We start from the raw sequence: 54,517 nt of genomic DNA on the forward strand, positions 1-54,517 counted from the left end.
TCGCCCAGCTCGCGCTTGATCGCCACCACGTGGTTCAAGTCCTGCTCCAGCGGGTTGGCGCCGATCTTGAGCTTGAACACCCGGTGGCGGCACACCTCCAGCATGTGCTCGGCCTCGGCGATGTCGCGGGCGGTGTCGCCGCTGGCCAGGGTCCAGGCCACTTCCAGGCTGTCACGCACCCGCCCGCCGAGCAGCTCACTGACCGGCAGGCCAAGGCGCTTGCCCTGGGCGTCGAGCAAGGCGCTTTCGATGCCGGACTTGGCGAAGGTATTGCCCTTGGCCAGCTTGTCGAGCTTGAGCATGGCGGCATTGATGTTGTCCGCTGGCAGGCCGATCAGCCCCGGCGCCAGGTGCGCGTCGATGTTGGCCTTGATGCCCTCGGGGCTTTCGTAGCCGTAGGCCAGGCCGCCGATGGTGGTGGCCTCGCCGATGCCTTCCACGCCGTCGCTGCAGCGCAGGCGCAGCACCACCAGGGTCTGCTGCTGCATGGTGTGCATGGCCAGCTTGTGCGGGCGGATGGTTGGCAGGTCGACGATGATCGCGTCCAGCCGTTCGATGGTCGGGCTTGTCATGCAAAAGCTCCAGTTCAGTCAGTAGAAGAGTCAGGCCGTTGCCATCTGCGCCTGGCGGCGGCCACTGGCCAGGTGCACGGCCATGGCCAGCGCGGCAATCGCACCGGGGATGGCGAAGGCGATGAAATTAAGTTGCAGCGGCAGGTTGATGCCCATCAGCGCACCGCCGAGCAGCGGGCCGACGATGGCGCCATTGCGGCCGATGCCCGACGCCCAGCCAAGGCCGGTAGAACGCACCGACAGGCCATAGAGTTGGGCGGCACCGGCATAGAGCAGGATCTGTGTGCCGATGGTGGTGGCGCCGGCGATGAAGATCAGCACGTAGAGAACCGGCATCGGGCTGTTGACGCCAAGCAGGCTGATCGACAGCGCCGCCGCGATGAAGAAGGCCACCTTGACCTTGACCAGGTTGTAGCGGTCGCCCAGCCAGCCACCGAGAATCGCCCCGGCCATGCCGCCAAAGTTCAAGGCCAGCAGGAACGACAGGCTCGAGCCCAGGCTGTAGCCGGCGTTGGCCATCAGTTTCGGCAGCCACGAGCTCAGTGCGTAGACCATCAGCAGGCAGCAGAAAAACGCCAGCCACAGGGCCAGGGTACGGATGGCCAAGCCATTGCGGAACAAGTCCAGCACCGAGGTGCCGCCACCTTTGCGGTCGGTTGCCTGCAGCACGTCGTCCGCCTGCACATCGCAGCCCGGGTCCAGGCGCTTGAGCAACTTGCGGGCGTCATCGGTGCGACCTTGGCGCACCAGGAATCCGATGGACTCGGGCAGGTAATAGAGGATTGCCGGCAACAGCAGCAGCGGCACTGCAGCGGCAAAGAACATCGATTCCCAACCAAAACGCGGCAGCATGAAGATGCCGACACCCGCCGAGAGCATGCCGCCCAGCGAATAGCCGCTGAACATGATCGCCACCAGCGTGCTGCGCAGGCGTTTGGGCGCGTACTCGTTCATCAGCGCCACGGCATTGGGCATCAGGCCGCCGCAGCCGAGGCCGGCGATGAAGCGGTAGATGCCAAACTCGCTGGGGCTGCTGGCAAAGCCATTGAGGATGGTCGCCCCGGAGAACAAGGCGAAACAGATGGCGATCCCTTTCTTGCGCCCGATGCGGTCGGCCAGGCTGCCGAACGCCAGGGCGCCGAACATCATGCCGAACAGCGCGTAGCTGCCCAGCGCACCGGCCTGCAACGGGGTCAAGCCCCACTCTTTCATGATCACCGGCAGCACCACGCCGTAGATGAACAGGTCATAGCCGTCGAAGATCAGCAGCAGGCCGCACAGGGCCATGACTCCCCAGTGGAAGGGCGTGAAGCGGGCATTGTCGATGATCGGGTGTACGTCAAGGGTTCGCATGGCATCTGTCTCTGTTGTTGTTGTTTTGGAGGAACGCTTTGCATGGAGGGGATCAGCCGAGGTCACCGCCCCCTACCGGCAGGGTCACGCCGGTGATGTAGGAGGCCTCGTCGGAGGCCAGGAAAAGGATTGCGCCGACCTGCTCGTCGATGCTGCCGTAGCGGTGCATCAGGCTGCTGTCGAGGGTCTGGTCGACGATCTGCTGGTACCAGGCCTTGTCCTGCTCGCTCTGCTCGGCGTTGTTGCGGGGCACCCGGCGCGGTGGCGCCTCGGTGCCGCCGGGGGCGGTGGCGTTGACGCGGATACCGCGGCCAGCAGTTTCGAAGGCCAGGCATGCAGTGAGTGCGTTGACGCCGCCCTTGGCCGCGCCATAAGGCACGCGGTTGACCCCACGGGTGGCGATCGACGAGACGTTGACGATGGCGCCGCTGCCGCGTTCAAGCATGTACGGCAGCGCCGCATGGCAGCACCACAGGGTCGGGAACAGCGATCGCCGCACTTCGGCCTCGATCTGCTCGACCTGGTAGTGCTCGAAAGGTTTGGCCCAGATGGTGCCGCCGACGTTGTTGACCAGGATGTCGAGGCGGCCGAAGGCTTCTACCGCCGTGGCCATGACCCGGGCGCAATCGGTGTGTTGTTCGAGGTCGGCAATGAGCGTCAGCATGCCCTCCCCGGCCAGTTCGTGGACCAGCTCGGAACGGTCCACCGCCACCACCTGCGCGCCTTCGGCCTTGAGCCGCCAGCACACGCCACGGCCTATGCCCTGGGCGGCGCCGGTGACCAAGGCGACTTTGTTGTGGAATCGGTTGTTCATTTCGAACTCCTTTCAATCCGGAATTGCCGGGAAGGCTTTGCCCTCCATCGCGACGCAAGGCTGCGCCTACAAACACCGCGGTCCCTTGTAGGAGCGGCCTTGTGTCGCGAAAGGGCCGCAACGCGGCCCCGGCAATCCCGCAGTCAATAAAAGGAGGCCACCTTCACCCGCACGATGCCGGCAGCCCCAGGAAAACTCAGGCCGCAGCCGCCGCGAACTTCTCGTAGTAGAAGTTCGCCGGGTTGATGTCCTGTTCGCGCAGGTACTGGCTCACGGCCTCGACCATCGGTGGTGGCCCGCACAGGTACACATCGACGTCACCGTCATTGAGGTGCTGCGGTGCGATGTGCTGGGTCACGTACCCCTTCTGTGGGTACTGGCTGTCGGGGTTGGCCACGCAGGCGCTGAAGGTGAAGTTGGGGATGCTCGCGGCCAGCGCCTGCAGGCGGTCCAGCTCGACCAGGTCGAAATCGTTGGTCACCCCGTAGATCAGGTGCAGCGGGTGCTCGCTGCCCTGCTCGGCAATCTTCTCCAGCATCGCCGTGAACGGTGCCAGGCCCGTACCACCGGCCAGCAGCAACAGCGGGCGCTGGATCGGCCGCAGGTAGAAGCTGCCCAACGGGCCCGCCAGGCTCATGTTGTCGCCGGCCTTGGCCAGGCTGGTGAGGAAGCTGCTCATCAGCCCGCCCGGCACATTGCGGATCAGGAAGCTGACCTCGCCGTCCTTCTGCAGCGAGCTGAAGGAATAGGCGCGGCTCTGGTCGCTGCCCGGCACCTTGAGGTTGACGTACTGCCCCGGCAGGAACGTCAGGTGGCTCAGTGCCTCACCCTTGATCGACAAGGCGATGGTGCTGGCCGACAGCTGGCGCACATCACTGATGGCTGCTTCGAAACTGGCCTGCTCGGTCTTGCACAGTTGCGACGACGCCGGGATGCGCACCACGCAATCGCTTTCGGCGCGCATCTGGCAAGTCAGCACGTAGCCTTCGGCGATCTCGTCTTCACTCAGGGCGTCTTCGATGAAGTTGTCACCCAGGTCGTAACGCCCGGACTCGGCCTTGCACTTGCAGGTACCGCAGGCGCCGTCGCGGCAGTCCAGCGGGATGTTGATGCCCTGGCGGTAGGCGGCGTCGGCCACGGTTTCATGGCCGCTGGCCTCGATGAAGCGGGTAACCCCGTCTTCGAAATTAAGTGCGATCTGGAAGCTCATGTTGCACCTCGCGGGCGAGCCTGGCCGCGGCGTGTCAGTGGGCACACCGAGCGGCTCGCGTTACCTCGGATCAGATGTGGTAGATGTCGATGACCTGACGCACGTAGTCGTTCTTCAGCACCACCTTCTTGGCCTTGATCAGCGGCTGTTCGCCGCGCAGGTCGAGGGTGTAGAAACTGCTGCCGAAGTAGCTGTCAGTGGTCTTGTAGCGGAAGCTCAGGGTGTGCCAGTTGAAGCGCACCTGGCAGCTGCCCTCGCACTGCGAGACGATCTCGATGTTGCTGATGTTGTGCGAGGTGCGGGTGTCCGGCACGGTCGCACTGGAGCGCTCGGTCTTGATCCGGAACACGCGGTCCTCAAGGCCGCCACGGTTGCCGTACCAGATCAGCGAGATTTCGCTTTGCGGGTCTTCGGTCAGGGTGTCGTCATCGTCCCAGGATGGCATCCAGAAGGTCGCGTCGCTGGCGTACAGCTCCAGCCACTGGTCCCACTGGGCGTCGTCCAGGTAGCGGGCTTCGCGGTAGAGGAAGTCGCGCACGGTGTCATGCAGGCTCATTGCACGGCCTCCACGGGGATCAGCTGCTGGCCCTGTTCGAGGGCTTTGATCATGGTTTCCTGCCAGTACTTGTGCTGCAGCACGAACAGGCCTTCGTCCTCGGTGCGCACGCCCGACAGCAGCGGTTTGAGTTCGATTTCCTTCGCCGCCTCGTCGGCGCCTTCGACCCAATGCTGCGCGCCACGGGACATGTCATTCCAGCCGGTGCCGCCGCCGTAGCCGGTCTGGCATGAGCGGAACTCTTCCAGGTCGTCCGGGGTGGCCATGCCACTGACGTTGAAGAAGTCTTCATACTGGCGGATGCGCTTGGCGCGGGCATCGGCGCTCTCGCCCTTCGGTGCGATGCAGTAGATGGTGATTTCGGTCTTGTTCACCGAAATCGGCCGGGCGATACGGATCTGTGAGCTGAACTGGTCCATCAAATACACGTTGGGGTACAGGCACAGGTTGCGCGAGTTTTCGATCATCCAGTCGGCACGGGCCTGGCCGAAGTCGGCGGCCAGCTGGTCACGGCGCTCGAAGGCCGGGCGGTCTTCGGGGTTGGCCCAACGGGTCCACAGCAACAGGTGGCCGTGGTCGAAGGAATAGAAGCCACCGCCCTGCTTGGCCCAGGCGCCGGCGCTCATGGTCTTGATCTCGTCGCCCGCCTCGCGCTGCTTGCGCTGGTTCTGGGTGGCGGCGTAGTTCCAGTGCACGGAGCTGACGTGGTAGCCGTCGGCGCCGTTTTCGGCGGTGAGCTTCCAGTTGCCCTCGTAGATGTACGAGCTGGCACCGCGCAGCACTTCAAGGCCTTCAGGGGACTGGTCGACGATCATGTCGATGATCTTCGCCGACTCGCCCAGGTGCTCGACCAGTGGCTTGACCTCGGCATTCAGGCTGCCGAACAGGAAGCCACGGTACGACTCGAAGCGGGCAACCTTGGTCAGGTCGTGGGAGCCGTCGCAGTTGAAACTGTCGGGGTAGCCGGCATTGCTCGGGTCTTTGACCTTGAGCAGCTTGCCGCTGTTGTTGAAGGTCCAGCCATGGAACGGGCAGGTATAGCTTGCGCGGTTGCCGCGCTTGTGGCGGCACAGCATGGCGCCGCGGTGGCTGCATGCATTGAGGAAGGCATTGAGCTCCCCGTCCTTGTTGCGCGCGATGAAGATCGGCTGGCGCCCCATGGTCAGGGTGAGGAAGTCGTTCTTTTCGGGGATCTGGCTTTCATGGGCCAGGTAGATCCAGTTGCCCTCGAAGATGTGCTTCATCTCCAGGTCGAACAGGCGCGGGTCGGTGAACATCTCGCGTTTGCAGCGATAGACGCCCGTTTCACGGTCGTCCTCAAGCATGGCATTGAGGTAGTCGAATCCCAGGGACATGGCCAGGGTCTCCATTGTTATTGTTCAGACCGGGTCAGGTTAGGGTTTGCCCTGGGGTGGCAATATCCATCGCCTGCAGAGTGCTATCCGTTTTGTGCAAATATCGACCCGATAGCATTTATCCATTGAACAGTGCGCATCGCCTGAAGTAAGCTCGGGCTCATTCACTGGAGAGCAACATGCCGAAACACACCCGCAACCACGCCAACCACACCGGTCGCTGCCTGCGCCCTGTGCTGGCCGTTGCCGGCTGCCAGGCTGCTGCCAGCTTTTATTTTGGGTATTGGTTTAGCCACTAGGCGCCGATACCCACACGGCGCCCACCTTCGAGGGGCCGCCGAACATGAGAATACTCAAACCCCCGGTCGGCTCCCCGACCGGGGGTTTTGCTTTTCAGGCCACTGCACTTTACCGATTCGAACTGAGGACAGATTCATGAACTACGCCACTTATTACTACGCAAGCACCTATGCCTGGCGATTTAGCCAATCCCGTTCGGGCCAGCCTGCCGCCTCCGATCGGTCCCGCTCAGGTGGCAATGCTGCAGACAATCAATCAACGAATAGTCGAACACCTCGATAGGGCCGACCGCGCGGGCCAGAACCCGCCGTCCGCCCAGGGAACATACGCCATGCAAGCCTCGAACCTCGCTCTGCCCCTGACCCAACCGCAAGCTGCCAACACCACCGTCAGCCAGCGCCTGCCCAGCCCGCACCTGCTCAAGCAGCAGATGCCGCTGTCCAGCGAACTCGCCCAGCAAGTCCACAGCCACCGCCAGGCCATCCGCGCCATCCTCGAAGGCCGCGATGAGCGCCTGCTGGTAATCGTCGGCCCATGCTCGATCCACGACCCCCGCTCGGCCCTGGAATACGCCGACCGCCTGGCCGCCCTCAGCCGCGAAGTCGATGACAAGCTGCTGCTGGTGATGCGCGCCTACGTGGAAAAACCCCGCACCACGGTGGGCTGGAAAGGCCTGGCCTACGACCCGCACCTGGACGGCAGCGACGACATGCATGCCGGCATCGCCCTGTCCCGTGGCTTGATGCTGAGCATGATCGAACGTGGCTTGCCGATCGCCACCGAGTTGCTGCAACCAATGGCCGCCGGTTACTTCGACGACCTGCTGGGCTGGGCGGCGATTGGCGCACGCACCACCGAATCGCAGATTCACCGGGAAATGGTCAGCGGCCTGGAGCTGCCGGTGGGCTTCAAGAATGGCACCGACGGCGGCGTCGGCATTGCCTGTGACGCCATGCGCAGCGCCGCGGCCCCGCACCGCCACTTTGGCATGGACGCGCAGGGCTACCCGGCGATCATCGAAACCCTGGGCAACCCGGACACTCACCTGGTGCTGCGCGGCGGCCACAAAGGCCCGAACTACGATGCCAGCAGCATCGCCCAGGCCCGCCAGGGCTTGGCCAAGGCCGGCTTGCAGGCACGCATCGTGGTCGACTGCAGCCATGCCAACAGCGGCAAGGACCCTGCCCGCCAGCCAGCGGTGTTCGAGGATGTACTGGCCCAGCGCCTGGCCGGTGACCGCTCGATTGTCGGGGTCATGCTCGAAGGCCACCTGTTCGACGGTTGCCAGGCCCTGGGCAAGGGCGCGCTGAAATACGGCGTGTCGATCACCGATGGCTGCCTGGGTTGGAGCGCGACCGAAACCCTGCTGCGCGAGGCCGCAGCCCGTATGTGAGAGACTGCTGCAAGCCCGGCGAGACATGACCCGATCAAGTGCGCTAGGCTTGCTGTTTTTACCCTCCAAGGAGCAGTACCCATGGCACGCGCCACCGCCCGTCACATCCTCGTCAGCACCGAAGAAAAGTGCAACGAACTGAAAGCCCAGATCGAAGCCGGTGCCGACTTCGCTGAAATCGCCAAGGCCAACTCCACCTGCCCGTCCAGCCGCCAGGGCGGTGACCTGGGCTCGTTCGGCCCAGGCCAGATGGTCAAGGAATTCGACACCGTGGTATTCAGCGCCCCGGTCAACACCGTACAGGGCCCGGTGAAGACCCAGTTCGGCTACCACCTGCTGGAAGTGACCAGCCGCCAGGACTGATCTGCTGATCATCGTGTCCCCTGTGGGAGCGGGTTTACCCGCGAAGAGGCCAGACCAGGTATTGCCTTTGCCTGCTCGGGCCTCTTCGCGGGTAAACCCGCTCCCACAGGTCCTTATTGGGGTCTGGATGCTGTGCATGGGCTGGATGGCCCAAGCCGCCCCCACTCACGCTTTGACGGTGTACGGTGAGGCGCCCCGTTACGTCGAAGGCTTCCGCCATTTCGACTACGTCAACGCCGACGCCCCCAAGGGTGGCCTGATGCGCCGCTCGGCCATCGAGATCGGCCAGTTCGACCATATCCTGCCCTACATCGACAAAGGCATCGGCGTCAGCGAGGTCGATGGCTGGCTGTATGCGCCCCTGGCGCAACGCTCGTTCGACGAGCCATATACCGTCTACGGCCTGATTGCCCGGCGCATGGAACGTGGCCCGGATGACGCCTGGCTACGCTTCGAGATCGACCCCAAGGCGACCTTCGCCGATGGCAAGCCGGTGCGCGCCGAAGACGTGCGCTTCAGCTTCGACACGCTCATGGCCGAAGGCAGCCTCAAGTACCGCACCCAGTTCGCCGATGTCGCCGGGGTCACGGTCGAAGGCCCGCAGCGGGTCCGCTTCGACTTCAAGCAACCCCACGGCCGTACCCTGGCCCTGGACGTGGCCAGCTTGCCGGTACTGCCCGAGCACGACTGGGCCAACCGCGACTTCGCCAACGGTGCCGGCTTCGACAAGCCGGTCGGCAGCGGCCCGTACCGCATCGGGCGTATCGACAACGGCCGCAGCATCACCTTCGAACGCGACCCGAACTGGTGGGCCAAAGACCTGCCTGTCAACCGTGGGCGCTACAACTTCGAACACATCCGCATCGAATATTTCGGCGACACCGAAGTGGCGCGCCAGGTACTCAAGGGCGGCGGCTACGACTACAACCGCGAATTTTCCGCCACGGCCTACACCTTGGGCTACAACGGCGCGCAACTGGACGATGGCCGCCTGCAGCGCGCGCACCTGGGCCCGGCCAAGCCGCAGGCCGCCCAGGGCTTCGTGTTCAACCTGGACAAGCCACAATTCAAGGACCGCCGGGTACGCCAGGCACTGGCCATGCTCTGGGACTTCGAGTGGAGCAACCGGCAAATGATGCGCAACCTGTACATCCGCCAGCAGAGCGTGTTCTCCAATACCCCGCTGGCTGCCCGCGCACTGCCGGATGCGGGCGAGCTCAAGCTGCTCGAACCGCTGCGTGGCCGGGTGCCGGACGAAGTCTTCACCCAGGTGTTCACGGCGCCGGTTACCGATGGTTCGGGAATCATTCGGCCACAACAGCTGCAGGCGCTGGCCTTGTTGCAACAGGCCGGCTGGCACCCCGAGGGCGATCGCCTGGTCAACGCCCAGGGCGAGCCGTTGGCGTTCACCTTCCTCAACGGCCAGTCCGGCATGGAGCGTCTGCTGCTGCCGTGGAAGCGCAACCTGGCACAGATCGGCATCAGCCTGAACATCCGCAACGTCGATTCGGCGCAGTATGTGAACCGGCTGATGGCCCGTGACTACGACATGATCGTCACCGGCTATTCGGTCACCCTGTCGCCGGGCGCCGAGCTGTACAACTACTTCGGTTCTGCCGCTGCCAACGACCCCGGCTCGAACAACCTGATGGTGCTCAAGGACCCGGCGGTGGACCAGCTGATCGACGGCCTGGTGCGCGCCGACACCCAGGCCGACATGCTGCACCACGCTCATGCCCTGGATCGGGTGTTGCAATGGAACTACTACTGGATCCCCAACTATTACCCACCGGGCAGCTCGACGGTGTGGTGGAACCGCTTTGGCCTGCCAAAAAACCAGCCCGCCTATGACGAAGGCCTGGACAGTTGGTGGGAAGTCAGCCCGACGGCGCTGAGCAACGCGCAGATGGCCGAACGGCAAAAGGCCCAGCCATGACCAGCTACATCCTGCGGCGCCTGCTGCTGATCATCCCCACCTTGCTGGCAATCCTGCTGGTCAACTTCGCCATCGTCCAGGCCGCGCCCGGTGGCCCGGTCGAGCAGGCGGTGGCGCGCCTGCAGGGCCTGGGCGGCGGCGCGCCCGGCTCGCGGGTAGAGGTGGTACACGGCGAATCCCGCGCCACCCGTGGCCTGGACCCGAAGCTGATCGAGGAGATCAAGCGCCAGTACGGCTTCGACAAGAGCGCACCGCAACGCCTGTGGCTGATGCTCGGCCAGTACGCCCGGCTGGACTTCGGCCAAAGCTTCTTTCGCGGCGCCAAGGTCACCGACCTGATCCTCGACAAGCTGCCGGTAACCCTTTCGCTGGGCTTGTGGGCCACGCTGATCACCTACCTGGTGTCCATCCCGCTGGGCATCCGCAAGGCGGTACGCCATGGCAGCCGCTTCGATGCCTGGAGCAGTGCGCTGATCGTGGTCGGCTATGCCCTGCCCTCGTTCCTGTTCGCCTTGCTGCTGATCGTGCTGTTCGCTGGCGGCACCTCGCTGAACTGGTTCCCGGTACGTGGCCTGGTCTCGGACGACTTCGACCAGCTCAGCCTGATGGGCAAGGTTGCCGACTACTTCTGGCACCTGGTGCTGCCAGTCGGCGCCTTGGTGATAGGCGGCTTTGCCACCCTCACCCTGTTGACCAAGAACGCCTTTCTCGATGAAATCTCCCGCCAGTACGTGGTCACCGCCCGCGCCAAGGGCCTGAGCGAACGGCGCGTGCTTTATGGGCATGTGCTGCGTAACGCCATGCTGCTGGTGCTGGCTGGGCTGCCGCAGGCGCTGATCACGGTGTTCTTTGCAGGTTCCTTGCTGATCGAGGTGATCTTTTCCCTCGATGGCCTCGGCCGCATGAGCTACGAAGCGGCGGTGTCACGCGACTACCCGGTGGTGTTCGGCACGCTGTTCATCTTCACCCTGGCCGGCCTGCTGTTCCGTCTGATCGGCGACCTGGCCTTCACCGTGCTCGATCCGCGCATCGACTTCGACTCGAGGGCGCACTGATGCTGTCGCCGGTCTCGCGTCGTCGCCTGCAGCGCTTTCGCCGCAACCGCCTGGGCTGGGTGTCGCTGTGGCTGTTTGCCGGCCTGCTGTTGCTGAGCCTGTGCGCCGAACTGGTGGCCAACGACAAACCCCTGCTGCTGAGCTACCAGGGTGAGCTGTACGTGCCAGCGCTCAAGCGCTACAGCGAGCAGCAATTCGGCGGCCAGCTGCCGTTCCAGCCGGACTACCGCAGCACCTATGTGCGCCAGCTGATCGAGGGCCAAGGCGGCTGGATGCTGTTCGCGCCCATCCCGTTCAGCGCCGACACGCCCAACTATGACCTGCTGGTACCCACGCCCAGCCCGCCCAGCGCGAGCAACTGGCTTGGCACCGACGACCAGGGCCGCGACGTGCTGGCACGGGTGCTGTATGGCACCCGCACCTCGCTGCTGTTCGCCTTTGCCCTGACTGTGATCAGCGTGGTGATCGGTGTCGGCGCCGGCGCGTTGCAGGGTTATTACGGCGGCTGGGTCGACCTGTTCGGGCAGCGCTTGCTTGAAGTGTGGTCGGGGCTGCCGGTGCTGTACCTGCTGATCATCCTCAGTGGCTTCGTCGAGCCGGACTTCTGGTGGTTGCTGGGGATCATGGCGCTGTTCTCGTGGTTGACCCTGGTCGATGTGGTGCGCGCCGAGTTTCTGCGTGGGCGCAACCTCGAATACGTGAAGGCGGCACGCGCGCTGGGGCTGCCGGATACACAGGTGATGCTGCGCCATGTGCTGCCCAACGCGATGAATGCGACGCTGACCTATGTGCCGTTCATGCTCACCGGCGCCATCACCACGCTGACAGCGCTGGATTTCCTCGGCTTCGGCATGCCCGCCGGCAGTGCCTCGCTGGGCGAACTGGTAACCCAGGGCAAGCAGCACCTTGAGGCACCGTGGCTGGGCTTTGCCGCGTTCTTTGCGCTGGCGGTGATTCTTTCGCTGCTGGTATTTATCGGGGATGCCCTGCGCGAAGCGTTCGACCCCAGAGGATAGGTTTTCAGCCCCGGCCTTTTCGCGGGCAAGCCCGCGAAAAGGCCGGGGCTGCACTCACAAGGTTCAGGTAGAAGAAGATGCACGAGCGCGAAAGCCTCAAGGACTACCCCCAGGTACGGCAACTGGCGATCCGCTCGCTGTTCGAGATCATCGAGCAGTCCAGCGAGGGCACGGTGATCGTCGACCGTGAAGCACGCATCGTCTGGATGAACGAGCGCTACGCCCGGCGTTTTGGCCTGGACGATGCCAGCAGCGCGATCGGCCAGCCCTGCGAGGCGGTGATCCCCGGCAGCCTGATGCGCCAGGTGGTGAGCAATGGCCGGCCAATCCTGCTGGACATGCTCGACACCCCCAACGAGCCGCTGGTAGTGATGCGCCTGCCGATCCATGATGCCCAGGGCGTACTGATCGGCGCCATCGGCTTCGCCCTGTTCGAAGAGCTGCGCAGCCTGTCGCCCTTGCTCAAGCGCTATTCGAGCATGCAGCAGGAGCTGGCCAGCACCCGCTCGCAATTGCGTGCACGCCAGGCCAAATACAGCTTCGCCCAGTTCGTCGGCAGCAGCCCGGCCAGCCTCGAGGCCAAGCGCCGCGCACGGCGGGGTGCGGGCAGCGACTCGCCGGTGCTGCTGCTGGGCGAGACCGGCACCGGCAAAGAGTTGCTGGCCCATGCCATCCACGCAGCGTCCGCGCGGGCACACAAGGCCTTCGTCAGCATCAACAGCGCGGCGATCCCCGAAACCTTGCTGGAAGCCGAGTTCTTTGGCACCGCACCTGGCGCCTTTACCGGCGCCGATCGCAAGGGCCGCAGCGGCAAGCTGCAACTGGCCGAAGGCGGTACGTTATTCCTCGACGAGATCGGTGACATGCCCCTGGCGCTGCAGAGCAAGCTGCTGCGTGTGCTGCAGGAAAAGGAGTACGAACCGGTCGGCTCGAACCAGATGCTGCGCAGCGATGTGCGCATCGTTGCCGCCACCTCCATCGATTTGCAGGCAGCCATGGCCCGCGGGGCGTTTCGCGCCGACCTGTATTACCGGCTGAATGTGCTGCCGATCGAGGTACCGCCGCTTCGGGAGCGCTTGGAAGACTTGCCGGCGCTGTGCGAAGCGATCCTTGCCGAACTGGGCAGCCAGTACGAGCTGGAGCTGGAAGCCCAGGCACTGCTGGCACGGCACGCGTGGCCCGGGAATATTCGCGAGTTGCGCAACGTGCTGGAGCGGGCGACGTTGCTGGCTGACCAACCGCGCCTCGGTGTAGCCGACCTGGCTGCGGCGCTGGGGCCGCTGAGCCCGATCGCAGGCCAGGCCAATCGCATGAGCTATCGTGAGGCGTGTGAACAGTTCGAACGTGGTCTGATTGCCGGGGTTTTGGCCGAACATGCGGGGAATGTGCCCGAGGCGGCCAAGGCACTGGGGCTGGGGCGCTCGACCTTGTACAAGAAAATGGTGGCCTTTGGTCTCTGATTGGAGATTTTTGTTTCTGTTTTGAGATTACTGCGAGGGCTTCGCCCTCGATCGCGGCTAAAGCCGCTCCTGCCAAGGATCGCGTCCCCCTTGTAGGAGCGGCTTTAGCCGCGATGGGCTGCGAAGCAGCCCCCCACAGTCTCAAAATGTAGACATCGCGAACAATAAAAACCCAATAAACCTTATAAATCAATTAGTTACAGATTTGGCACGATTCCCGCTATCTCCCGGTCACCCATAACAACAAGACTCACCCAGGAGACCCATCCCGATGACCGTGCTCATCGCCCTCGCCGCCTTGGCACTGCTGATGCTGGCCGCCTACCGCGGTTACAGCGTGATCCTCTTCGCCCCCATCGCCGCCCTCGGCGCCGTCCTGCTCACCGACCCGGCCGCCGTGGCCCCCGCGTTCACCGGGGTGTTCATGGAGAAAATGGTCGGCTTCATCAAGCTGTACTTCCCCGTGTTCCTGCTTGGCGCGGTATTCGGCAAGCTCATCGAGCTGTCCGGCTTTTCGCGCTCGATCGTCGCCGCCGCCATCCGCCTGCTCGGTACCCGCCAGGCGATGCTGGTGATCGTGCTGGTCTGCGCCCTGCTCACCTACGGCGGCGTGTCCCTGTTCGTGGTGGTGTTCGCGGTGTACCCGTTCGCCGCCGAGATGTTCCGCCAGAGCGACATCCCCAAGCGCCTGATCCCGGCAACCATCGCCCTGGGCGCATTCTCGTTCACCATGGACGCGCTGCCCGGCACCCCACAGATCCAGAACATCATCCCCAGCACCTTCTTCAACACCACCGCCTGGGCCGCGCCCTGGCTGGGGCTCATCGGCACGCTGTTCGTGTTCTGCAGCGGCATGCTGTACCTGCAGCGCCAGCGCAACAAGGCCCAGCGCGCTGGCGAAGGCTACGGCAGCAACCTGCGCAACGAGCCTGAGACAGCTGCCGACCTGGCCCTGCCCAACCCCTGGCTGGCACTCTCGCCACTGGTACTGGTGGGCGTGATGAACCTGCTGTTCACCCACTGGATCCCGCAGTGGTACGGCCCCAGCCATACCCTGCAACTGCCCGGCATGAGCGCACCGGTCAACAGTGACGTAGCCAAGCTCACGGCGATCTGGGCGGTGCAGGCAGCACTGCTGGTGGGCATTCTGATGGTGCTGGTGTGCGCCTTCGGGGTGATCCGCGAACGCCTTGCCGAAGGCACCAAAAGTGCGGTCGGCGGCGCGCTGCTGGCAGCCATGAACACTGCATCCGAGTATGGCTTTGGCGCCGTGATCGCCTCGCTGCCGGGCTTTCTGGTGCTCGCCGATGCGTTGCGAGGCATTCCCAACCCGTTGGTCAACGAAGCGATCACCGTGACCCTGCTGGCCGGCATCACCGGCTCCGCCTCGGGTGGCATGAGCATCGCCCTGGCGGCCATGAGCGACAGCTTCATCGCCGCGGCCAACGCCGCCAACATTCCCCTTGAAGTGCTGCACCGGGTGGCCGCGATGGCCAGCGGCGGCATGGACACCCTGCCGCACAATGGCGCGGTGATAACCCTGTTGGCGGTAACCGGGCTGACCCACCGCGAAGCCTACAAAGACATTTTCGGTATTACCCTGATCAAGACCCTGGCGGTTTTCGTGGTCATCGCCACGTTCTACGCCACCGGCATCGTCTAAGGAGTTTCTGCATGACTTTGAAAGGCAAGACTGCACTCGTCACCGGCTCCACCAGCGGCATCGGCCTGGGTATCGCCCAGGTGCTGGCCCGCGCTGGCGCCAACATCCTGCTCAATGGCTTCGGCGACCCGGCGGCGGCCCTGGCACACATCGCCAGCCATGGCGTCAAGGTTGCCCACCACCCGGCGGACCTGTCCGATGTGGCGCAGATCGAGGCGCTGTTCGCCCTGGCCGAACGCGAGTTCGGCGGCGTCGACATTTTGGTCAACAACGCCGGCATCCAGCACGTGGCGCCGGTAGAGCAGTTCCCGGTAGAAAGCTGGGACAAGATCATCGCCCTCAACCTGTCAGCCGTGTTCCATGGCACCCGCCTGGCCCTGCCCGGCATGCGCGCGCGCAGCTGGGGGCGGATCATCAACATTGCTTCAGTGCATGGGCTGGTGGGCTCCACCGGCAAGGCGGCCTATGTAGCGGCCAAGCATGGTGTGGTCGGCCTGACCAAGGTGGTGGGGCTGGAAACCGCCACCAGCAACGTCACGTGCAACGCCATTTGCCCAGGCTGGGTGCTGACCCCGCTGGTGCAGAAGCAGATCGACGATCGTGCCGCCAGCGGCGTCGATCCGCAGCAAGCGCAGCACGATCTGCTGGCCGAGAAGCAGCCTTCATTGGCCTTCGTCACCCCCGAGCATCTGGGCGAGCTGGTACTATTCCTGTGCAGCGAGGCCGGTAGCCAGGTTCGCGGCGCCGCCTGGAACGTCGATGGTGGCTGGTTGGCCCAGTGACGGGCGGCCTGGGCCTGGCAATCGTCTTGCACTCGTTCATCAGCAAGGAGGCCCTATGCGCCCAACCCCAATGACTGCGATCTTTGCCCTGACCCTGGCTGCCGCCGCCCCGGCGATGGCGGCCAGCCTCAAGGACGTAGCGCCCTATCCCGAGGCGGAAAAAGGCTTTACCCGGCAGGTGATTCACCTGCCGGCGCAAACCGATGAATCGGCCCACAAGCTGGAAATCCTGGCCGGCAAGACGCTGCAGGTGGACTGCAACCGCCAGCGCCTGGCCGGCAGCCTGCAAGAGCACACCCTCGAAGGCTGGGGCTACAGCTACTACCGCCTGGACAAGGTCGGCGGCCCGGCCAGCACCCTGATGGCCTGCCCGGACGGCAAGAAGACCCAGGCCTTCGTGCCGGTGGTCGGCGAAGGCTTCATGCTCCGCTACAACAGCAAGCTGCCGGTGGTGGTCTATGTGCCCAAGGGTGTCGAAGTACGCTATCGCGTATGGTCGGCATCGCCAGACGTGCAAACGGCTAAAGTGGAGTAACGCGGCAACCTTTGAGGTTTGTGTCAGGCCCTTCGCGGGCTTGCCCCGCGAAGAGGCCGTGAAGGCCAATGCAGTCATCGGGAGGTTCGGCATGAACGATGTGCTCTGGCGCCCCTCCACGGCGCAGATCGAGGCCAGCCGGATGGATGCCTTCCGCCGCCGGGTCAACCTGCGCTACAACCTGCAGCTCAATGATTACGCGGCCTTGCACCGGTGGAGCATCGAGCAGCGCCCTGCTTTCTGGCAAACCCTTGCCGACTATTTCCAGGTAGCCTGGCATAGCCCGCCCAGTCAGGTGCTCAGCGAAGGTGCGCACATGCCCGACGCCCGCTGGTTCAGTGGGGCCACGCTGAATTTCGCCGAACACCTGCTGCGCCGACGTGACGATCGGCTTGCCGTGGTTTCCGTGCGTGAAGATGGCCAGCGAATGGTCTTTACCCATTCCCAACTGGCCGCCGAGGTCGCAGGCCTGCAGAAAGCCTTCAAGGCCGCGGGCATCGAGCCCGGTGACCGCATTGCAGCCGTCATGCCCAACACCTGGCAAACCCTGGTGGCAATGCTTGCCTGCACCAGTCTGGGTGCGGTCTGGTCGAGCTCTTCACCGGAATTCGGCCTGCACGGCATCATTGACCGGTTTGGCCAGATCGAACCGAAACTGCTGCTGGTCTGCGCCGGTTACCAGTACGCCGGCAAGTCGTTCGACCAGGTCGACAAGATTAACCAGGTCTGCGCCCAGCTGCCGGGGCTGCAGCAGTTGATTGTGGTGCCCTATACCCGCCCCCACACACACGCTTGCGAATTCACCGCTGCCAAGGTCAGCCTGTGGGACAACTTCTATCAGGCCGGTGGTGAGCCTGTGTTTACCTCGCTGCCGTTCGACCACCCGTTGTACATCCTCTATTCCAGCGGCACCACGGGTGTGCCCAAGTGCATCGTCCACCGCGCTGGCGGCCTGCTGCTGCAACACCTCAAGGAACACGGCCTGCACAACGACCTGAAGGCCGATGACGTGTTGTTCTACTACACCACCTGTGGCTGGATGATGTGGAACTGGCTGGCCAGTGGCCTGGCCGTCGGCGCCACCCTGGTGCTGTACGATGGCTCACCGTTCCACCCTGGCCCCGAGCGCCTGCTCGACCTGATCGACGCCGAACGCATCCAGGCCTTCGGCACCAGTGCCAAATACCTGGCCGCGCTGGAGCAGGAAGGCCTGGAGCCGGCCACCAGCCACCGGCTGGACAGCCTGCGCCTGATCCTTTCCACCGGCTCACCCTTGTCGCCGCACAGCTACGACTACGTATACGGCAAGATCAAGGCTGACCTGTGCCTGGCCTCGATGTCCGGCGGCACCGACATCGTCTCGTGCTTTGTGCTCGGCAACCCGACCCTGCCGGTGCGCCGGGGCGAAATGGCCTGCAAGGGCCTGGGCATGGCCGTGGAAGTGTGGAACGAACAGGGCCAGCCGGTGCTCGATGAAAAAGGCGAGCTGGTCTGTATCCGCAACTTCCCGTCGATGCCCCTGGGCTTCTGGAACGACAGCGACGGTAGCCGCTACCATGATGCCTATTTCAGCCAGTTCCCCGGGGTCTGGGCGCAGGGCGACTACGCCGAACAGCTCAGCAGCGGCGGCCTGCTGATCCACGGCCGCTCTGACGCAGTGCTCAATCCGGGTGGCGTGCGAATAGGCACGGCAGAAATCTACCGCCAGGTGGACAAGGTCGAAGAAGTACTGGAAAGCGTGGCCATCGGCCAGGAGTGGCAAGGTGATGTGCGCGTAGTGCTGTTCGTGCGCCTGCGCGGTGACCTGCAACTGGACGATGCCCTGCGCCAGCGTATTCGCCAGGTGATCCGCCAGTACACCACGCCGCGCCACGTGCCGGCGGTGATCGCCCAGGTCACCGACATCCCGCGCACCATCAGTGGCAAGCTGGTGGAGCTGGCCATCCGCAACGTCGTGCACGGGCTGGCGGTGAAGAATACCGATGCCCTGGCCAATCCGCAGGCGCTGGAACAGTTTCGTGACCGCACAGAGCTGCGCGATCAGGCATAATGCGCCCTTTTTTTGCCCCCGAAGCACAGGTGTCCCATGAAAGCTCAAGCCCGCCACATCCTGGTCAAGACCGCTGACGAAGCCGAAAAGCTCAAGCAGCGCATCGCCAATGGCGAGGCCTTCGACGTGCTGGCGAAGAAGTTCTCCACCTGCCCATCAGGCAAGCGCGGCGGTGACCTGGGCGAAGTGCGCCCGGGCCAGCTGGTGGGCTCGATCGACCAGGTAATCTTCAAGAAAGCCCTGCGCGTGGTCCACGGGCCGATCAAGAGTAAGTTCGGCTACCACCTGGTGCAGACCTTCTACCGCGATTGATAGCCACGGGCCTCCTGGCATTTTTGCCAGTTGCCCCGTGTTTGCGCCTTACATACAACTCAGGCAGGGCCGTAACGGCATATGAAATGCCGTTACAGTGAGCGAGGCGAGGTCTAGCGGCGCGCCGCCAGCAAGCCTAGGCCGGCGCAACCGAGCAGCGAGGCGCTGACCCGGTTGAACAGCCGGCGCGGGCCGGGCTGGCTGAACCAGCGTTGCATGTAGGCGCCCAGGCCCGAGTAGATGGCAATCGCCGCCCATTCCAGCAGCAGGAACAGCACGCCCAGCCAGAGGAACTGCTCGCTGACCGGTGTAGCGGTGCCGACCGTGACAAACTGCGGCAGGAAGGCAGTAAAGATCAGGATGGCTTTCGGGTTGCCCGCCGCCACCCAGAATTCCTGGCGCGCCAGACGCCAGGTACCACGCGGGTGATCGCTGGCTACCACAACCTCGCCAACCGGGGCGCGCCACAGCTGCCAGGCGATGTAGAACAGATACGCCGCGCCCACCACCTTGATCGCCAGAAAGAGGTATTCGCTGGTGTGCAGCACCACTGCCAGGCCCATGGCAGCCAAAGCGATCATGCCGCTGAAGGCAAGAATCCTCCCGCCGCCAGCCACACAAGCGGTACGCAGCCCGTAGCGGCTGGCATTGTGCAACGACAACAGGTTGTTCGGCCCCGGCGCCATGTTCAGGGCAAAGCAGGCAGGGATGAATAGCAACAGGCTCGACAGGTCCATTTTGTTCTCCAGGCAATCTGCCCCTACTGTCGATGCCGGGCGGGTGCCCGGTCAAGGTACAGCCAACGGCAAAAACTGTACGGTCTCGCGCCCGGCGCTGCTAAGCTGCGCTGCTGATCGAGGACACCGTCATGCCCACTGCCCGTTCCCTGCTTTGGCACGACTCGGCACTGCCCTGGGTGGAAAGCCGCCGTGCCTGCCATAGCCGCGCCTGCTACAAGGCGCACAGTCACCCGACCTTCTCCATCGGCGCAGTGGATGCCGGCAGCAGCTGCTTCACAGGCGCTGGCGAGGGGCGCGAGCGCCTCACGCCGGGCACCCTGGTGCTGGTGCCGGCGCAACGGGTACATGCCTGCAACCCCGAGCCCGGCCAAGCCTGGAGCTACCAGATGCTGCATGTGCAAGCCGGCTGGCTGGCGCAGTTGCGCCTGGAGTCCGGGCTCGAAGCGGCCAGGCCCGGAGCCCCTGCGCGCATCAGCCGGGAACCGGGGCTGTACCGTGAATTCTGTGAGCTGAACGACCTGTTGTTCTCTGCAGCCAGCACTGGCGAGAAAGAAGCGGCGCTGGTGGCGTTCCTGGGCGATCACGACTTTTCTGCTCAACCGGCATCACGTGCGGCGCCCGCACCTGCGCTGGCGGGGCCGACCTTGCGCAGGCTGATCGAATACATCGAGGCGCAAGACCTGGCGCAACTGAGCCTTGAGCGCCTGGCCGGGCAAGCGGGCCTTGGCCGCTATCAGCTGATCCGCGCGTTTCGCGCCGCTACCGGCCTTACACCCCATGCCTATCTGCTCAATGCGCGGGTCAACCGAGGCCGGCTACTGCTGCGTGACGGGCTGGCATTGGCCGAGGTTGCCTACCAGCTGGGGTTTGCCGACCAGAGCCATTTCCAGCGGGTGTTCAAAGCCCATGTAGGGGTGACGCCGGGGCATTACCGGCAAGCGCAATAATCTTCAATACCGGCGCTTGGGCAACATCCCAGACTGCGGCTTTCTACCCGAGAAAGCCCACCATGGAGCAGTTCCTGATCGTCGCCCTTGCCCACTTCCTCGCCCTGCTTTCACCGGGGCCAGACTTCTTCCTGGTTGCCCGCACATCGGTAGCGGCAGGTTGGCGTGTGGCCAGTGGCGCCTGCCTGGGCATCGCCTTGGCCAATGGCCTGTTCATTGCCATGGCCTTCGCCGGCCTGGCAATCCTGCGCGAAGGCAGCATGCTGTTCATCACCCTGCAACTGGCCGGTGCCGGCTACCTGCTTTACATCGGCCTGCTGTTCCTGCGCCATGCGGGTACTGGCGAGCTGACAGCCGTTGCTGCGCAGGGCGCAATCAAAGGTTGGTGGGGTAGCATGGGCATGGGCTTTGTATCCGGCGTACTCAACCCGAAGAACGCGCTGTTCTACGCCAGCCTTGCCGGCATGGTGGCCAGCGCCAGCGCAAGCTGGAAATGGCTCTACAGCACCTGGATGTTCAGCGTCGTGCTGCTGTGGGACCTGCTGGTGGCCGCAGCCATTGGCAACCCGCGCCTGCTACGGCGCTTCGCGCGTGCCCTGCCCTGGCTGGAACGGGCGTCCGGGATCATGCTGATGGTGCTGGCCGGGGCGCTGTTGATTCATCTTTTGCCGGGCTGACCAGGCGCAGCCTGGCCAGGTCCATCAGGCTGAAATGGCCGCTGGCCCAGCCGCCTGTGTCAAGGTGCCAGACATTGCCCAGCTGCTTGGCATGCATCACCGGCGTATGGCCCACCAGCAAGGCACGCAGACCTGCCACGGCCTCGGCGTTGCCCTCTTTCAGGCGCTGACGCGACCATTGGCAAACCTCGCGAACGCCAGCGTCGTCTTCAAACAGCAGGCTATCGCGCAATGCATGCCAGTCGGTGAACGGGCTATCGGCATGCAGCAGGCCAATCAGGCCGGCTTCTGTCTGCACCTCCAGGGCAATCGGCAATTGCAGGAACTGTTCGACAAACACCGCCTGCTGCTCCTTGGGCATATCGATGAACCAGCCACCACCCGCTGCACGGTACATATCCAGATCCAGGCGCCCGCCATACAGGCACGTGATCGCCAGCGACTCATGGTTGCCCTGCACTGCATGGAACCAGGGCTGAGCCAGCCACCACAGGCATTCTTCACTGTGCGGCCCGCGGTCGACCAGGTCACCGACGCTGAACAGCCGGTCTACCGCCGGGTCGAAGCCCACCGCATCCAGGCACTGCTGCAACCGCCGGAAATGCCCGTGAATATCGCCCACGGCCAGGTCACGTCCCTTGCTGTTGGCGGCTACCCGCCGAAACCGGCTCATTACGATGTTCCTCTGCTGCCGCGCCTTGGCAGGCGTATAATGAAGCGACACGCAGCTCACCCCGCAGGTGCATCATGCATAACGCTCTTGTGTGTGCCGTGCTCGTGGCGCTGTCATTCAACAGCATGGCACAAGGCACCCCGCCTGCGCAGGTCGAGGTGCGTTTCGACCACCCGGAAAAATTCCGCGACGCCAGCCTCGATGGCCCAGGCTATGAGCGCGGCGCCGACCCTTACGTGATGAAAACCCTGACCGAGTACTTGCAGAAACTCGGCCAGCGTTACCTGCAGCCCGGCCAGCAGTTGGTCATCGACATCCGCGACATCGACCTGGCCGGCCGTTACGAGCCCTGGCACAGCCAGGCCTACGATGTGCGCTATATGCGGGACATCACCTGGCCGACCATCGACCTGAGCTACACCCTGAGCCAGCCCGGCAAGCCCGACCAACAAACCCAGGAGCGGGTCAGTGACAAGATGTACCTGAGCCGCCCAGGCCGGGCCTCCCACAGCAGCGACCGCCTGTATGCGGAAAAGGCCATGCTCGACGACTGGTTCCGCCAACGTTTCGGCCCGCACTCCACGTCCTGAAGTGCCCCCCGGCTGGTACAGGTGAGTGTGCCGGGGGTATGCTCGGCCCTTGGACCTGTACCAGGGAAGGAACGCACCATGAAACTCTGTGCCGTACAACTGGCGTCGCGTAAAGGCGACCTCGCGGGCAACCTGGCCCGCCATCTGCGCTGCATTGAACACGCCGCGGCACTGGGCGCCGAGCTTGTGGTGTTTCCGGAACTGTCGTTGACCGGCTACGAACCGACCCTGGCGCGGCAGGTGGCGCTGCCGCTGAGCGCTGCCCGGCTGCAGCCGTTGCAGGCGCTTTGTGACCAGCTCGGGGTCAGCGTGGCCGTAGGGCTGCCACTGCCAACCGCCGAGGGTATTCGCATCGGCATGCCCATCCTGCGCCCGGGCCTACCCCCCCTGGCGTATGCCAAGCAGCGCCTGCACGATGACGAGCGGCCGTTCTTCACCCCGGGTGATCAAGCCCTGGTGTTCGAAGCCGGGCCGCTGCAGGTCGCCCCGGCCATCTGCTATGAGTCGATGTTTATCGAACATGCCGCGCAGGCCCATGCGCTGGGTGCCGAACTGTATCTGGTCAGCGTGGCCAAGACCGCCAAAGGCATGCGCGAAGGCAACGAACACTACCCGGAGGTGGCACGCACCTTGGGTATTCCGGTGTTGCTGGCCAACTGCGTCGGGCCGGCCGACAACTTCATCGGTGCTGGCGGCTCTGCGGCCTGGGACAGCCAGGGCAATCTGCTGGCGGCGCTGGATGACAAGGCTGAAGGCCTCATCCTGCTGGACACCGCCAGTAACCTCGCGCTTGGCGTGCCGCTGGAGGATTGTGCTGTATGAAGTACGTGCTTTCAGTGCTGGCCAGTTTTTCCCTGACCTACTACATCACCGGCCTGTTGATCAGGAGCCAGCTGGCGGAGGTTGTCGAGGGGTTGCGGCACCGGCCTGATGCACCAACGCCAGGGGAATACCTGCGTGAAGTGCGGCCACATGCCCGCCGTGCGCGTCGCCAGTACACACTGCTGGCGGGGTCGGTGATGGCGCTGCTTGTTTGCCTGCTGGTGAGCGGGTTCAGCTGACCCTGAAGCAGGCACGGTCTTTGTAGGAGCGGCCTTGTGTCGCGAAAGGGGCGCGAAGCGGCCCCAGGTTTTCAGCTTCGCACTAGAAATTGCTGGGGCCGCTTCGCGCCCCTTTCGCGACACAAGGCCGCTCCTTCAAAACAGCGCTGGCCTGATACTTACAGGTCCAGGGCCAAGCTCTGCCGTCCTTCCAGCGCAAGCAGATACTGCTTGGCCGGCAAGCCACCCGCAAACCCGGTCAGGCGCCCGGATGCACCGATCACCCGGTGACACGGGGCAATGATCGAGATCGGGTTGCGCCCGTTGGCCGCGCCCACCGCGCGCACGGCACTGGGGTTGCCGATCTGCCGGGCGATGTCGCTGTAGCTGCGGGTCTGGCCAAAGGGAATGGTCAGCAAGGCCGCCCACACCTGGCGCTGGAACTCGGTACCGGCGAAGTCCAGCGCCAGCTCGAAGCGCTGGCGCGTGCCGGCGAAGTACTCACCCAGCTGGCGGGCCGTTTCGCACAACATCGGGTGGCGGTCATCGCGGTGCAGTTCGCCAAGCCGCACGCGGTTCTCGCGTTCCTCCTCCCACAGCACGGCGGCGAGGCGCTCGCCGCGTGCCACCAGGGTCAGGGTGCCGACCGGAGACGACATGAAAGTAAAGGCGCTGGACATCTGAGTTCCCTACGGCAAACCCGTTTCAGCGCACTTTAACGTTGCCCGCCCCCCGCTGCACCCGCTTTCTTGCGCAGGTTATTCGGTAAGCAAAGCCTGCCGGATCAGCTTCTTGTCGACCTTGCCCACGCTGGTTTTCGGGATTTGCTCAACACAGCGTATCTGCCGTGGAATCGCCCACTTGTTCAGCTGGCCACTGTTGACGAAGGGCTGCAGGTGCGCAGCCAGTGCCGCCGCGTCCAATTGCCGGCCGTCGCTGCACACCAGCAATGCCAGCGGTTGCTCGCCCCACTGCGGGTCGGGCACGCCGATTACTGCCACCGCCTCGACGGCCGGGTGCTGGCTTATAAGGCTTTCCAGTTCGACCGAGCTGATCCACTCGCCACCGGTCTTGATCACATCCTTGATCCGGTCGCGGATGCGCACCACGCCCCCCGCGTCGATGCAAGCCAGGTCGCCGGTGTGCAGCCAGCCGTCACGCCACAGCGCGGCGCCTTGCGCTGGCTCCTTGAGGTAGCCCTGGGTCAACCAGGGGGCACGCACCACCACTTCGCCCAGCCGTTCGCCATCGTGAGGCACGTCCAGGCCTGCGTCATCGACAATACGTAGGTCAACCAGCACGATCGGCACCCCGGCGTTGATGCGCAGCGGCACCTGCTCGGTCACGGGCAATGTCAGGTCCTGCGCGCCCAGGCGGGTGACGCTGAGCAGTGGGCAGCTCTCCGACATGCCATAGCCACAGTGCACTCGAATGCCGCGGTGGCTGGCCCGTTGTGCCAGCCCTACGGTCAGCGCGCTGCCGCCAAGCAGCATCTTCCAGCCGACCAGGTCGGTACGCCGGCCCTCGTCGCTGTCGAGCATCATCTGCAGCACGGTCGGGACGCAATGCGAGAAGGTAACGCCCTCTTCCCGATACAGCCGCACCAGGCGATTGGGCTCGTAGCGCCCCGGGTAGACCTGCTTGATGCCCAGCGCCGTGGCCACATAGGGCACACCCCAGGCATGCACATGGAACATCGGCGTGATCGGCATGTACACATCGCCTTCACGCAACAGTGGCTCGGCACCGCAGGCAGCCAGGGTGGCCTGCTCGGCCAGGGTGTGCAGCACCAGCTGGCGGTGGCTGAAGTACACGCCCTTCGGGTGGCCGGTGGTACCGGTGGTGTAGAACAGCGTCGCCAGGGAATGCTCGTCGAAATCAGGGAAGTCGAAACTGGCGCCAGCTGCGCCCAGCAGCGCCTCATACTCGCCCAGCGTGGGCAGTGTCGGCTGATCACAGGCACCATCGCTGAGGCGGATGAAACCTTGTACCGTTGGCAGCTCATCGCGCAGTTGCGCCATCAGCGGCAGGAAATCGTCATGCACCAGTACCAGCCGGTCTTCGGCATGGTTCATGGTGTAGCGGACCTGCTCGGCGGACAGCCGCACGTTCACCGTGTGCAACACCGCCCCGAGCATCGGTACGGCAAAGAAGCACTCCAGGGCGCGATGGCTGTCCCAGTCGAGCAAGGCGACGGTATCGCCTGGCTTGACCCCAGCCTCGGTGAGCACATTGGCCAGGCGCTGGATGCGCTCGATCAGCGTCGTGTAGCTGTAGCGCAGCTTGTCGGCGTAGACGATTTCCTGGTTCGGCCGGTAGCGCACGCCAGACAGCAGCAGGCGCTTGATCAGCAGTGGGTAGCCATAGGCCTGCTCGGCGGCCGGCATGATACGGGTGGTGGTCATCGTGGCATCCTTCACAGCAGGTCGGCATCAAGCAGGTACAGGCTGTGGCTACCCGCCTTGACGGAGGCACTCAGCGAGTGGATGCGCGGTAGCAGGCGCGCGAAGTAGAACCGCGCGGTGCCCAGCTTGCTCTGGTGGAACGGCTCAGGCTGCTCCGTGTTCATGGCGGCTTCGGCCATGCGTGCCCACAGGTAGGCATACAGCGTGTATCCAAACACCTGCAGGTATTCCACCGAAGCGGCACCTATCTCCCGCGGGTCGCCCTGGCCACGGTCGAGGACCCAGGCAGTGAGCTCGTCCAGGTTGTGCATGGCCGCCAGCAGCGGCGTGCCGAATTCGCTCGGCAAGGTCTCGGCATACGCGCAGATCTCGGCCGACAGCGTACGGTACGCCTGGCCGCCATCGCCCAGCAGCTTGCGCCCCACCAGGTCAAGGGCCTGGATGCCGTTGGCACCTTCGTAGATCTGGGTGATGCGGCAGTCGCGAATCAGCTGTTCCTGGCCCCACTCGCGGATATAGCCATGGCCCCCGAACACCTGCTGGCCATGCACGGTGGTTTCCAGGCCCATGTCGGTGAGGAAGGCCTTGGCCACCGGCGTCAGCAAGGCTACCTTGGCCTCGGCCAGGCGACGGGCGCCGGCGTCTTCGCTGTACTTGGCCAGGTCCAGTTGCAGCGCCACATAGGTGGAGAATGCCCGCCCGCCTTCGTTCAGCGCCTTCATGGTCAGCAGCATGCGCCGCACATCCGGGTGAACGACGATCGGGTCGGCCGCCTGACCAGGTGCCTGGGCACCGGTCGGGGCGCGCCCCTGTTGGCGGTCACGGGCATAGGCGATGGCGTTCTGGTAGGAGCGCTCGCCCAGGGCCAGGCCCTGGATACCGACGCCCAGGCGCTCGTAGTTCATCATGGTGAACATGGCGTTAAGGCCCTTGTTCGGCTCGCCGACCAGGTAGCCGATGGCGCCGTCGAAGTTCATCACGCAGGTGGCCGAGGCCTTGATGCCCATCTTGTGCTCGATGGAGCCACAGCTGACGGCATTGGTCTCGCCCAGCATACCCTCGTCGTCGACCAGCACCTTCGGCACCAGGAACAACGAAATGCCTTTGGCCCCTGCAGGTGCGTCGGGCAAGCGCGCCAGCACCAGGTGGATGATGTTCTCGCTCAGGTCCTGTTCACCACCGGTAATGAAGATCTTCGTGCCGCTGACCCGGTAGCGGCCATCGGCCGCTGGTTCCGCGCGGGTGCGCAGCAGGCCGAGGTCCGTACCGCAGTGTGGCTCGGTCAGGCACATCGAGCCGGTCCAGCGTCCCTCATACATTGGCGGCAGGTAACGGGCCTTGAGCGGTTCGCTGGCATGGTTGAGCAGCGACAGGCAGGCGCCTGCGGTGAGCATCGGGTACAGGCCGAACGACAGGTTGGCGGCATTGAGCATTTCTTCGAGCTGGGCGCCGATGACTTTCGGCATGCCCATGCCGCCGTATTCCGGTGCGCCCGCGACACCCACCCAGCCATCTTCGGCGAAGGCCCGATAGGCGCTGGCAAAACCGTCAGGGGTGATCACGCGGCCGTTTTCCCAGCGGCAACCCTGTTCGTCGCCACTGCGGTTGAGCGGCGCCACCACGTCGGCAATCAGCTTGCCGGCCTGCTCGAGCACAGCCCGGGCGGTGTCGGCGTCGACCTGCTCAACCAGCGCCGGGGTCTGCGCCCACCAAGCCGGGATATCGAACACTTCGTTGAACAGGAAATCCATGTCGCGCAGTGGCGGAAGGTAATCAGACATGAGGCAAACACTCGGTTGCTTGGGTTGACGAACGTGACGCGGCAGGCGCCCGGCTGGCCGCCGGGGCGCCATGGCCGCGCAGGAGGAAGTGCGACAGCGCCGGGATCAGCACCAGCGCGCCGAGCATGTTCCAGAGGAACATGAAGGTCAGCAGCAGGCCCATGTCGGCCTGGAACTTGATCGGCGACCAGGCCCAACCGACCACGCCGGCTGCCAGGGTGATACCCACCAGGCCAACGACCCGGCCGGTGAAGGCCACGGCCTTCTGATAAGCCAGCGCCAGCGGCAGGCCGGCCCGCTGGTGATGCAGCTGCACGCTGAGCAGGTACAACGCGTAGTCGACGCCAATCCCCACGCCCAGGGCGATCACCGGCAAGGTAGCGACCTTGACGCCGATGCCCAGGGCCACCATCAGCGCTTCGCACAGCAGCGAGGTGAGCATCAGCGGCAGGATCGCCACCAGGGTGGCGCGCCAGCTGCGGAAGGTGAACAGGCAGAACACGGTGACGGCCAGGTACACCAGCAACAGCATGCGGTGGTTGGCCTCGCGCACGACGATGTTGGTGGCGGCCTCGATCCCGGCGCTGCCGGCTGCCAGCAGGAACTGGCGGTCCTCGCCGCTGTTGGCCTGGGCGAAACGCTCGGCGGTGGCGGCGACTTGTGCCAGGGTGTCGGCGCGGTGGTCCTTGAGGTAGGCGATCACCGGCATCAGCGAGCAGTCGTTGTTGAACAGCTCCGGGGTGTTGACCGAGGCCTGCTGGGCTGCGTAGTTGAGCACGTCCTGGTTGCGCTGCAGGCTGTTCAGGCGCGGGTTGCCCTCGTAGGTGCCGGCGGTGATCTGGCGCACCGCATTGGCCAGCGACAGCGTGGTCTGTACCCCGGGCAACTGCTGCAGCTCCCAGGCCAGGCGGTCGGCCAGCACCAGCGTCTGGTAACGCAGGCAGCCTTCCGGCGGCGTCTTGACCATCACCGCGAAGGTGTCGCTGCTGAGCGCGTAGTGGCTGGTGATGAAGGCGTTGTCGCGGTTGTAGCGCGAGTCGGCGCGCAGTTCCGGGGCACCGCTGTCGAGGTCACCGATCTTCAGCTGCAGGCTGCCCCATACACCGATGCCCGCGAGCACCGCGGCCACCAGCAAGGCGCCCGTGGCCCACTTGCGTTCGGTGAAGCGGTCGAGCAGGTCCCACAGCCGGCCAAAGCCACGGTGCTGCGCTGCGCGGGCATCGATGTACAGCGCGCGCTCGGCGGCCTTGCGGCCCACGCCGACATACGACAGCGCCACCGGCATCAGCAACAGCGAGGTGAAGATCAGGACCGCCACGCCAATGCTGGCGGTGATGGCCAGGTCCTGGATCACCGGGATGTCGATCAGCATCAGCACGGCAAAGCCCACCGCGTCCGCCAGCAGCGCGGTGACCCCGGCCACGAACAGGCGGCGGAAGGTGTAGCGCGCGGCAATCTGCCGGTGGGTGCCGCGGCCGATGTCCTGGAGGATGCCGTTCATCTTCTGCGCGGCGTGGGACACGCCGATGGCGAAAATCAGGAACGGCACCAGGATCGAGTATGGGTCGATGGCATAGCCCAGCCAAGCGACGATGCCCAGCTGCCAGACCACCGCCGTCAACGAACACAGCACTACCAGCAAGGTGCTGCGCACGCAGCGGGTGTACAGGTAGATGATCACCAGGCTGGTGACCACGGCCAGGGCGAAGAACGCCATCACCTGGATCAGCCCGTCGATCAGGTCGCCCATCAGCTTGGCGAAGCCGATCACGTGGATCCGGTACTGGCCGCTGGCCTGATACTGGCTACGCAGGTGTTCCAGCTTTTGCGAGAAGGCGTGGTAGTCAATGCCTTTGCCGGTGGCCGAATCCTGGTCCAGCAGCGGCACGATCAGCATGCTCGACTTGAAATCGCGGGCCACCAGGCTGCCGACAATATTTGCCCGCTCGATGTTCTGCCGCAGCTGTTCGATGTCGGCGGCCGCCCCCTGGTAGCCATCAGGCATCACCGGGCCGCCCTGGAAGCCGTCTTCGGTGACTTCGGTCCAGCGCACCGCCGGGCTCCACAGCGATTTCATCCAGGCGCGATCGACACCGTCACTGAGGAACAGCTCGTCGTTGATCTGGCGCAGGGTCTGCAGGTAGTCGGGGGCGAAGATATCACCGTGGGTGTTTTCCACCACCACCCGCACCGCGTTGCCCAGGCCGCGCAACGATGGGCGGTTCTCCAGGTAGTTCTGGATGTAGGGGTGGCTCTGCGGCAGCATCTTCTCGAAGCTGGGGCGCAGTTCCAGGCGGGTCAGTGCCATGTAGCCCAGCACCAGGGTGGTCAGCAGCATGCACAGCACGAAGGCCAGGCGGTGGTTGAACACCAGGCGTTCGAGGCGATTGCCCGACCGGGGGTCGAAGTCGGCGAGGTTGTGGATCACCGGCAGTGGATCTTGGCGAATATCGGCCATCAGGGTCTTCTCTCGTCGAAGGTGCGCACGCCCCGCTCGCCCACCAGTACCAGACCGGTACCGGCGTCGTCGGCAAGCGCGGTCACCGGGCCGCGTATGGCTTGTGGCTGCGGGTTGAAGCTGGCGCCGCCGTCGCGGCTGAGCAGCAGGTCGCCGGCCTGGCTGGCCAGCCACACATTGCCGTCGGCGGACAGGCTGGCTGCCGTCAGGCTGGTCTTCACGCCACTGCTGACCGGCTGCCATTGCTGGCCGCCGTCCGTGCTGCGGTAGGCATTGCCACGCAAGCCGTAGATCACCAGCAGCCCGGGTTTGCCCACGGCACCGAACAAGGTGCCGGCATAGGGCGTCGGCACCTGGATGAAACGCTGGCCAGCGGCATCCAGCTTGAGCAACAGGCCCTGCTCGCCGGTGATGTACAACGCGTCACCCACGGGCGCCAGGCTGGTCAGGTGCAAGCCTTGGGGGTTGTCGCTGTGGCCCTGCCACGGCAACCAGTGCTGGCCACCGTCCTCGGTGCGCAGCAACAGGTTGAACAGGCCCACGGCATAGCCATGCTGGTCATCGCTGAACCACACATCGAGCAAGGTGCTGTCGGTGCCGTCGGCCAGTGCCCGGCCATCGAGCTGCTTTTCCCAGTGCTGGCCGCCGTCGCGGCTGTGCAGCACCACACCGTCGTTGCCGACCGCCCAGCCATGCTCTGCGGTGGCGAAGCTGACGGCATTGAGGTCGGCGCTGACCGGCACCTGGGCCTGCTGCCAGTGCGCACCCTGGTCGTCGGAGTACAGGATGTGGCCACGCGGGCCCACCGCCACCAGGCGCTCACCGGCGCGGGTTACATCACGCAGCGCACTGGTTGTGGCCAGTGCACTGGGCATGGCCGGCAGGTCCAGCACATCGGTGAAGGGCGCCGCTTGGGCGGCGCCTTGCAGCGCAGCCCAGAACAGCATCGCCACGCTGCATCGTTTGAAGACAGACATTGCGGACCTCTGCGCCATGCGCTCAGCGGATGCCGTTGCCGGCCAGCGATTCAGGCGACCATTGGGCCTTGGACAGCGGGTCGATGTAGCGGATACCGCCATAGGCACCGACCACGCCGTTGAGGTTGTAGGTGCCGCCGACCAGGTCGTAGATCATGAACGGCGTGGCATCCGGGGTCTGCTTGTCGTAGCTCTGGGTCAGGAAGGCGAACGAGCCACGGTACAGCTGACCGCGGGCGTCATACTGGTCGGAGGCCAGGGCGACCCAGCTGTCCTCGTCGAGGTAGAAGCGGCGCTTGTGGTAGATGTGCCGCGCACCGTCCTTGAGCTTGCCTTCCACCACCCACACGCGGTGTTTCTCCCAGCGCACGAACTGCGGGGCGAGGTGGTTGGGGGTGATCAGCTGTTTGACGTCGGTGTTGTAGGTGAGCTGGTAGGTGTTGTACGGCACGTACATTTCCTGCTTGCCGACCAGGGTCCAGTCGTAGCGGTCCAGGGCGCCGTTGAAGACGAACACGTCATCGTAGGTGCCGGAGCCCGAGGTGCCTGGGTTGGGCGTGTCGTAGGCCAGGTTCGGTGCCAGCTTGACCCGCCGCTGCCCAGGCAGGTACTGCCAAGCGCTGCGTGGCTGCACCAGCGGGTTGGCGGCATCACGCAGCATCATCGCTTCGCCGGCGCGGCGGGCGGGGCCGGTGTACACCAGTTTCATCTGGTAATAGGTGTCCTTGGCGCCGATCGGCTTGTTCATGTCTTCGTAGATCGGGTAGCTGATGTTGGCCTGGCCGGTGGTCGACAGCGAAGGCTTGCCGGCCGCATCGACGTTCCACGAGTCGTACTTGGCGGTCATGCTCACGCCCTGGTAGCGCAGCAGGAAGTTCCACATCGCCTCCGCGCCGTTTTGCGGGATCGGGAACGGGATGCCCGGCAGCACGTTGTCCACTGCAGTGCCGCCCTCCTGGCTCTTGGCACCGGTGGCGTTCTTCAAGGTGTTGGCCAACACCGCCTGGGGCAGCGCCACGCTGCGGTGGGTCGGGTAGACATCGACCCGCATGCTCGGGAAGCGCTTGAGCAGCTCAAGGGTGGTTGCCGTCAGCTGGCCTTTGTACTGATCGGCGTTCTTGCCATCGATGACCAGCAGCGGCTTTTCGTTGGCAAAGGGGTCGGGGCGCATGCTGGCGCCGCTCTGGTAGTTGGCCGGCGGCGTCAGCAGGCCGCCCTGGTAGGCGGGGATCGAGCCATCGGCATTGGCGGCCTGCTCCGCGCCCAGGGTGGTCAGGCTCTTGCCCAGTTTGGCGGCCTGGTCAGGGGATACTGCGGCGTGGGCCGCGTTGAGGGCAGCCAGCGACAGGCACGTGGCCAACAGGGTGTTCACGTATTTCATGATTGTTGTTTTCCTGTGGAGTCTGTGGGGGTACAGGTCTCAGAACGTGGTCTTGAGGGTCAGGTACAGGGCGCCACGGTCTTCGGTGGTGGCACCACCGCCGGAGAAGGAGGCATAGCCACCGCCGTAGCAGGTGTAGTCCTGTTCGCCATCGAGGGCGTTCGGCGTGCTGCCGTCGGTCTGGCCATCCTTGCAGGACTGGGTCTTGCCGAAGCTGTCGACGTACTTGAGGTCGACGAAGTACTGGTTGTAGATAGCGGCGCTAATGCCGACCGCATAGTTGCCGGTGTCCTTGGCACCACCGCCCTGCACCGGCGAGACGCCGTCGATGCCGACGTTGACCGACAGCGGCATGCTCAGGTCCATGCCTGGCAACACCTGGTACCAGGTGGGGGTGAAGTTGACGGCGATGCCCCAGTTGTCGCGGGTCGGCTGGTCGATGCCGCGGTAGCTGCTCTTGCCCTTGTACAGCGCCTCGTTGTGGCCATCGAGCTTGAGCAGGTTGCTGTAGAACAGCTCGCCCAGCAGGGTCGCCGAGTCGAACAGCGGCGTGTTGCCGATGGTCATCAGGCCGTTGAGGGTCCAGTGCAGGGTCTCGCCGGTGGCGCTCAGGCTATCGCCGTCCTTGGGCACGTCGTAGATCACCCCGCTGCTCGCCAGGCGTGGCGGCAACAGGCCAAAGCCGCCGCCCAGGCCGGCGGTGCCGGGGGCACTGACGATGGCCGGGATGCTCGCCAGGGGCATGTGCTGGCGGATGTTGAGGTCGCTGCCGACGCTGACACCGCCAATATCCTTGGACAGGCTCAGGCCGTAGATGTCGATATCGTCGGAGTAGGCGAACTGGTAAGTGGTGCTCTGTAGCGAGTTGTACAGGTTGCCAATCGCGCCCTGGCGGCTGGCCGGCGGGGTACCGAACGGCCCCCGGGCCACCGTCATGCCGCGTGCGTCGAGCCATGCCTGGGGCAGGATCTCGGACGTCTTGCGGTAGTAGAAGCCCAGCGTGCCGCCAAGCCACTCGGGTGACCACTTGGCCATGACGCCCCAGTCGCCGCTGTTGCGCGGGGTCAGGTCGTCGCCACGGCGGATGGTGGTCAGCGAGCCGCGCACCGGGATCAAGCCCGGGGTGCCGGTGTGGCCAAGCAGGAAGCTCTGGGCGCCCTCGCCCACCACGTCGGAGCCGCCGTAGTAAGTGCCGGCCTCCGGCAGGCGCGCGGCATCCCAGTCGAAGAAGTACTGGGCGCCCAAGGTCAGCTCGGGGTTGACCATGAACGAAGTGGACAACTGGTTGCGCGGTACGAACAGCTCCTTGGCTTCGGTACCTGGCGAGGCCGCCAGCTTGGCCAGGTCCAGCCCGGACTGGCCGTAGCTCAGCGAATGCACCGGGTTGAGCAGCGTTTCACCCCAGAACAGGTTGTGCTGGCCGACCTTGGCGCTGATTTGCGACTCCTCGCCCACCTCGCGGCTGAAGAACACGAAGGCATCCAGTACTTCGCCAGACGGGCCGCTGTAGTAGCGCTGGGCATAGTGGCTCAGGTGCGGGCTGCCCAGCGGCACGCCGGTGCCCGGCAGGCCATTGAGGCTGGGGTTGATGCCGGACTGGTCACCGTTGCCGTTGACGAACGGGTTGCTGTTGGAGCCGGTATTGTCATAGGCCTTGTCGTACCAGCTGGCGGTGCTGACACGAAAGCCGGTGTTGCCCTGGTAGACCACGTCCAGCTCGGTCAGCAGGTCGAGCCGGTTGGTGACCGTGGTGCCGGCCTTGCGGAAGTTGTAGTCGCCATCGTTGCTGTTGGGCGTGCCCAGCATGCGCTTGTCGGCGCTTTCGGTGCGCACGCCATAGTTATACTTGACCGTGTTGTCGAAGCGCACGGCCCAGTCTTCGCTACCGGTAGTGACTTCGAAGGCTTGCGCGCCGGGCAGGCTGAGCAGGCTGATGGCGCAGGCGAGCAGGCAGCGCTGTGGCTTCACAGCACGGTGAATGCGGTGTTCAGGCATTACGATGACTCCACTTATTGTTTTTGTTGTTTTGGGCTTGCCCGTCATCTGCGGGCTTGGCCTGGGCATCCGTGCGCGGTTGGCAGATCAGTGGTCCAGGCGGCGAATCAGGTTTTCGGCGAGCGGCCAGGGGCCGAAACCGGCGGCCGGGTTGAGGTGGCCGACCGCGCCCAGGGCGACCAGCTCGCTGCCCCAGGCCTGGGCCATGGCCCCTGCGGCGTCGAAACTGGCCAGGTGGTCGTTGCTGCTGGCGGCGACAATGCTGGGGAACGGCAGCGGCGCCATCGGCAAGGGCGACCAGCCCTGCTCGGCCAGGCTTTGCGGACTGGGGTAATGGGCAGGCCACTGAGCGTGCAAGTCAGGCGGAGCTGCCAGCAATGCACCTTTGATCGGCCGTTGGTAACGGGCCGCCCAGTGGGCCACCATCAACACGCCAGCGCTATGCGCCACCATCAGCACCTCACCCTCTATCCGCTCCAGCTCGCGCTGAATGGCTTCTACCCGCGCGCTGCAGCTGAGCCCGTCGACTTGTAGCGGTGGCACGCTGCGAACCTTGGCCAGGCGCGCTTCCAGCAGGGTTTGCCAATGCTCGCTGACGTGCTCGCGCAAGCCAGGGATGATCAGCACGGTGGCAGTGGTTTGCAGTTTTTCCACGTCGGGACCTCGGCTTGGATCGGGTACGAGGTTCACAGTAATCAGGGGCCTCGACGGGTGCTTCACATTGCGCGTCAGTGGCTTTTCATTTGATGACAAGGCCAGGTTCGAGCTTGTGCTTCTCAATTGGTGACACGCACGCTATAACTCACAGACCGCCTGACGGAAAACAATAAAAATGCCCGCCCTAGTCCGTGCTGCCAGCCTCACCAATTACCTCGAAGTGTCCCGCCACGTGGGCCTGAACCCCAACGCCTTGCTGGCCCAGGTTGGCCTGAGCGCAGCACTGCTCGAAGACCCCAACCGGCGTATTCCGGCGGCTAACGTGATTACCTTGCTGGAAGAGTCGGCGCGCGCCAGCGGTTGCGAAACCTTCGGCCTGCGCATGGCCGAATCGCGTCAGCTCTCGGACTTTGGCGAGATCAGCCTGCTGCTCAGCCACCAGCGCAGCCTGCGCGATGCCCTGGAAGTGATCGTCCAGTACCGCCATCTGCTCAACGATGCACTGGCCATCCATGTCGAAGAGGCTGGCAAGACGGTCATCATTCGCGAAGAAGTAATCAATGAGCGGGCACCGTGCAGCCGCCAGGCCACGGAGCTGGCCATCGGCGTGATGCTGCGCCTGTGTGCGGCGCTGCTGGGTGCCCAGTGGCACCCGATCAGCGCCAACTTCACCCATGCCGCACCGGCCGACCTGGCTATCCACCGGCGGATCTTCGGCTGCAAGCTAGTGTTCGGCAGCGAGTTCAACGGCATCGTCTGCCCCGCCGCCGACCTCGACAGCGCCAGCCCGCTGGCCAACGAAGCCATGGCGCGTCTGGCACGGCGCTACCTGGATACGCTGCCGGCCGGCGGCACGCCATCACTGGAACTGGAGCTGCGCAAGACCATCTACCTGCTGCTGCCCATGGGCCGCGCCACCATCGAGCAGGTAGCGCAAACCCAGGGCATGAATGTGCGCACCCTGCAACGGCGCCTGGAAGAAGACGGGCTGACGTTCAAGGACATGATCAACAACGTGCGCCGCGACCTGGTGATGCGTTACCTGGAAAACCCCAACTATTCGCTGGGGCGCATCGCCGACATGCTCGGTTACTCGATGCCCAGTTCGTTCACCCGCTGGTTCATCGCCCAGTTCGGCATGCCGCCAGCCAGCTGGCGGGCTCAGCACGCCGAACAGGCGCCTTAAAGGCCCCAGTGCATCAGGGCCAGCACCAGCAGCACGAGGAACACGCTTTCCCCCACCATCAGCGCGATGGGCTTGAGCCCCACCGAAGCCAGGGCCTTGAGTTGGGTTTTCATGCCCAGGGCGCTGATGGCCACGACCAGGCAGCCACGCGACAGGTCATTGATGCCGCCCTGTACCGCCGATGACACCCAGCCGGTACTGTTGACGCAGGCCAGCAGCACGAAACCGACGGCAAACCACGGCAGCAACGGCGGGCGCTGGCCGCTGGCATCCAGGCCCTGGCGGCGAGTGATCATCGCCGCGCAGACAATTACCGGCAGCAACATGGCCACACGCATCAGCTTGACCACGGTGGCGATGTCGCCGGTTTCGGTGGACAGGCTGTAACCGGCGCCGACCACCTGGGCCACATCGTGGATGGTCGCCCCCAGGAACACCCCGGCCTGCCCCGGCGGCAAATGCAGCCACTGGGCGATCATCGGGTAAAGGATCATCGCCAGGGTCGACAACGCCGACACGCCGATCACCGTAAACAGCGTGGCGTGCTCCTTGCGCGGGTGCTGGGGTAGCGCCGCCGCCAGTGCCAGCGCCGCCGAGGCGCCGCAGATGGCCGTGGCCCCCCCGGTCAGCAGGCCGAACAACCGGGAAAAGCCCAGTGCCTTGGCTGCAATCACCGACACCACGATAGTCACCAGCACCAGGATGACCACCAACGCTACCGGTTTCCAGCCAAGGCTGGCGATCTGGTCGAGGGTAATGCGCATGCCCAGCAGCGCCACGCCCAGGCGCAGCACGCCGCGTGCGGTAAACTCGATGCCGGCCTTGCACGGTCCGTCGACAGCGAGGAAGTTCAGTGCCATGCCCAGCAACAAGGCAAACAGCATGACCGGGGCCGCATAGTGCTCGCTGAGAAAACTCGCCGCCGCACCCACGATCAGGCTGACTGCAATGCCTGGGGCCAAGGTGCGAATCCGTTGCTGTGCCGCCGTCATTACCAGCGTGCTCATTGCCCGCCCTCCTCGTCATCCAGCACGATGTACACCTGCTGGCCCTGGCATTCGACCCGGTAGCTATTGACCTTCAGCGCCGTTGAGTTGAGCAGGTAGCCGCTGGCCAGGTCGAAGCGCAGGCCATGGGCGCAGCACTGGATGACCCGCCCCTCCAGGCGCCCGCCGCACAGCGAGGCCCCTTGGTGCGGGCAACTGTCGTCGATCGCATACAGGGTATCGGCCACATTGAACACGGCCAGGCTCTTGCCGTGGCTCTCGACCAGCACACGCGCGTTGCGCTCGGGGACCTGGCTTGCGGCCAGGGCGATACGCCGGGTCATGCCGGCACCTGCACGTGCAAGGCTTCAAGCATTGCCGCCAACAGCACCTCGGCCGGTTGCGCACCGGCAATCAGGCGGCCCTCATTGAAGCGAAAACGCGGCACCGCGCTGCCCGCGCGCCCGGCACCGTCGAGGAACGGGCTGCCATCGTCACGCAGGCAGTCGGCCACTTGCGCCGCCTCCAGCCCGCAGGACTGGGCAATGGCAAGCAGCACCCGGCTGTCGCCCAGGTCGCGGCCCTGATGGAAATAGGCAATCAACAGCTGCGCCAGCATGGCTTCGAGCTGCGCGGCGCCGAGCAGGCTGGACGCCCGTTGCAACAGGCGGTGGGCATTGGCGGTATTGGGCATGCGGCGGATGCGCGTGAAGTCGATGTCTTCACCCACCACACTCGCTGCTGCGCGCACCTGCGCCTGGCGCTCGCGCACGGCCTGCTCGCTGCCCAGCCGCTGCACATAGAACGCATGGAATGGCAGGCCATTGGCAGGCAGGCCGGGCAGCAGCTGCACGCCGCGCCACTGCAGCTCCACCTGTATTTGCGGCTGCTCGCGCTGCAGCAGCAACAGCGCGGCTTGCAACTGCCGCTGACCGATCAGGCACCACGGGCAAATGAAATCGAACAATACTTCGACGGACAACGTCTGTTTCACGAACTCAACTCCTCGGTATGGCTGACCGATGCTTGCAGACGCTCCATGTCGCGGTGGTAATGGCGTTTGGCGATGAAGAACACCGCGGCGGCAGCGATGCTCACCAGCGGTACCAGCTGGAACGCGGCGTGCAAGCCGATCAGGTCGGACACCCGCCCGGTGATCAGCGGGCCAGTGGCCAGGCCCAGCAGGTTGTTGGCCAGGGTCAGGGTGGCGAAGGCGGTGCCGTGCACGGCGGCGTGGGTCAGGTTGGCGACCATGGCGCTGGACGGGCCGTTGGTGCCGACGGCGATCATCATGCCCAGGCAGATCAGCACCAGTTGCGCAGTGCCCGCCGGCAGCGCAAAGGCCACCGACAGCAGCAGGCAGCTGCCCAGGCAATAGCCGATGGCCAGGCTGATCTTGCGGTCCGGGCGCTGGCGGCCCAGGCGGTCGCAGAGCATGGCGCAGAGGATCGTGCCAATGCCGCTGAACAGCACGATAACGGCGGCGATGGCACCGGCGCGATCAGTGCCCATGGCGTAGTAACGGTTCAGGTAACTGGGCATCCAGACAATGACCGTGCCGCCGACGAACAGCTGCAGGCCACTGCCGATGTACGCGGCAATTACCGAGCGCGATCCATACAGGGTGCGCAGCGGGCGACTGGCTTTGGTCAGGCCCTGCCCGGCGCATTGGGGCGCGATGCGGGCTTCCTTGACGATCAGCGGGTATAGCAGCGCCAGCACCAGGCCGAACAGGGCCATGCCGGCGAACGCCCAGCGCCAGCCCAGGTGCTGGGCCAGGATGCCGCCCAGGGCCATGCCCAGCACCGAACCGAACATGCCACCGGCCATGAAGGCGCCGGCCAGGGTCGAGCGCATGTCGCGGGGGAAAACCGCCACCACCACGGCAATGCCGACGCTGCCGTAGGCGGCCTCGCCGACACCCACGAGGAAGCGGGCAATGAACATCTGCGGGTAGTTTTCCGCCAGGGCGCAGCCCAGGGTCGCCAGGCTCCACAGCACAGCCATCAGCACCAGGCTGCGGACCCGGCCGAAGCGGTCGGCCAGCAAGGACAACGGGAAGGTCAGCAGCCCGACCATGAGTGCGACGATGCCACTGAGCAGGCCGAGCTGGCTGTCGCTCAGGGCCCACTCGCCCTTGAGCAGCGGGAACACGGCATTGAGCACCTGGCGCGACATGTAGTCGGAGATCAACAGGCCGAAAGTGAGGGCGAAGACGATCCAGGCATAGCGCCGGGGGACGCTGTGCGAGGTGTCGGTGCCGGGTGCTTCGGCACTGGCGAGATAGGTGGCCATGGTGCCTCCTCGGGATTCTGTATTGTTTTTGTTCTTATGGGATGTTGACCGAAAAACGCACTGCCTTTGTAGGAGCAGCTTTGTGTCGCGAAAGGGCCGCAAAGCAGCCCCAATGATTCAGCGCTGGTGGATGAATGGTTGGGGCTGCTGCGCAGCCCTTTCGTGACACAAGGCCGCTCCTACAAAGATCGCCTCCGGGGCTTGCTATCAGGCCCGCTGCGGCACGCCCTTCTGGCCCGGCTGGCGGTTCGGCGCCATGCCGTTGGCCTTGAGCGTCTGCTCGATGCTGGTGTACTGCTCGCCAATGCGGTAAATCGCCCGGGCCTCTTTGCCGTTGGCCACTTCACGGCCCAGCTCATGGGCCACACGCACGGTCTGCTGGATTTGCTGCACCGAGCCGAAGCGCTTGCCGTGCTGGTCGATGATGGTGTCTTCGTTGCCGCAGCGTGGGTGCAGGCCCATGGCCAAGGCCATGGTGTTGAACGGCAGCACGTTCTTGAGCAGCGATTCGGCCGTCAGCGTGCAGCCATCTGGCGCGCGGTGGATGAAATTGAAGAAGTTGAACGGGTTGGGGCCGTCGAAACCGCCACCGATGCCGATCCAGGTCAGGTTCAGCGGGCCCATGTAGTCGCCACGGCGCACGATGCGCTCGAGGGTTTCCAGGGCATGCATGCCGGTCAGCTGGAAGTGCGGCTGGATGCCACTGGACTGCAACCGGCGCAGGTGTTCGCGGACCCAGGCTGGGCCGGCGGGCACGGTCATTTCGCTGTAGGCGGCGTGGATCGCCGGGTGGGCCAGGGAGGTGCCTTCCAGATACTCCGGATACAGCAGCTCCATGATGTTCATCTGCGTGGTGTTGATCGCCACAGTCACCTGGTCGGGGCGTGGGGTCAGCTCGGCGAGCATGTGCCGGGTGTCGTCGGACAGCCACTTGGCCGCCTCGCCTTCGCCCTCAGGCGCAAAGGAAATCGAACCGCCCACCTGGATGATCATGTCCGGCACCGCTTCACGCACACCGGCGATCAGCTCGTTGAACTTGGACAGGCGCTTGGAACCCTTGCCGTCCAGTTCGCGCACATGCAGGTGCAGCACGGTGGCGCCGGCTTCATAGCAGTCGACGGCCTTCTGTACCTGCTCGTCCATGGTCAGCGGGATGTCTTCGGGGAAGTCCTCGGGCATCCACTCCGGGCCATACGGGGCGACGGTGATCACCACCTTTTCCATGTTTTCCGGGTGCAACGAATCATCGAAGAATTGCATGCAGTAGTCCTCGCTATTGTTATTGTGCTGTGCGCCGCGCGCGTGAATGTGTGTGTGCGGCGGATGACTCAGAAAGTGCGGCTGCCCTTGATCCCGGCACGTTCCATCTTGCGGTGGCACGGTGGGTAGTCCATGACCGCATAATGCTGGGTGCTGCGGTTGTCCCAGATGGCCACGCTGTTGGGCTTCCAGCGCCAGCGCACCTGGTACTCGGGCAGGTAGGCCTGGCTGACCAGGTAGCGCAGCAGGTCGGCGGCGCCGGGGTTTGCGTCCTGGCCGAAGCGCACGCGCTGGGGCGTGTGGTAGTTGCTGAAGTGGGTGGTGAAGGCATTGACGAACAGCACCTGTTCGCCGGTTTCCGGGTGGGTACGCACCACCGGGTGTTCGGCATCGGGGAACTGCGCCTTGAGCGCCAGGCGCTTTTCGATCGGCATGGCAGCGCCGAAGCTGGCTTCGATGCTGTGGCGTGCGCGCAGGCCTTCGATCTTGGCTTTCACGTCGCCTGGCAAGTTTTCATAGGCCAGCACCATGTTCGCCCACATCGTGTCGCCGCCCACCGGCGGGCACTCGAGGCAGCGCAGCACACAGCCCATGGGCGGTGCTTCGCGCCAGGTAGCGTCGGTGTGCCAGGCGTTTTCATAACGGTCGTTGGGCTGGTCGGGGCGCTTGTAGATCTGCACCAGGCCAGGGTGCTCCGGGTCGCTACCGGCGACCGGGTGGTCTTCCAGCTCGCCAAAGCGCCGGGCAAACGCCACGTGTTCGGCACGGCTGAAGTGCTGGTCACGCAGGAACAGCACACGGTGCCTGAGCAACTGCGCGCGCAGTTGCTCGAACAGGTCGTCGTCGTGGATCGCGTCAGCCAGGTTGACGCCGCTTATCTCGGCGCCGATCGCACAGGTCAGTGGTTCGATGTGCATGCTGTTGCCCTCTTCAGATGACGAAGATCGACGAGCCGGTGGTCCTGCGTGCTTCCAGGTCGCGATGGGCCTGGACGGCGTCCTGCAGTGCATAGTGCTGGTTGATTTCGATGCGGATGCGGCCACTGCTGACATGGTCGAACAGCTCGCCCGCCAGCTCGGCCTTTTCCGCAGGGTCGGCGATGAAGTCGGCCAGCGCCGGGCGGGTCAGCTGCAACGAGCCCTTGATCGCCAGCAACTGTGGGTCGAACGGCGGGATGGTGCCGGAGGCGGTACCCACGCACACCATCAGGCCTCGGCGCTTGAGCGAATCGAGCGAGCCCATGAAGGTGTCCTTGCCAACGCTGTCGAATACCACGTTGACGCCGACGCCATCGGTAAGCTCACGTACCCGGCTGGCCACGTCCTCGACGCTGTAATTGATGATCTGATTGCAGCCGTGGGCGCGGGCGACCTCAGCCTTGGCCTCGGTGGATACCGTGCCGATCACGTTCAGCCCCAGGAGCCGCGCCCACTGCGCGACGATCAGGCCAACGCCCCCCGCCGCCGCATGGAGCAGAACCGTGTCGCCGGGCTTGAAGTCATACAGCCGGCGCATCAGGTAGGCCGCGGTCAGGCCGCGCATGGTCATGGCGGCGGCGGTCTCGAAGGCGATGGTCTCCGGCAGTTTGATCAGCGCAGCTGCAGGGATCAGACGCTCGGTACAATATGCACCAAGGGTATTGAGAAAGCCGGTGTAGGTGACCCGGTCACCCACCGCTACCTGGGTCACGCCCTCGCCTACCGCCTGCACCACACCGGACGCTTCCACCCCAATGCCATTGGGCAGCGGGATCGGGTAGGTGCCATTGCGGAAGTAGGTGTCGGCATAGTTCAGGCCAACCGCCACCTGGCGCAGGCGCACCTGCCCCGGGCCGGGCTCACCGACCTCGGCATCCTCGTAGCGCAGCACTTCGGGGCCACCGGTCTGATGGAAACGTACGACTTTGGACATGCTTGTCTCTCCAATCATCGATCTGGACGCAGGGCGTCAGTTCTGGGTAATTGGAATGTAAGCGCTCGGGGGGCGAGGTGCTTCGCATCGGGCGACAGCGGGTTTTCATTTGATGACAGATCGCCGGGCCTGGGGCTGCATTTTCTTGATGGTGATCAGCGCTGCGCCTTGTCGGTCTCGCCTTCCTGCCATTCGGTAATCAGGCGCTGGGCATTTGACAGCCAGCAATTGCAGCGCTTTCGCCAATGGGCAGAGGCCGGACGCGCCAAGGCTGCGCAATTCTGGATGCAGATCAACCACCCGGGGCGGCAGATGCAGGCCAACCTCGGCCAGACAACCATCGCACCCTCGGCAGTGGCGCTGGACATGGGCAGTTTGTCGAAGCTGTTCCCGCAGCCCAAGGCCTTGGACGAACGCGAAATCGCTGCGCTGATCCAACGCTTCGCCCGTACTGCGGCGCTGGCCGAACAAGCCGGCTTCAGCGGCGTGCAGGTCCACGCTGCGCACGGCTACCTGCTTAGCCAATTCCTCTCGCCGTTGACCAACCAGCGCCAGGACCGTTGGGGCGGCAGCCTGGAAAACCGTGCGCGCCTGTTGCTGGAAGTGGTCAAGGCTGTGCGCGAGGTGGTGTCGCCCGCCTTCAGCGTGGCGGTCAAGCTCAACTCGGCCGACTTCCAGCGTGGCGGCTTCAAACCTGCGGATGCACACCAGGTCGTGTTGTGGCTGAACGAGCTACCCGTTGACCTCGTGGAGCTGTCTGGCGGCAGCTACGAAGCACCGGCCATGCAAGGTGATGCCCGGGACGGCCGCACCTGGCCCTGGTGAAGTTGCAGATGCGCCGGCTGGCCGCCGGCAGCAAACCGAATGCCAAGGCCTCGCCCCTGCGTGCCCTGCTGCTGGAGCAGTGGTGCACGCTACGCCGGGTGAAGCAATACAGGCGTATGATGAATAACCGACTGGATTGATGCTGTTCCGTAACGGCGTTCGCTGACGGGAGCACTGCCATGAACAAATCAACTTGTGCGCTGCTGATAGTGGCAGCGTTCACGGGCTGTTCAAGTAACTCATCCCTCTACCATGACCAGCCGCTGGTAGCCAACGTCACTAACGGCATGAGCAGAGAGCACGTACTGCAGATAGGTGGCAAACCAGGCGCCGAGTCCGACCGCACGGTAGTCGCAGGCACTTGCTTCGATTACATGCTTACCCAGCCGGGGCAAAAGCAGCAGCCTTACATGGTCAGCTTCGATCAGGCCGGGAAGGTCGACAAGACCAGTTTCATGACCTGCGCCGAGTGGAGCAATGCACAGCAGAAATCCCGGCAAGCGTTGCCCAGCATGGGCGGCATGGGTGGTTCAGGCTATTGATGCCGCTGATAGCCCGCTACTCCAGGCACTCTCTGGCGGCCAGGCGCAACTTGTCACTCGACAGGAAACTGCCTTTATAGAAAGTTGCCCGGCTGCCATCGTGATAATCAACGACTTCCAGCACTTCGTCTGACGTCACGGCGCTCGGCGCGGTCAACCGATAACCATGGTTGATCGACTTTTGCGTGGTCTGGGGGGCCAGTGCCTGCCACTTTGGCAGCACGCAGGCGGCGTAATCTTGCGGGGATTTGGCAGTCAGCTTGCTGGCGGTAGGCTTGCCTGGGTTTGCGCAAGCAGTAAGGCTAAGAATGAGTGCTGAACAGAACAGGATGCGAAAGGTTGGCATTTGCAATTAACCAGACTGGAACGTGCGCCATTCTAGCCGGGTTCGGGCTAAAGGACTAATCCACCAAGGTCGTGTCCAGGCCTGACGGTGATGGCGAGACTTCTGTCGAATGGGCAAACCGGTTCATTCCCTTAGAATGAAAAACGCTGATGGATCAGCACCCATCGCAAAAAGCCCGCTCTCATGTGCGGGCTTTTTGCCCTTGCAGATCAACGCATCAGGCCTTTTTGCACATCAACGCAGCATCGAGCAACCTGCCATGGTCGTACCAGGCGTCGCGCTGGTAGGCGATGAACTGGCGCTGGGTACCGGTGCCTCGCAGTTCCACCAGGCCATCGGCCTTATTGGGGTCGGGACTTTCCACGTACAGTTTGACCGAGTTATCGCCGTCGACTTCATAGGTTTTCACGTTGCCTTGAAGTTCGCCTTGCACGCAACCCAGATAGGCTGGCGCGCTTCTTTCGGTGGTGCCAGATGTATAGTCGTGGCCAGCGCGCACATCCGGGTTCTGCGCGCACCCGGCCATGAACAACGCGGCGAAAGTGGATAACAGTACAGCGCCTGTGACCGTTCTAGAGCTCTTCACGCGACACGCTCCTGCTGCCCCATCGGGAACTTAGGAAAGAGTTGCCAGCACACCACGCCCTTTTTAGTTGTCATCGGCCTATCGTACTGCGCACCGTGCGCAGCACAATAGGCTTTTTTGCTATATGGGTGATGGCCGGTAACCGGCCATCGTTCCGCTTTCGCATTATTTCTTTACCCGAGCGGAACGTTTTCAACTTGCCACAATTCTCATGCGTATCCACCCGGCGCAACCTTCAGGAGAAACCCATGGTGTGGTGGTTGGAAATACTCGCCCAATTCGTGACTTCCACCGGCTTGGCGGTGTTCAGCATCTTTGTGTTCTGGGCTTGTACATTGACGTTCAGCAGGGCCTACATCAAGTTGCTGTCTGCAACGCTGGCGGTGGTATTGCTGGGCATTGCCGCGTTTCCGCATGGGGCGAGCTTTGCCGTCAATCAACAAGCGCAACTGCGCGATGGTATCGAGTTCCTGTTGCTGGTCGCGGACGCGCTGGGTGTGATCAGTGCCGTGCTGATTGCTTCGTTCTTCTTCAGCCCTGGGCGGATGCTCGATGAAGCATGACGCCCAGGCCTGGGAAGTCAGTGCTGCCTTGCCTCAGTAGCGACGATAGTCCTGGTGCCCGCCACGATCGTCATCGTAGTAATGCCGATGATGATGGCCTCCATCGTGCCAGTACGGCCAGCAGCCACTGAGCAACAACAACCCTGACAACACGACAACCCAAGCAGTCTTGCGTTTCATGAACGTATCTCCGACCAGGCGAAGCGGGACATTGCATACGTTGGACTGCGCAAAGATGGGAGGTTCTGGGTGGGGGCAAGCCGCTGATCTTTTTTCATGAAGACAGCCGCCTGCTTGGAAAAGCCATTTGGCTGTCCACCCAACCAGGGTGGATGAAAAACCAGATAACAGACCGCTTTCAGCGGTAGTACCGTCAGGTCATCGGTACCAAGGAGAGATCAATGAGCATTCGCAGCCTGGCTAAAAACCTTCCTGCAGACCCTGACAATGAGGGCTGGGTACTTGGCTGGGGTGTGCTGCGAGACGTGCATCCCTGGCACTTTGTCGACGTCTATGCAGACCAGAAGACCGCCAGGGCCGAGGCACAACGCCGCGGAAACGGCTACGTCGTGGAGTTTGGCTCGCATCGGCTCGGCTCGGATGAGTTTGTCTGCGGGGTAGAGCCGCCGGAAGGCTGACAAGTTGATGACCTGGCTGCAAGCGCCTGAGCGATCCTGCGTGATATCAGCATGGCCCCTTCGCCTTGCGGGATCAGGTGATCGAAATCGCCAAAATGGCCTGGGAGAAATTCGGCTGCGCTGTAGAGATCGAGAATGTCCATGGTGAAATCCGGGCACAGGGTCCCCATCAACTGCTGAAGCTCGAAGACTCCGCGGAACAGAAAGGTCGAGTCAGCGCCAGCATGCAAGCGGTATTCGATGTGCATTGGCGGGATGACCACGATGACCCGATGCTTCAGCTCAGCCGCCAACAGCAACAGTTTTGCCAGGTACTGGTTACCGTCTTCCCGGGCATTGAGGCGCATATGGTCGGCGACTCGCTGTGCTGCGCCATGACTCGCCGGCATGAACGCTTTTTGCTGGTCGGGCAGGAAACCGGCCACACCGCAGTGGGTACTGCCTACGGACGCCAGCCGCCCCTGCAACTGCGCCGCGATCTGCGCCAGCTGAGGATCTTCGTAGCTCAACCCCAGCTGGAAGATCTCGTTCATCAGCGGTGCCAAGGTCTTCTCACTGGGCGACTGCTCCAACAGATTGCCCGGTGAAAACAGAGAGTAAAAAACAATCACGGAATCGAGATTCGGGACCTGGCTCACCGCGTGCTCATAAAGCGCGAGGGCATGGCGGAAATCCTGAGAGCGGCTGCACAGGTTGAACGACCCAGGGCAGTAGGTCGGGTCGAAAGCGAAATCGCCATGCGACGAACCCAGGGCGATGCTGGTCAGCCGGTGCCTGTCCTGCTGCAACATGGCCCGTTTGGCAGCGTAATATTCGATCAACGCGGGAAACGGATTGGAGTCGCTCATTCATTGCCACCCGATGTGGCAGATTTCTTGATCTGGCCTACGCCGTTGGCCTTGTTCTTTCCTGTGCAAGAAACCTCAGGCGGGCCACCCGGGCTGATCGAAAGCGAGCCGGTCACCCCACTGCCTTTGTCCTCGAAACACTGGTCGTTGAACTTCTTCAACACGGCGCAAGCAAAATACTCAGAAAAATCCATTTCAGCTGGTGTCCATTGAGTTGATTGAATTGTACATCAGCACGCTGACAAGGTTACTGCTCATTCCAGCCCTCAAGCGCCGGCAGCCTCCATCATCACTTTGCGGTTCGCTCCTTTTTCCACTGAACCTTGGACACACCCTCAGGGGAACCGGTGACGCCGGATGCAATCTGCTGAATGTGACCGCCATGCTGAAGGAAGATTTCGATTTGCTCACAGAGGCGTTCGTGGGCTTTGTGGGCCGCGCTGGGATACGTCTGGTACATGTTGGCGTCTCGGCAATGAGCCACTGAAAGACAGTCACCCGAAAAGCCACTATACACCCTGTATTTGACCTCTCGGGATGTGGCAATCCGAAACCCTGTAGTAAGCGACCAAAGGGGGCCAGGGCGCATGATTGCGAACTGCTACGGCATGCCCCACAGAAACCGATTGTCATGGCAAACAAACGCCTGAACTGACAAGCAGCCGCGCTCAAGCCTTTGGCAGGTAATAATGAGGGTACAGCGCCATGTCGCGCTCCAGCTTTTCAGCGTCATCCACTCGCTTGCGAACCTCGGCATAGAATCGCTGGCTTTGGTTCTGAAAATGTCTGAAATTCTGGTCAGCTATCTCAGTGGCCCCACTCAGTGCCTGGCCCGTCAGTCCTTCGGCCAGTCGCTGCGACGAGATGTACCTCTGCCAACAGGCCTCGACCTGCAACAGCCCTTGCGCGAAAACGTCAGTGTCGATAGTCGCCATTGGTGCATCCTCTGTGAGCCTTTCAGGGCCCGTCGGTGTGGATCGCCAGAGCGACGATAGCGTGAAGAAGCTCGCTCAAAACCAGCTTCGGCCTGGAGTGTAGCCTATCTCGGAGCAGGCCCACGGTCGCATTGCCTCAACCGCAAGGCTGTTGACCAGCAAAAGGTGAGGATCATGCGATTGCGGCCCGGTGAGGACAATCTCCGGGTGCCCGGCTGCTTGTGGGCCTCCGGACGCTGCACGTCCCTGACGGACCATATCCCTACGGTAATCACCCTGTCGCTTCAATACTGATGACGCAATGTGCCATCATGGTCGACCACCGACAACGATAACGAACGTGCCCGACGCCCATCGGCTTTGTCGTGGCATGGACATTCAGCCAAGGAAAGCCCAATACATGCTTGAAAACGATACCTTCAGCCGAGTCGGCACCAACCACCAGATCTCGGCCAACACTTACAATCTCATACTTGGTGCTGTGCTGCTGTGGGGTTTTGCGGTGAACTGGTATTTGGTCACCACGGTACCGGCCGAAGTCATGCTGGCCATTCCCCTGATACTGTTCGTTGTTGGCTACTTCGTCCTGGCGATGTCCGGCATCGCCATCATCTTCCGCTCGCAGGAGCCGATGTACAGCTTCCTGGGCTACAACCTGATCGTGGTGCCGATCGGACTGCTGCTGGTGGTGGTACTGCCCGAATACTCGCACGAGCACATTGTCCAGGCGGTGCAAACGACCATCCTGCTCACCGCGGGGATGATGATACTGGGGACTGTGTTCCCGGCATTCTTCCAACGGATCGAGTCGTCACTGTTCATCGCCCTGGTGGTGTCGATCGTCGTCGAACTGGGCCAGGCATTGTTGTTCGGCACCCACCTGGCGGCCATGGACTACATCGTCGCCGCGATTTTCTGCGGCTACATCGGCGTAGATTGGGGGCGTGCCAACCAGATCGAGCGCACCGTCGACAACGCGATTGACAGTGCCGCTGCGCTGTACCTGGACATCATTAACCTGTTCCTGCGCATTCTGCGGATCATGTCCAAAAAGTAACGAACGCCCAGCATCAGGCTGCAGGATACGCCCCTGGTCTGATGCCAGGGACGATCGAGGGCGGCTTGACACGTGCCGGGCGTACCGGATGTGGGCCTGACGGCGGTTTTTCGATGCTGCCCACCTGCGACTTACGGGCCCTACGCTTTCACCTGGCAGATGCCATTGGCCCGGTTCCCTCCGGTATAGGAAACGCTCGGAGCGCCGTCAGGGTTGATCGACAGCGAAATGGTCACTCCGCTGGCCTTGGCTTCGAAGTAGTTGTCGTTGACCTTCTTCAGCTTGCCCTCTTTGCCATTGATGTAGATCGGGCCGCCCTTGTCCTCGTGGACTTCAATCTTCCCTGGGCATGTTGCGTTCAGCATGGGAATCTCAGCCTGAGCCGCGCCTGACGCTGCCAGCAAAGCCACCAGCAGTAATTGCTTCATCTCATGTTCCTTGAGTGGATTGACCGAGGATAAAGCAATAGCTCAGGTCGATGCTGCCCGCCAGCACCCTCCCCCACAAACGAAAACGCCGCCCATATCGGCGGCGTTAGGCATAGAGCTGTATCAACGCTTGAAGCCCTTGGTCTTGCTGCGATCAGTTGGACCGCTCATTTTCCATCCGAACTGCCAGTACAACTTTCCTTCGATGGGATGCGCGTACTGGTCGCCCTATCATGAGCTTGACGTTGCTGAAGAGTGGGCGTCCACCCTGAAAGCGGCCAAGGCCAGCTACTAAGAGCGCTTCGGCTCCCCCTAGCCCAGGGCCGCGCCGACAAGAAGCGCGGCCTGCCCCTCCGGCGTTGCCCGCCAGCGCCTTCCCCCATCAACGATGATGGAGAGGGCGATTACGCGCAGCGCCACATGATCCCATGGGGCACGATCAAGTGTATTTACAGCGAGGTTGTGAAGGACCTCGCTCTCCAGTCGCAGGTTGCACTGAAACGGGAACCCTGACAGTAGTACAAACTTACTACAGCCAGCTGTTACACCTCTCCAGCAGGGGCATACTGATCAGCAACTCGACGCGCTCGACCAATCCCCCAGGCCAACGACCGGTACATCGATTCGCCTGGCCTGGAATCGTAAGCCTCTTCATGCAGTGCCATGCCGGAGTGTGCGTAGACGCCTAGAAAAAGTTGGCTGCCGCCGGTGCGGGAAAGTCTCACCTGGACATCGATGAAGGTGCCGTCGTGTAGCGTTTCTTCGTGGGATTGATGGTGAAGTGTAGGGTCTGACCAACCCCAGTAAACGCCGCCTCGTCTGCGCATAGTGCTCTCCTCCACCGCCGGTGGCTTGTTGGTGAAACCAGGACGGGCAGGCCACTCATTTGTAATTAGGCCTATCCAACTAGCTTGACCACCGCTCACGGAGAAAAGCTCCATTTTTTTTACCCCTCTCCCCCTCTATTCACTGCCGCGATATAGCGGCCAAGTGGCTAGCTGCAGACGCCATTCCCAGCCTAGGTGCCTACACCCAGATGCGGCTGGACAGCCGAGACAGGCCCACGAGAGGGCCTAAATACACCTCTGGAACCCCCGCAGGACAAGCACTTGATCTCTACCACCAACATCACCATGCAGTATTTTAGGGGTGTTGAGCGGTGCTAAGGGGTTGATTTCATTGGGCGAAATCCCCCTCCTCACCCCCTCATTTCCGTATCAGTGGTATCAAAATTGGTATCACCTGATAGCCTCCGTTGGCTGTCCGCTTTCGACCCTTTGCAGTCGTTCGGGGTGTCTACCAAACCAGGGGCAATTCAAGGTGCTCTGAAGCGTGTAGCCGGCTTGGGAAAAGACAATCCTCGCTGTACAGATGGGCTTGATGTATCCAGGCCTGTAGGGCCAGTCGAGTTTGCTCTGTAATCTCAAACTGCACGGGACGCTGAGTTTTCTGCTGCATCAGAACCACTCTGCTAAGGACGTGCACCATGTCGACACACACCGCACGGCAAAGTGCTTGTGGCTGGGTTTGTCGAAGGCCACCTGCACCTGGGCAAAGACATCGACTTGCACCAGGACTTCGCCGATGACGCCGAGCATATGACCATCGAGTACGTGGCACGTCGAACCATTGCCGAAGGCTACCAAGGGCGCGTCTGCGTTGGGCATCTGACCAGCCTGGCCGCCGCCTCGCCAGCGCGACGGGCACAGGTGATTGCGTTGCTACGTGAGGCCGACATCAGCGTGATGTGCCTGCCCGCCACCGGCCTGCACCTGGGGGCTCGGGGTGACAGTCACAATGTCAGACGCACCCTGACACCGGTGCGTGCACTGCGCGACGGCGGTGTCACGGTTTGCCTGGCCACCAACAACATCCGCAATGCATTCACACCGTATGGCACTGGCGACCTGTTACACATTGCGCAACTGGCCATTCCCGCCTGCCACTTGGGCGGCGCGGATGATCAGGCCACCGTGTTGTCGATGCTCACGACAAACCCTGCCAAAGCCATGGGGTTGAAACGCCACGGTTTGGCGGTGGGCAATGATGCCGACCTGGTGATGGTCGATTGCCGGGCTGTGGCCGATGTCATTCTCGACCTGCCGACACGGCTGATGGTGCTCAAGCGCGGCAAGGTGGTTGCAACGGCTGAGCATCGTAGGTCAGTCGCATTTTGAGGCCATCTTGAAGAATTCGTAATCAAGCGGGCTCATTTATCCCCGTGGAGAAGATCACTGGCTGCGTCTCAGGAAGATGGCATTGGATCGAGAGCGGCCACTGGCAAGATGGTAGACGTTTCGTTTCTACAGCCAACGCCTGACCTGTTTGCAGTATTGCGCAAACTCACTCCCGAAAAGGCTGGCAAGGGCCCGCTCCTCCGGCCCGATCTGGAAGCGGTTCATGTAGATCACAAAGCCCAGCACGCCCAGCAGCGCTGGCGGCCAGGCGAGAAAGATCGACCAGGCTATCAGCACTGTGGCGAAGCCTAAGTACATGGGGTTGCGTGTGTACCTGTAAACGCCCGAACGGACCAGGGCCGAAGCTGTTTCAGGCTTCAGCGGGTTGACCGTGGTACGTGCGTGACGGAAGGAAAGCACGCCGGCAAGGCAAACCGCTGCGCCTGCCAGCAATACCACCAGCGCCAGGCCAATGCGCCATTCGATAGTCAGCTCCAGTGTTCCCGGTAAGTGTCGAGCTGCGAACCACGCCAACAGACCGAACAGGGTAGCGACCAGCGGCGGAGGAATACGGTTGTCCATGATGAATGCCTGGTAGAGAGAAACTGGCTACCAGCGTGAGGGTTGTAGCCACTTCAGGGTCAAGCCGCTTGTGCACGATGGAGACCGCAGGGGCTCATATGACTTTCACCGCGCGGCCAATGAACTTCACCGGGCCCGTTGGCGCACCGGTCGGGGAGCCGCCCGCTTTCTCAAGGGTCAGCTCGAACAGCTGATTCGGCTCAAGCGCAGGCAAGCGCCTCAGCGGCACGCGGTACTGTTCGCCCGGTTTGACCAACCCCAGCGAAACAGGTGCGCGCCACTGCTCGCCCTTGGTCCAGAACTGCAAGGTCATGCCTTCGGGCACATCGTCCACGCCAAGCGGGATCAGTTCGATCATGCTCGCATCGTTGGCTTGCACTACCCACCCCGGGGCCTGCCCCGACGGCGCTACCAGCACCACCATATAGGTGGTCACAGGCGGAGCCTTGGTCAACAGCGCCAAGGCCAGAAGCAAGCTCGCGGCCAACCCCGCAGCGCTCAAGCCCTGCCAGAGTCCAAGCCGCTGCCACCAGCCAGCGCGTGGTTGCCCGGACGGTTGAGCCTCTTCAAGGCTGCGCTCGATCCGGCCCCACAAGCGGTGGCTTGGCGTGATGGGTTCAGCCTGCGTGGTCAGTTCGAGCAGGCGGGCCTCCCAGGCATCCACTGCGGCGCGTACGGCCGGCTCCGATTTCAACCGGTCCTGCATGGCAGCACGCTGCTCGCCACTCAAGGTACCCAGCACGTACTCGGCTGCTAGGTCGTCCAGGTCTTCGGCGCTGTCATCACCTGGGGTACGCTTCATGTCATGCACTCCCGCAGGGCCTTCAGGCTTCGCTTGATCCATGCCTTCACGGTGCCTAGCGGCGCACCCAGCAGCGCTGCGATTTCGGCATTGCTGCAACCGTCCACATACGCATGCAGGATGCAACGCTGGGGGGCGGGTTGCAGTTGCTCAAGGCAGCGATAGATTTTCGCCGAGCCTGACCACAGTTGCAGGTCGTCCAGCTCCGGGGCCAGGGTTACAGCCGCGATCATGCCAGGCTCGTCCAGGTCGGTTTCCCAGCGGCCGTCACGCACCAAGTTCAGCGCCAGGTGACGGGTAATGCTGTAGACCCAGCCCCGGGCTGAACCGCGCGATGGGTCATAGCTGGCAGCACGTGTCCAGATACGCACAAAGGCATCGTGAACGATGTCCTCCGCGCTCGCCTGGTCGCGCGCGATGCGCCGTGCGACGCCCAGCAAACGTGCCCCCTCATGCTCATAGAGCGCCTGCAAGGCGCGGCGGTCTCCTTGGGCACAAGCGGCAAGACAGCCCTCGAAATCAAATGGAACAACGGGCGAATTCAAAATGGGGTAGTTCCTTCATCATGAAACCTGGACGGTGCCCTGCCTTACAGGCCTGGGGCACGTCCAGCAGCGTAGATGATCAATCGCTGGCCTGCCGCTCAAGCCCTCGTCACTTGGCCGACCAGAACACGTAGTCCGCCTGGTACTTGACTACTTGTTGCGCGCCTTTGCTCTGCGCCGTGCAGTCCATGGCAGGCGCTACGCCACCGCGCGTCGCCAGCCGCTGGATGTAGCTGACCCCTTGCATCGCGCCCTTGCCCTCGGCAGGGTTGGCCTTGACCAGTTGATACGGGATATCGCCTTTGGCCGCCGGGGCGACGGCAAGCTGGGTGCCGGTCACTTTCGAACCGTCCTTGGCCTGCCAGGTGGCCGGAGGACCAAAATAGTCACCTACAGGCTTGCCGCTGCGATCGTTGAGCACCGCCTTGGGACCGACGAAAACCCATTCGGTCTGGCCTGGCGCATTGGCCTTGTCGCGGCATTGGTAGGTGATCTCACCGACACCAACGGTTTCCAGCATGATGGCGTGGCCGTCGGGAACCTTGACTGCGTCCGGGACGCCCGACTGGGCATGGGCGGGTGCAGACGCAAGTACAAGGCAGGCGGCGAGCAGGGAGAAAGCGGGCTTGATGATCATGGGGCGAGCTCCGTGGGGGTCATGGGTCAGGCAATCACCGACTGCCTGATAACAACTACCCATTGGGTGCCGTTCTGGATGCACTGGCGCAAAGATATTTTTGCGTGCGCCAGGTCGTCGACGCCGTTTGCGATATCCCGCACCGGTGGACCATCTACCTCAGCGTGCTTTGTCGGACAGAGTTCGGCGAGCGGTACAACAAGTCGATCGAGGTCGCACCGCAAGGCAACTACCGCGCCGAGCACCTGACCGACGTGATCGAGGCGACCTACACAGAGCTGCCGGCCACGGCCAACCCTAATCACCTGGTGGCGGCCGGCTG

The 54,517-nt window shown here is 63.5% G+C and carries 57 protein-coding genes and 4 pseudogenes (1 of these 61 cut by a window edge); 24 read left to right on the plus strand and 37 right to left on the minus strand.

Annotated elements, in window-relative coordinates; genetic code table 11:
• The 6 genes and pseudogenes from APH27_RS10045 to benA form a co-directional block, all read right to left on the minus strand.
• A pseudogene (locus APH27_RS10045) lies at positions 1–572 on the minus strand (muconate cycloisomerase); the annotation flags it as partial.
• Between the two features lie 30 nt (positions 573–602).
• Positions 603–1,925 (minus strand): aromatic acid/H+ symport family MFS transporter, encoded by a 1,323-nt coding sequence (locus APH27_RS10050; RefSeq protein WP_027919233.1) that lies wholly within the window; start codon positions 1,923–1,925, stop codon positions 603–605.
• A 52-nt stretch (positions 1,926–1,977) separates the two neighbouring features.
• Complete coding sequence (locus APH27_RS10055) at positions 1,978–2,739, minus strand: 1,6-dihydroxycyclohexa-2,4-diene-1-carboxylate dehydrogenase (RefSeq protein ID WP_060484698.1); 762 nt, start codon at positions 2,737–2,739, stop codon at positions 1,978–1,980.
• A 196-nt stretch (positions 2,740–2,935) separates the two neighbouring features.
• Positions 2,936–3,949 carry a benzoate 1,2-dioxygenase electron transfer component BenC gene (gene benC, locus APH27_RS10060; protein WP_060484699.1) on the minus strand — a complete coding sequence of 338 codons (1,014 nt, stop codon included), beginning with the start codon at positions 3,947–3,949 and terminating at the stop codon, positions 2,936–2,938.
• Between the two features lie 70 nt (positions 3,950–4,019).
• The gene (gene benB, locus APH27_RS10065; RefSeq protein ID WP_027919230.1) at positions 4,020–4,505 is read right to left on the minus strand and encodes a benzoate 1,2-dioxygenase small subunit; all 486 of its coding nucleotides are present in this window, start codon (positions 4,503–4,505) and stop codon (positions 4,020–4,022) included.
• Positions 4,502–5,860, minus strand: a complete 1,359-nt coding sequence (gene benA / locus APH27_RS10070) for a benzoate 1,2-dioxygenase large subunit (RefSeq protein WP_027919229.1) — start codon at positions 5,858–5,860, stop codon at positions 4,502–4,504. Before benA ends, benB begins: the two co-directional genes overlap by 4 nt.
• Positions 5,861–6,491: 631 nt before the next feature.
• On the opposite strand from benA, the gene APH27_RS10075 reads away from it, so the two are divergent.
• The 11 genes from APH27_RS10075 (at position 6,492) to APH27_RS10125 (ending at position 18,725) form a co-directional block, all read left to right on the plus strand.
• Positions 6,492–7,553: a 3-deoxy-7-phosphoheptulonate synthase gene (locus APH27_RS10075; protein ID WP_027919228.1), complete on the plus strand. Its 1,062-nt coding sequence runs from the start codon at positions 6,492–6,494 to the stop codon at positions 7,551–7,553.
• Positions 7,554–7,634: 81 nt separating this feature from the next.
• Positions 7,635–7,916 (plus strand): peptidylprolyl isomerase, encoded by a 282-nt coding sequence (locus APH27_RS10080; protein ID WP_027919227.1) that lies wholly within the window; start codon positions 7,635–7,637, stop codon positions 7,914–7,916.
• A 7-nt stretch (positions 7,917–7,923) separates the two neighbouring features.
• On the plus strand, positions 7,924–9,852 hold the full coding sequence (locus APH27_RS10085; RefSeq protein WP_082435074.1) for an extracellular solute-binding protein: 1,929 nt from the start codon (positions 7,924–7,926) through the stop codon (positions 9,850–9,852).
• Positions 9,849–10,907, plus strand: coding sequence for a microcin C ABC transporter permease YejB (locus tag APH27_RS10090; RefSeq protein ID WP_060484700.1), 1,059 nt, complete (start codon positions 9,849–9,851; stop codon positions 10,905–10,907). The genes APH27_RS10085 and APH27_RS10090 overlap by 4 nt, the downstream gene beginning before the upstream one ends.
• Complete coding sequence (locus APH27_RS10095) at positions 10,907–11,923, plus strand: ABC transporter permease (protein WP_060484701.1); 1,017 nt, start codon at positions 10,907–10,909, stop codon at positions 11,921–11,923. Before APH27_RS10090 ends, APH27_RS10095 begins: the two co-directional genes overlap by 1 nt.
• A gap of 77 nt (positions 11,924–12,000) precedes the next feature.
• The gene (locus APH27_RS10100) at positions 12,001–13,383 is read left to right on the plus strand and encodes a sigma-54-dependent Fis family transcriptional regulator (protein ID WP_060484702.1); all 1,383 of its coding nucleotides are present in this window, start codon (positions 12,001–12,003) and stop codon (positions 13,381–13,383) included.
• Between the two features lie 271 nt (positions 13,384–13,654).
• Positions 13,655–15,046 carry a GntP family permease gene (locus APH27_RS10105; RefSeq protein ID WP_027919222.1) on the plus strand — a complete coding sequence of 464 codons (1,392 nt, stop codon included), beginning with the start codon at positions 13,655–13,657 and terminating at the stop codon, positions 15,044–15,046.
• A gap of 11 nt (positions 15,047–15,057) precedes the next feature.
• Complete coding sequence (gene hbdH / locus APH27_RS10110) at positions 15,058–15,828, plus strand: 3-hydroxybutyrate dehydrogenase (RefSeq protein WP_027919221.1); 771 nt, start codon at positions 15,058–15,060, stop codon at positions 15,826–15,828.
• A gap of 55 nt (positions 15,829–15,883) precedes the next feature.
• Entirely contained in the window at positions 15,884–16,363 is a 480-nt protein-coding gene (gene eco, locus APH27_RS10115; RefSeq protein ID WP_060484703.1) for a serine protease inhibitor ecotin, read from the plus strand.
• A 91-nt stretch (positions 16,364–16,454) separates the two neighbouring features.
• Positions 16,455–18,413: an acetoacetate--CoA ligase gene (locus tag APH27_RS10120; RefSeq protein ID WP_060484704.1), complete on the plus strand. Its 1,959-nt coding sequence runs from the start codon at positions 16,455–16,457 to the stop codon at positions 18,411–18,413.
• A 36-nt stretch (positions 18,414–18,449) separates the two neighbouring features.
• Positions 18,450–18,725 (plus strand): peptidylprolyl isomerase, encoded by a 276-nt coding sequence (locus tag APH27_RS10125; protein ID WP_027919218.1) that lies wholly within the window; start codon positions 18,450–18,452, stop codon positions 18,723–18,725.
• A gap of 113 nt (positions 18,726–18,838) precedes the next feature.
• Here the strand turns inward: APH27_RS10125 and APH27_RS10130 are convergent, their stop codons facing one another.
• Complete coding sequence (locus APH27_RS10130; RefSeq protein WP_060484705.1) at positions 18,839–19,462, minus strand: LysE family translocator; 624 nt, start codon at positions 19,460–19,462, stop codon at positions 18,839–18,841.
• Between the two features lie 131 nt (positions 19,463–19,593).
• Here APH27_RS10130 and APH27_RS10135 point away from each other — a divergent pair, with 131 nt between their 5' ends.
• Entirely contained in the window at positions 19,594–20,412 is an 819-nt protein-coding gene (locus tag APH27_RS10135) for an AraC family transcriptional regulator (protein WP_060484706.1), read from the plus strand.
• A 62-nt stretch (positions 20,413–20,474) separates the two neighbouring features.
• Positions 20,475–21,089 (plus strand): LysE family translocator, encoded by a 615-nt coding sequence (locus APH27_RS10140; protein ID WP_027919215.1) that lies wholly within the window; start codon positions 20,475–20,477, stop codon positions 21,087–21,089.
• On the opposite strand, the gene APH27_RS10145 is transcribed toward APH27_RS10140, so the two are convergent.
• Complete coding sequence (locus APH27_RS10145; protein ID WP_027919214.1) at positions 21,037–21,762, minus strand: metallophosphoesterase; 726 nt, start codon at positions 21,760–21,762, stop codon at positions 21,037–21,039. The two genes, APH27_RS10140 and APH27_RS10145, sit on opposite strands and share 53 nt — an antisense overlap.
• 74 nt (positions 21,763–21,836) lie before the next feature.
• Here APH27_RS10145 and APH27_RS10150 point away from each other — a divergent pair, with 74 nt between their 5' ends.
• The 3 genes from APH27_RS10150 (at position 21,837) to APH27_RS10160 (ending at position 23,413) form a co-directional block, all read left to right on the plus strand.
• The gene (locus APH27_RS10150; protein WP_060484707.1) at positions 21,837–22,352 is read left to right on the plus strand and encodes a DUF3016 domain-containing protein; all 516 of its coding nucleotides are present in this window, start codon (positions 21,837–21,839) and stop codon (positions 22,350–22,352) included.
• 78 nt (positions 22,353–22,430) lie between these two features.
• Positions 22,431–23,174 carry a carbon-nitrogen hydrolase family protein gene (locus APH27_RS10155; RefSeq protein ID WP_060484708.1) on the plus strand — a complete coding sequence of 248 codons (744 nt, stop codon included), beginning with the start codon at positions 22,431–22,433 and terminating at the stop codon, positions 23,172–23,174.
• The gene (locus APH27_RS10160) at positions 23,171–23,413 is read left to right on the plus strand and encodes a hypothetical protein (RefSeq protein WP_060484709.1); all 243 of its coding nucleotides are present in this window, start codon (positions 23,171–23,173) and stop codon (positions 23,411–23,413) included. Before APH27_RS10155 ends, APH27_RS10160 begins: the two co-directional genes overlap by 4 nt.
• Positions 23,414–23,571: 158 nt before the next feature.
• On the opposite strand, the gene APH27_RS10165 is transcribed toward APH27_RS10160, so the two are convergent.
• From APH27_RS10165 to APH27_RS10200, 8 genes are all read right to left on the minus strand, one after another.
• Positions 23,572–24,072, minus strand: coding sequence for a methylated-DNA--[protein]-cysteine S-methyltransferase (locus tag APH27_RS10165; RefSeq protein ID WP_027919211.1), 501 nt, complete (start codon positions 24,070–24,072; stop codon positions 23,572–23,574).
• Between the two features lie 78 nt (positions 24,073–24,150).
• Positions 24,151–25,797, minus strand: coding sequence for a fatty acid--CoA ligase (locus tag APH27_RS10170; RefSeq protein WP_060484710.1), 1,647 nt, complete (start codon positions 25,795–25,797; stop codon positions 24,151–24,153).
• An 11-nt stretch (positions 25,798–25,808) separates the two neighbouring features.
• Positions 25,809–27,578, minus strand: a complete 1,770-nt coding sequence (locus tag APH27_RS10175) for an acyl-CoA dehydrogenase C-terminal domain-containing protein (protein WP_060484711.1) — start codon at positions 27,576–27,578, stop codon at positions 25,809–25,811.
• The gene (locus tag APH27_RS10180; protein ID WP_060484712.1) at positions 27,571–30,036 is read right to left on the minus strand and encodes an RND family transporter; all 2,466 of its coding nucleotides are present in this window, start codon (positions 30,034–30,036) and stop codon (positions 27,571–27,573) included. Before APH27_RS10180 ends, APH27_RS10175 begins: the two co-directional genes overlap by 8 nt.
• Positions 30,036–31,013, minus strand: a complete 978-nt coding sequence (locus tag APH27_RS10185) for a YCF48-related protein (protein ID WP_060484713.1) — start codon at positions 31,011–31,013, stop codon at positions 30,036–30,038. Before APH27_RS10185 ends, APH27_RS10180 begins: the two co-directional genes overlap by 1 nt.
• A gap of 22 nt (positions 31,014–31,035) precedes the next feature.
• Entirely contained in the window at positions 31,036–32,394 is a 1,359-nt protein-coding gene (locus tag APH27_RS10190) for a DUF1329 domain-containing protein (RefSeq protein WP_027919206.1), read from the minus strand.
• Between the two features lie 39 nt (positions 32,395–32,433).
• The gene (locus tag APH27_RS10195) at positions 32,434–34,389 is read right to left on the minus strand and encodes a DUF1302 domain-containing protein (protein ID WP_060484714.1); all 1,956 of its coding nucleotides are present in this window, start codon (positions 34,387–34,389) and stop codon (positions 32,434–32,436) included.
• Positions 34,390–34,476: 87 nt separating this feature from the next.
• Positions 34,477–35,043: an alpha/beta hydrolase gene (locus tag APH27_RS10200; RefSeq protein ID WP_060484715.1), complete on the minus strand. Its 567-nt coding sequence runs from the start codon at positions 35,041–35,043 to the stop codon at positions 34,477–34,479.
• Between the two features lie 178 nt (positions 35,044–35,221).
• On the opposite strand from APH27_RS10200, the gene APH27_RS10205 reads away from it, so the two are divergent.
• Positions 35,222–36,232 (plus strand): AraC family transcriptional regulator, encoded by a 1,011-nt coding sequence (locus tag APH27_RS10205; RefSeq protein ID WP_027919203.1) that lies wholly within the window; start codon positions 35,222–35,224, stop codon positions 36,230–36,232.
• Here APH27_RS10205 and APH27_RS10210 read toward each other — a convergent pair.
• From APH27_RS10210 to APH27_RS10240, 7 genes are all read right to left on the minus strand, one after another.
• Positions 36,229–37,239 (minus strand): YeiH family protein, encoded by a 1,011-nt coding sequence (locus tag APH27_RS10210; protein ID WP_060484716.1) that lies wholly within the window; start codon positions 37,237–37,239, stop codon positions 36,229–36,231. The genes APH27_RS10205 and APH27_RS10210 overlap by 4 nt on opposite strands.
• On the minus strand, positions 37,236–37,562 hold the full coding sequence (locus APH27_RS10215) for a Rieske 2Fe-2S domain-containing protein (RefSeq protein ID WP_027919201.1): 327 nt from the start codon (positions 37,560–37,562) through the stop codon (positions 37,236–37,238). Before APH27_RS10215 ends, APH27_RS10210 begins: the two co-directional genes overlap by 4 nt.
• On the minus strand, positions 37,559–38,212 hold the full coding sequence (locus APH27_RS10220) for a DsbA family protein (RefSeq protein ID WP_060484717.1): 654 nt from the start codon (positions 38,210–38,212) through the stop codon (positions 37,559–37,561). The genes APH27_RS10215 and APH27_RS10220 overlap by 4 nt, the downstream gene beginning before the upstream one ends.
• A complete protein-coding gene (locus APH27_RS10225) occupies positions 38,209–39,513 on the minus strand; it encodes an MFS transporter (RefSeq protein ID WP_060484718.1) in 1,305 nt (434 codons plus the stop codon). Before APH27_RS10225 ends, APH27_RS10220 begins: the two co-directional genes overlap by 4 nt.
• Positions 39,514–39,720: 207 nt before the next feature.
• Positions 39,721–40,773, minus strand: coding sequence for a 3-keto-5-aminohexanoate cleavage protein (locus APH27_RS10230; protein ID WP_027919198.1), 1,053 nt, complete (start codon positions 40,771–40,773; stop codon positions 39,721–39,723).
• Between the two features lie 68 nt (positions 40,774–40,841).
• Positions 40,842–41,690, minus strand: a complete 849-nt coding sequence (locus APH27_RS10235; protein WP_027919197.1) for a TauD/TfdA family dioxygenase — start codon at positions 41,688–41,690, stop codon at positions 40,842–40,844.
• A gap of 13 nt (positions 41,691–41,703) precedes the next feature.
• Positions 41,704–42,684 (minus strand): quinone oxidoreductase, encoded by a 981-nt coding sequence (locus APH27_RS10240; protein WP_060484719.1) that lies wholly within the window; start codon positions 42,682–42,684, stop codon positions 41,704–41,706.
• Between the two features lie 216 nt (positions 42,685–42,900).
• On the opposite strand from APH27_RS10240, the pseudogene APH27_RS25800 reads away from it, so the two are divergent.
• Both APH27_RS25800 and osmE read left to right on the plus strand, forming a co-directional pair.
• A pseudogene (locus APH27_RS25800) lies at positions 42,901–43,649 on the plus strand (hypothetical protein); the annotation flags it as partial.
• A 39-nt stretch (positions 43,650–43,688) separates the two neighbouring features.
• Positions 43,689–44,051: an osmotically-inducible lipoprotein OsmE gene (gene osmE / locus APH27_RS10250; RefSeq protein WP_060484720.1), complete on the plus strand. Its 363-nt coding sequence runs from the start codon at positions 43,689–43,691 to the stop codon at positions 44,049–44,051.
• 16 nt (positions 44,052–44,067) lie between these two features.
• Here the strand turns inward: osmE and APH27_RS10255 are convergent, their stop codons facing one another.
• Both APH27_RS10255 and APH27_RS10260 read right to left on the minus strand, forming a co-directional pair.
• Positions 44,068–44,397, minus strand: a complete 330-nt coding sequence (locus tag APH27_RS10255; protein WP_060484721.1) for a hypothetical protein — start codon at positions 44,395–44,397, stop codon at positions 44,068–44,070.
• A gap of 217 nt (positions 44,398–44,614) precedes the next feature.
• Entirely contained in the window at positions 44,615–44,983 is a 369-nt protein-coding gene (locus tag APH27_RS10260) for a hypothetical protein (protein ID WP_027919193.1), read from the minus strand.
• Positions 44,984–45,231: 248 nt separating this feature from the next.
• Between APH27_RS10260 and APH27_RS10265 the strand changes: the two genes are divergently transcribed.
• Positions 45,232–45,546 carry a hypothetical protein gene (locus APH27_RS10265; RefSeq protein ID WP_060484722.1) on the plus strand — a complete coding sequence of 105 codons (315 nt, stop codon included), beginning with the start codon at positions 45,232–45,234 and terminating at the stop codon, positions 45,544–45,546.
• A 33-nt stretch (positions 45,547–45,579) separates the two neighbouring features.
• Here APH27_RS10265 and APH27_RS26595 read toward each other — a convergent pair whose 3' ends face one another.
• Positions 45,580–45,726, minus strand: coding sequence for a hypothetical protein (locus APH27_RS26595; RefSeq protein WP_177326702.1), 147 nt, complete (start codon positions 45,724–45,726; stop codon positions 45,580–45,582).
• Between the two features lie 221 nt (positions 45,727–45,947).
• Between APH27_RS26595 and APH27_RS26830 the strand changes: the two genes are divergently transcribed.
• Positions 45,948–46,184 carry a hypothetical protein gene (locus tag APH27_RS26830; protein WP_079228286.1) on the plus strand — a complete coding sequence of 79 codons (237 nt, stop codon included), beginning with the start codon at positions 45,948–45,950 and terminating at the stop codon, positions 46,182–46,184.
• Here APH27_RS26830 and APH27_RS26375 read toward each other — a convergent pair.
• The 4 genes from APH27_RS26375 to APH27_RS10280 form a co-directional block, all read right to left on the minus strand.
• Positions 46,109–47,032: a hypothetical protein gene (locus APH27_RS26375; RefSeq protein ID WP_027919191.1), complete on the minus strand. Its 924-nt coding sequence runs from the start codon at positions 47,030–47,032 to the stop codon at positions 46,109–46,111. The genes APH27_RS26830 and APH27_RS26375 overlap by 76 nt on opposite strands.
• Positions 47,029–47,226 (minus strand): hypothetical protein, encoded by a 198-nt coding sequence (locus APH27_RS10275; protein WP_060484723.1) that lies wholly within the window; start codon positions 47,224–47,226, stop codon positions 47,029–47,031. Before APH27_RS10275 ends, APH27_RS26375 begins: the two co-directional genes overlap by 4 nt.
• Positions 47,227–47,321: 95 nt before the next feature.
• Positions 47,322–47,621: a hypothetical protein gene (locus APH27_RS27135; RefSeq protein WP_371262707.1), complete on the minus strand. Its 300-nt coding sequence runs from the start codon at positions 47,619–47,621 to the stop codon at positions 47,322–47,324.
• A gap of 79 nt (positions 47,622–47,700) precedes the next feature.
• Entirely contained in the window at positions 47,701–47,967 is a 267-nt protein-coding gene (locus APH27_RS10280) for a hypothetical protein (protein WP_027919190.1), read from the minus strand.
• A 400-nt stretch (positions 47,968–48,367) separates the two neighbouring features.
• Between APH27_RS10280 and APH27_RS10285 the strand changes: the two genes are divergently transcribed.
• Positions 48,368–49,024, plus strand: a complete 657-nt coding sequence (locus APH27_RS10285) for a Bax inhibitor-1 family protein (RefSeq protein WP_027919189.1) — start codon at positions 48,368–48,370, stop codon at positions 49,022–49,024.
• Between the two features lie 140 nt (positions 49,025–49,164).
• Here APH27_RS10285 and APH27_RS10290 read toward each other — a convergent pair whose 3' ends face one another.
• The 3 genes and pseudogenes from APH27_RS10290 to APH27_RS25820 all read right to left on the minus strand — a co-directional run.
• Positions 49,165–49,452 carry a hypothetical protein gene (locus tag APH27_RS10290; protein ID WP_060484724.1) on the minus strand — a complete coding sequence of 96 codons (288 nt, stop codon included), beginning with the start codon at positions 49,450–49,452 and terminating at the stop codon, positions 49,165–49,167.
• A gap of 542 nt (positions 49,453–49,994) precedes the next feature.
• Positions 49,995–50,279 (minus strand): hypothetical protein, encoded by a 285-nt coding sequence (locus APH27_RS26835; RefSeq protein ID WP_082435078.1) that lies wholly within the window; start codon positions 50,277–50,279, stop codon positions 49,995–49,997.
• Between the two features lie 490 nt (positions 50,280–50,769).
• Positions 50,770–50,931, minus strand: a pseudogene (locus tag APH27_RS25820) (integrase); the annotation flags it as partial.
• Between the two features lie 38 nt (positions 50,932–50,969).
• On the opposite strand from APH27_RS25820, the gene APH27_RS10295 reads away from it, so the two are divergent.
• Positions 50,970–51,629 (plus strand): amidohydrolase family protein, encoded by a 660-nt coding sequence (locus APH27_RS10295; protein WP_256250574.1) that lies wholly within the window; start codon positions 50,970–50,972, stop codon positions 51,627–51,629.
• Positions 51,630–51,755: 126 nt separating this feature from the next.
• On the opposite strand, the gene APH27_RS10300 is transcribed toward APH27_RS10295, so the two are convergent.
• The 4 genes from APH27_RS10300 to APH27_RS10315 all read right to left on the minus strand — a co-directional run bounded on the left by APH27_RS10300 (position 51,756) and on the right by APH27_RS10315 (position 54,195).
• Positions 51,756–52,211, minus strand: coding sequence for an isoprenylcysteine carboxylmethyltransferase family protein (locus tag APH27_RS10300; RefSeq protein ID WP_027919186.1), 456 nt, complete (start codon positions 52,209–52,211; stop codon positions 51,756–51,758).
• Positions 52,212–52,305: 94 nt separating this feature from the next.
• Positions 52,306–53,013, minus strand: coding sequence for an anti-sigma factor domain-containing protein (locus APH27_RS10305; protein ID WP_027919185.1), 708 nt, complete (start codon positions 53,011–53,013; stop codon positions 52,306–52,308).
• Positions 53,010–53,558, minus strand: a complete 549-nt coding sequence (locus tag APH27_RS10310; RefSeq protein ID WP_027919184.1) for a sigma-70 family RNA polymerase sigma factor — start codon at positions 53,556–53,558, stop codon at positions 53,010–53,012. The genes APH27_RS10305 and APH27_RS10310 overlap by 4 nt, the downstream gene beginning before the upstream one ends.
• A 109-nt stretch (positions 53,559–53,667) precedes the next feature.
• The gene (locus APH27_RS10315; protein ID WP_027919183.1) at positions 53,668–54,195 is read right to left on the minus strand and encodes a DUF3455 domain-containing protein; all 528 of its coding nucleotides are present in this window, start codon (positions 54,193–54,195) and stop codon (positions 53,668–53,670) included.
• 98 nt (positions 54,196–54,293) lie between these two features.
• Here APH27_RS10315 and APH27_RS10320 point away from each other — a divergent pair.
• A pseudogene (locus APH27_RS10320) lies at positions 54,294–54,517 on the plus strand (hypothetical protein) (its annotated part continues 94 nt past the right edge of the window); the annotation flags it as partial.

The organism is Pseudomonas sp. NBRC 111123 (assembly GCF_001320205.1).
Taxonomy (GTDB): domain Bacteria; phylum Pseudomonadota; class Gammaproteobacteria; order Pseudomonadales; family Pseudomonadaceae; genus Aquipseudomonas; species Aquipseudomonas putida_J.

Coding starts and splice junctions, on each gene's coding strand:
- APH27_RS10275 (WP_060484723.1), bottom strand. CDS start 47,226: ATGGATTTTTCTGAGTATTTTGCTTGCGCCGTGTTGAAGAAGTTCAAC.
- APH27_RS10315 (WP_027919183.1), bottom strand. CDS start 54,195: ATGATCATCAAGCCCGCTTTCTCCCTGCTCGCCGCCTGCCTTGTACTT.
- APH27_RS26830 (WP_079228286.1), top strand. CDS start 45,948: ATGAGCATTCGCAGCCTGGCTAAAAACCTTCCTGCAGACCCTGACAAT.
- APH27_RS10055 (WP_060484698.1), bottom strand. CDS start 2,739: ATGAACAACCGATTCCACAACAAAGTCGCCTTGGTCACCGGCGCCGCC.
- APH27_RS10165 (WP_027919211.1), bottom strand. CDS start 24,072: ATGTCCAGCGCCTTTACTTTCATGTCGTCTCCGGTCGGCACCCTGACC.
- APH27_RS10185 (WP_060484713.1), bottom strand. CDS start 31,013: ATGTCTGTCTTCAAACGATGCAGCGTGGCGATGCTGTTCTGGGCTGCG.
- APH27_RS10190 (WP_027919206.1), bottom strand. CDS start 32,394: ATGAAATACGTGAACACCCTGTTGGCCACGTGCCTGTCGCTGGCTGCC.
- APH27_RS10140 (WP_027919215.1), top strand. CDS start 20,475: ATGGAGCAGTTCCTGATCGTCGCCCTTGCCCACTTCCTCGCCCTGCTT.
- APH27_RS10285 (WP_027919189.1), top strand. CDS start 48,368: ATGCTTGAAAACGATACCTTCAGCCGAGTCGGCACCAACCACCAGATC.
- APH27_RS10225 (WP_060484718.1), bottom strand. CDS start 39,513: ATGGCCACCTATCTCGCCAGTGCCGAAGCACCCGGCACCGACACCTCG.
- APH27_RS10130 (WP_060484705.1), bottom strand. CDS start 19,462: ATGGACCTGTCGAGCCTGTTGCTATTCATCCCTGCCTGCTTTGCCCTG.
- APH27_RS10095 (WP_060484701.1), top strand. CDS start 10,907: ATGCTGTCGCCGGTCTCGCGTCGTCGCCTGCAGCGCTTTCGCCGCAAC.
- eco (WP_060484703.1), top strand. CDS start 15,884: ATGCGCCCAACCCCAATGACTGCGATCTTTGCCCTGACCCTGGCTGCC.
- APH27_RS10105 (WP_027919222.1), top strand. CDS start 13,655: ATGACCGTGCTCATCGCCCTCGCCGCCTTGGCACTGCTGATGCTGGCC.
- APH27_RS10155 (WP_060484708.1), top strand. CDS start 22,431: ATGAAACTCTGTGCCGTACAACTGGCGTCGCGTAAAGGCGACCTCGCG.
- APH27_RS10135 (WP_060484706.1), top strand. CDS start 19,594: ATGCCCACTGCCCGTTCCCTGCTTTGGCACGACTCGGCACTGCCCTGG.
- benC (WP_060484699.1), bottom strand. CDS start 3,949: ATGAGCTTCCAGATCGCACTTAATTTCGAAGACGGGGTTACCCGCTTC.
- osmE (WP_060484720.1), top strand. CDS start 43,689: ATGAACAAATCAACTTGTGCGCTGCTGATAGTGGCAGCGTTCACGGGC.
- APH27_RS10100 (WP_060484702.1), top strand. CDS start 12,001: ATGCACGAGCGCGAAAGCCTCAAGGACTACCCCCAGGTACGGCAACTG.
- APH27_RS10205 (WP_027919203.1), top strand. CDS start 35,222: ATGCCCGCCCTAGTCCGTGCTGCCAGCCTCACCAATTACCTCGAAGTG.
- APH27_RS10215 (WP_027919201.1), bottom strand. CDS start 37,562: ATGACCCGGCGTATCGCCCTGGCCGCAAGCCAGGTCCCCGAGCGCAAC.
- APH27_RS26835 (WP_082435078.1), bottom strand. CDS start 50,279: ATGCGCAGACGAGGCGGCGTTTACTGGGGTTGGTCAGACCCTACACTT.
- APH27_RS10235 (WP_027919197.1), bottom strand. CDS start 41,690: ATGCACATCGAACCACTGACCTGTGCGATCGGCGCCGAGATAAGCGGC.
- APH27_RS10210 (WP_060484716.1), bottom strand. CDS start 37,239: ATGAGCACGCTGGTAATGACGGCGGCACAGCAACGGATTCGCACCTTG.
- APH27_RS10050 (WP_027919233.1), bottom strand. CDS start 1,925: ATGCGAACCCTTGACGTACACCCGATCATCGACAATGCCCGCTTCACG.
- APH27_RS27135 (WP_371262707.1), bottom strand. CDS start 47,621: ATGCGCCCTGGCCCCCTTTGGTCGCTTACTACAGGGTTTCGGATTGCC.
- APH27_RS10300 (WP_027919186.1), bottom strand. CDS start 52,211: ATGGACAACCGTATTCCTCCGCCGCTGGTCGCTACCCTGTTCGGTCTG.
- APH27_RS10150 (WP_060484707.1), top strand. CDS start 21,837: ATGCATAACGCTCTTGTGTGTGCCGTGCTCGTGGCGCTGTCATTCAAC.
- APH27_RS10080 (WP_027919227.1), top strand. CDS start 7,635: ATGGCACGCGCCACCGCCCGTCACATCCTCGTCAGCACCGAAGAAAAG.
- benB (WP_027919230.1), bottom strand. CDS start 4,505: ATGAGCCTGCATGACACCGTGCGCGACTTCCTCTACCGCGAAGCCCGC.
- APH27_RS10175 (WP_060484711.1), bottom strand. CDS start 27,578: ATGTCTGATTACCTTCCGCCACTGCGCGACATGGATTTCCTGTTCAAC.
- hbdH (WP_027919221.1), top strand. CDS start 15,058: ATGACTTTGAAAGGCAAGACTGCACTCGTCACCGGCTCCACCAGCGGC.
- APH27_RS10125 (WP_027919218.1), top strand. CDS start 18,450: ATGAAAGCTCAAGCCCGCCACATCCTGGTCAAGACCGCTGACGAAGCC.
- benA (WP_027919229.1), bottom strand. CDS start 5,860: ATGTCCCTGGGATTCGACTACCTCAATGCCATGCTTGAGGACGACCGT.
- APH27_RS10145 (WP_027919214.1), bottom strand. CDS start 21,762: ATGAGCCGGTTTCGGCGGGTAGCCGCCAACAGCAAGGGACGTGACCTG.
- APH27_RS10090 (WP_060484700.1), top strand. CDS start 9,849: ATGACCAGCTACATCCTGCGGCGCCTGCTGCTGATCATCCCCACCTTG.
- APH27_RS10180 (WP_060484712.1), bottom strand. CDS start 30,036: ATGGCCGATATTCGCCAAGATCCACTGCCGGTGATCCACAACCTCGCC.
- APH27_RS10170 (WP_060484710.1), bottom strand. CDS start 25,797: ATGACCACCACCCGTATCATGCCGGCCGCCGAGCAGGCCTATGGCTAC.
- APH27_RS26375 (WP_027919191.1), bottom strand. CDS start 47,032: ATGAGCGACTCCAATCCGTTTCCCGCGTTGATCGAATATTACGCTGCC.
- APH27_RS10280 (WP_027919190.1), bottom strand. CDS start 47,967: ATGGCGACTATCGACACTGACGTTTTCGCGCAAGGGCTGTTGCAGGTC.
- APH27_RS10230 (WP_027919198.1), bottom strand. CDS start 40,773: ATGCAATTCTTCGATGATTCGTTGCACCCGGAAAACATGGAAAAGGTG.
- APH27_RS10255 (WP_060484721.1), bottom strand. CDS start 44,397: ATGCCAACCTTTCGCATCCTGTTCTGTTCAGCACTCATTCTTAGCCTT.
- APH27_RS10290 (WP_060484724.1), bottom strand. CDS start 49,452: ATGAAGCAATTACTGCTGGTGGCTTTGCTGGCAGCGTCAGGCGCGGCT.
- APH27_RS10240 (WP_060484719.1), bottom strand. CDS start 42,684: ATGTCCAAAGTCGTACGTTTCCATCAGACCGGTGGCCCCGAAGTGCTG.
- APH27_RS10120 (WP_060484704.1), top strand. CDS start 16,455: ATGAACGATGTGCTCTGGCGCCCCTCCACGGCGCAGATCGAGGCCAGC.
- APH27_RS10160 (WP_060484709.1), top strand. CDS start 23,171: ATGAAGTACGTGCTTTCAGTGCTGGCCAGTTTTTCCCTGACCTACTAC.
- APH27_RS10265 (WP_060484722.1), top strand. CDS start 45,232: ATGGTGTGGTGGTTGGAAATACTCGCCCAATTCGTGACTTCCACCGGC.
- APH27_RS10195 (WP_060484714.1), bottom strand. CDS start 34,389: ATGCCTGAACACCGCATTCACCGTGCTGTGAAGCCACAGCGCTGCCTG.
- APH27_RS26595 (WP_177326702.1), bottom strand. CDS start 45,726: ATGAAACGCAAGACTGCTTGGGTTGTCGTGTTGTCAGGGTTGTTGTTG.
- APH27_RS10075 (WP_027919228.1), top strand. CDS start 6,492: ATGCAAGCCTCGAACCTCGCTCTGCCCCTGACCCAACCGCAAGCTGCC.
- APH27_RS10305 (WP_027919185.1), bottom strand. CDS start 53,013: ATGAAGCGTACCCCAGGTGATGACAGCGCCGAAGACCTGGACGACCTA.